Genomic DNA, 57,067 nt, shown 5'->3' on the forward strand with positions numbered 1-57,067 from the left:
GTCCAGATTCTCGACCGCACCGCGGCGCTCGATTTTGGCGATGATGGGGATGTCGGCCCCAAACTCCTCCAGCACCTTGCTGACCTCGTACACGTCGTCCGCGTCGCGGACGAAACTCGCGGCGACGAAATCCGCCCCTTTTTCCGCCGCGAGACGGAGGTCCTGTCGGTCCTTCTCGGTGACGACGTTGAGACCGAGTTCGACGCCGGGAACGTTGACGCCCTTGCGACTGCTCAACTCGCCGCCGCTCACGACGTGTGCGACGACGGCATCGTCCTCGACCGCTTCGACTTCGGTCTCGATTCTGCCGTCGTCCAAAAGGACGGCGTCACCGGGTTCGGCGTTCGAGATGGACACCGAGAGGCCAACCTCTTCGGGTGTCGCATCGTCACCGTCCACGAACCGGACGGTCGAACCGGTTTCGAGCGTGATGGGTTCGTCCACCGCCGCGGTTCGGATTTCCGGCCCCTGCATGTCGAGCATGGCCGAAAGCGGGTTTTCTGTCGCCTCGTCGACGCGGCGAATCGTGTCGATGAGTTCGGCCCGGTCCTCGCGCGAACCGTGGCTCGCGTTCACCCGAGCCACGGTCATGCCGGCGTTTGCGAGTTCCCGAACCGTACTCCGGGAATCGGACGCGGGTCCGAGGGTACAGACGATTTTCGCGTTTCTCATGGGCGGCCATTGGTGCGTGCCACCAAAAAAACCCTACAGTTAACTCGCGGGCGAGTTCGAATGACGGAGTTCCGGCCACAACGGATATTTGTACATCGTTCAAAACGAGAAACTATGTCGAAGTACGCATCGCTCGTCACCGTCGAACGGGACTACCAGAACGTGCAGGAACTGGCGTCCATCTGGGGAGACATTCGAAACGAACTGGAGACACACGAAACGACGCTCGAATCGACGTATGCAATACTCGGCGAGTACGACTTCCTGCTCATCATCGACGCCGACGACCGCGATGCGGCGTACCAAGCATCGCTGTGCATCGAACGCTACGGACTCGACATGCAGACGATGGAAATCCTCCCGATGGAGGATTTCGCGGGATTGGTCGAAGACCTCTAAGTTCGGTTACTTGATTTTCGTGCCGGGTTCGGCGTCGGCGTGCGTCGTCAACAGGTCGGCCTCCTCGCCCGCCGCCAGCACCATGCCGTTGCTCTCGACGCCGAACAGTTCGGCCTTTTCGAGGTTGGCGACGACGACGATTTTCGTCCCCGGCAACTCCTCGACGTCGTGGAGTTGCTTGAGACCGGCGACGATTTGGCGCGTCTCGCTCCCGATATCGACTTCGAGTCGGAGGAGCGCGTCGGCACCCTCTATCGGTTCCGCCGACTCGATGCGGCCGACGCGGAGGTCGAGGTCCTGAAATTCGTCGAAGCTGATGCGGTCGTCCGAGATGGGTTCTTCGTCGCTCACGGTTTCGTCGTCGGCTTCGTCGTCGTCCGACGTAGCCGCTTCGATACGTTCTTCGAGCGTTTCGTTCAGTTCCTCGACGCGCTCGTCCTCGATTTTGGCGAACAACTCGTCCGGTTCGCCGAAGTCACCGCGCGGTGCTTCGAGCGCGTCCGCGACGACGGCGTCGTGAACCGAACCGTCCTCGCCGAGTTGCGTCCAGAGGGTTTCGGCCTTGCCGGGCAGGAGCGGCTCGAACAACACGGCGAGCGCCTTCGACAACTGCACGCAGTCGTAGATGACCTGTTCCGCCCGCTCCGGGTCCTCGTCGGTCAGCTTCCACGGTTCGTTGCGCTGGATGTACTCGTTTCCGAACGCGGCGAGCGCCGTCGCGGCGTCGCCGAGGTCCTTGAGCGAGTAGTCGTTGACGGCCGCTTCGAACTCGTCGATGGTCTCCTCGATTCGCTCGCGCACCTCGTCGCTCGTCTCGGCGTCCGGCGCGCCGTCGTAGTTCCGCGACGCGAACAGCAGGCTCCGGTAGACGAAGTTGCCCACCGTGCCGACGAGTTCGCCGTTGACGCGCTCCTGGAACCGGTCCCACGAGAAGTCCACGTCCTGCTGGAACCCGCCGTTGGTGGCGAGGTAGTAGCGCAGGAGGTCCGGGTCGAACCCCTCGTCCAGATAGTCGTCGGCCCAGACGGCGCGATTGCGACTGGTCGAGAAGCCCTTGCCGTTCAGGTTGACGAACCCGCTCGCCATGACGGCGCGCGGTTCGTTGTACCCGGCGACGTGGAGCATCGCGGGCCAGAAGACAGTGTGATGCTGGATGATGTCGCGGCCGATGATGTGGACGATTTCGCCGCTCTCCTTCCACGTTTCCTCCCAGTCGTAGGTGTCCGCACCCACGCGCTCGGTGTACTGTTTCGTGCTGGCGATGTACTCGATTGGGGCGTCCACCCAGACGTAAAGGACCAAATCCTCGGTAGCCGCATCCTCTCCGGGGTAGTCGATTCCCCAATCCATATCACGGGAGATACACCAGTCCTGCAGTTCGCCCTCTATCCACTCGCGGGGCTGGTTCTTCGCATTGCTCGTCCCTTCGAGTCGGTCGATGAACCCTTGCAGGTACTCCTGCAGGTCCGAAACGCGGAAGAACTTGTGCGTCCGCTCGCGGTACTCCGCCGGGTTTCCGGTGCGGGTGCTCGTCGGGTCCTCGATTTCGCCGGGTTCGAGGTGCCGACCACAGCCCTCGTCACACTCGTCACCGCGGGCGTGGGCACCGCAGTAGGGACAGGTCCCCTCGACGTAGCGGTCCGGGAGCGGGTCGTCCTCGATGGGGTCCCACGCGACCTTGATCTCCTTCTCGTAGATGTACCCCTCCTCGTCGAGTTTGCGGACGATTTCCCGGGTCAGTTCGGTGTTCGTCTCGTCGTCCGTGTGCCCGTAGTTGTCGAACTCGATGTTGAACTTCGGGAACGTCGCCTCGTACTTCTCGTGGTGACGGAGCGCGAACTCGCGGGGCGAAACGCCTTCCCTCTCCGCGTTGACGGCGACCGGCGTGCCGTGCATGTCGGACCCCGAAACGAACGCCGTCCGCTGGCCGAGCGTTTCGAGGGCGCGCGAGTAGACGTCGCCGCCGACGTAGGTTCGGAGGTGGCCGATGTGTAACTCCCCGTTCGCGTAGGGCAGTCCGCACGTCACCACCGCCGGTTCCTCGGTGGGGTACTTGTCGTGACTCATGCTATCGACTCCGTATCTGTGGGTGTAAAAACCGCCGATTTCGCTGTCCCTTCCGTCTCCTGATTTCGTCTCGTCATGCGTGATTTTGTTGGGTGTCAGTCGTTCGTGTAGCGGTCGCTCTCCGAAGGTTCCGAACGGACGGGTTTCACCCCGGATACCGACCGACGACCGGCCCAGAAGGATTCACCCGACGCTACTGCTGGCCGCGCATAGGCATCCGGGTGAGATGGGCCGTTTGGTACATATCAAGCGATAGGTTCGTGACGATATATAAAGTCTCGCCCGCGAGAGGGAGGGTACCGCGGAATCCACCTTCAATCCGCATCACAGCGACAAGATGCCAGCACCGACGAACGTCACCAACACCAGTCGGCCGACGCTCCCGGCGAACGACGCCAGCGCGAACTTCACGTAATCGGTTTCGAGAATCGAGAAGGCGTAGATGGAGATGGTATCGGGAAAACCCGGAACGCAGAGCGCCCCCGCCAGTCCGAGATACCCCCACTCTTGGGCGAGTCCGACCGTCTTCCGTTCCGACCACTCCACGATGTCGATGTTCGAGCGGCGGAGCGCCCGGATGACGGGACCGGACTGTTTGGCCTCCTGTCCGATGTGGAAGGCGAAGACGCTTCCCGCGGCCTTACCCAGACCGCTGATGAGGATGATGATGGACAGCTGTCCGATTTCACCGATTCCGAGGTCGAGCGGCGCGAGGAGAACGATTTCGCTGGGCAAGGGGAGGACGAACGAGATGAGAAACGAGTAGACGGCGATGAGTATCAAACCGAGCCACCCCGTCGCGTGTTCGACGGCGTCTGTCAGCCCTCCGAAGGACGGGAGAGCGATGCCGCTGGTGACGACATCAACGAACGGGGCGAGGCTATCGAGCACGGGTATAGTTCCGTAATCGACCGACGTAAAGGTTGAGATTGGACTCGGAAACATGTTATTCGATGGCGAACAGACTGATGACAAGCCGTGACGAAGGGAGGAACGTGACTTCGGATAGAGAATACCGCCTCACGGTCAATCCGACGCTACAGGCGCGTCTCGGGTACGCGGAGGACGGGTCGGCGGTGACGGTAACGGTCGAGTATCGACGCGACGGGGAGTGGGAGGAATCGGCCGGAAGCATCGAACTCCGCGGGCGAGAGATAGCCGTCACCCGCGACGGCGAATCGCTGCTGGAGAAACACTTCAGCCCCGAATCGATAGAGCGATACGGGTCGTCGGTCGCCTCCTTCGTCGGCCGACTGGCGAACAGAGGGAACATCGGCGAACTCCCGACGCGAGAGGAAGGGACGGAACCGGACTCGTGGCCGGTCGCGGTGACGCAGGACGACGGAAGCGTCGTGGAAGCGCTTCGTCCCCCGGCACAGGCGACGTTCGAGGTGTACGAGGACCACGGCGGCGAGTGGCGCTGGCGACTCGTCCACCGGAACGGGAACATCATCGCCGACGGCGGCGAGGGGTACTCGTCGAAACGCGCCGCGAAGAAGGGGATAAAAAGCGTCAAGCGAAACGCGCTCGGCGCGCCGGTGGAGGAGTCGGAACGACCGTCGGAATCGTAACCACGACCGAACCTATCGCCGAACGGCGTCCAAATCCGCGACGAACTCCTCCAGCATCGAGCGGGTGACGTGGGGCATACAGACGATTCTGAGTTCGCCCGAACCGGTCGGCGAGACGCGCCAGCCGCGGTCCTGTAGGGTTTCGACCGTCTCCCGAGGGACGTCGGTTGCGACCAACGGGAGCACCGGGTCAACCACGTCGTAGCCGCGGGAGTCGAAGGCGTCCGCGATCCATTCCGCGTTCGCCCGTGATCGGCGGTACTGCTCGCGGTAGCCATCCGCCCAGAGTGTGTCCATCGCGGCCCACGCGCTTGCGACACCCGCGCCGCTTCGCGTCCCGGTCAAGGTCGCTTGGGAGGTCGATTCGAGGTACGGCGTTTCGACGGCCAAGGCGTCCAGTACGAGCTTTTCGCGAGCAAGAAAGCCGCCCGCCGGTATCGCCGCCTGCCCCATCTTGTGCGGGTCGATACCCATGGTGTCCACAACGGCGTGTTCGAAGTTCCATTCGTGGTCCGTGAAGGGGAGGACGAAACCGCCCCACGCGGCGTCGACGTGGAACAGCGCGTCGGCGTCGTGGGCGATTTCCGACAGCGTCGGAATCGGGTCCACGCGTCCGTATTCGGTCGTCCCCGCGATTCCGACCACGAGAACGGTGTCGTCGTCCACCAGTTTGGTCATCGCGTCCGGGTCCGCACGTCGGTCGTCGTCGACCGCGCCGAGTCGGAGTTCGACGCCGAGTACGTCCGCCGCCTTCTGGAAACTGAAGTGAGCGCTCTCGGGCGCGACGACGTTCGGGTCGTCCGTCCCCGCGAGGTTCCGTGCGGCACGAACCGCCTGAATGTTCGCCTCCGTTCCGCCGCTCGCGACGTAGCCGTGCGGGTCCGACAGGCCGGTTATCTCGCCGAGGAGTGAAACGGCTTCGTCCTCCAGCGCCGAAACCGTCGGGTACGTGGTCGGGTCGCCCGGATTCGACGCCAGGAATCGTTCGGCGGCGTCACGGGCCGCCGGATGCGGTTCGGTACACATCGAGGAAAGAACCCGGCGGAACGACTGGCTCGCGGCCACCTGCATACCCCAGAATTCGACGCAACCCGTTTATCGGTTCCGTTACGCGCCGCCCCCGCGGTTGTACTGCTCTATCTCCACGAGTTCAGATCGAAGTTGTGTCAGTGCCGACTCGGGCATCATGTCCTGCGAATACGCCTCGTGGACGAGTTCGGCCGTCCGCGTCGATTCCTGCGTCCACGCGACGGTGACCGGTCGTGGAATGGCGTTCGAACCGGCGATTCGGAGCGTCTCGGTGTGTTGTCCGACGACGGGTATCCGTTTGGCCGCCTTCGACTCCAGCACGCGAACCTCGGGCGGCAGCGTCCCGATTTCCTCGAACAGCATCAGTTGAATCCGTTCGTCCGTCATCGCTTCCAGCACCTGCGTCACCGCGCCCAACTTCTCCGTGTTCGGGTTGACAGCCATGTGCCACCCGCCGAGCGCGGACGTCGAACCACCGATGCCGGGATACGGTGATTGCTGCTCTCGGACTCCGTACGGAATCGGCATCACGCCGAGTCGGTCGCCGAGAACCCCCTCCGCACCGGCGCTGGCGATGGCGTACGGCCAGTTTCGGTGCATGACGGCGTCGCCGGCCGTGAACGGTCCGAGCGAGGTGTCCTCTATCCACTGGAGGACGCCCGTCGGCGCGATGTCTCCGGCGTAGCCGTCGAGCGCGGCGGGGTCGTCGCCTCCCCAGATGAACGTTCGAATCATCCGAACGGAATCCACGACGCCCGAGTCCGCGATGGTCACCGGGCGCTCGCCGATGGGGCCGAACAGGTGTTTCCGTCCGCCGAAGTACGCGCCGCCCCACGAACTCATGAACTCGTTGAAATCACAACAGGGCAGTCCCTCGTACAGATCGGCTTGGAACGTAAAGCCGTACGGAACGCCCGACTTCTCCATCGCGTCCTTCGTCGCGTGGGAGAACTTCTTCCACGAGATGGGATTTTCGGCCCAGTTCTCCCCCTCGGGGTCGTAGCCCGCCTTCTCGACCAGATCCTTTCGGTACAGCATCACCCCGAAGTCGGGATACAGCGGTATCGCGTACAGGTCGCCGTTCGGTCCGGTTGCAGTGGAAACGCTCGCCTCGAAGTAGCCGTTTTTCACCCGATTCACCAGCGATTTCGGAAGGTGGCGTTCGAGATTCAGTAGCTGGTCCCGGACGACGAAGTTGAGCGTCCACCCGCTGTCCGTGAGAAGCAGGTCCGGGGTGGCGAGGTTTCCCGAGAGCCACCGCGTGTACTGCTCCTCGCGGATGTCCGTCTCCTCGGTCCCGGCCATGATGTCGACGTTGATGTTGCGCGGAAGGCCGACCTCCCACAGGAGTTGTTGAAGCCGTCCGGCGACGGAAGCCAAATCCGCGTCCGCCCCCCACTGAACGGTTATCGGTGCCATCTGTGCGCTCGCGGTTCCACCGACGACTGCCCCGGTGGTTCCCGCCGCGCCGACCGCTTTCAGAATATCGCGGCGCGAAACGTATCTATCTCCGTGTGTCTCCCCCATTTCGATTCCCCCCATGAAGGGAGGTGTCGGATATGCTTAAAGTGGCGCACGTCGAGGCGGACGGATAGCGGCGCGAAGCGGAGAGGGCTGATAGACGGCCCGGTTACGCGCCGGTCTCCAGCGCGAACCGAAGCCATCGAACGCCGCGCCAGCAGTACAGGAGGAGGCCGAGAGCGCAGAAGATGCCGGTGACGAGCAACACCGCGTTTTCGAGCAGCGGCGACTCGATGAGGTGCAGTTTGAGCGCCACGGCTGTCACCGCCCACACTACCAGCAGCACGAGAAACGAGATGGACAGGAATCCCAGTAGTTGTCGCCGCACGAGTTAATCTTCTGTTACGAAGGGATGGAATACAATAACGATTGCGTTCGAGACGTCCTGCGGAGGACTCTGAAAACACGTCACGGAAAGCCCACGAAAACTCGTCACGGGGAGTCCACGAAAACGGGGTCGCGTTATCGAACCGAGTCCAACATCAGTTTCTGCTCAACGCGTTTGACCTCGTGTTGCACGTCGCGCACCGCGTCGATGTTCGCCGAGATGGACGACACGCCGCGGTTGACGAGGAAGCGGACCATCTCCGGTTTCGACCCGGCCTGCCCGCAGATGCTGGTGTTGATGTCGTGTTCGCGGCAGCAGTCGATGGTTTGGCCGATGAGTTCGAGGACGGCGGGGTGGAGTTCGTCGAACCTGTCGGCGACGTTCTCGTTGTTGCGGTCCACCGCGAGGGTGTACTGCGTGAGGTCGTTCGTGCCGAAACTGGCGAACTTGATGCCCGCCTGTGCCATCTCCTCGATTTGAAGGGCGCTGGCGGGCGTCTCTATCATCACGCCCCACGAACGTTTGTCGGGGTCGATGCCCGTCTCGGCCAGCAACCGCCGAGCGCGGAGGACGTCCTCCGCGTCGTTGACGAGCGGGAACATTATCTGGACGTTGTCGTAACCCATCTCGAACAGCTCGCGGAAGGCGTCGAGTTCGTGCTGGAACACGTCCGGCTTGTCGAGACTGCGGCGGATGCCCCGCCACCCGAGCATCGGGTTGTGTTCGTTCGGTTCGTTCTCGCCGCCCTGCAACTGTTGGAACTCGTCCGTCGGGGCGTCGAGCGTGCGGACGCGGACCGGACGGGGATAGAACTCCTCCGCGACGCCGCGGATGCCTTCCACGATTTCGTCCACGTAGGCGTCGACGCCGTGGTCCTCGATGTACCGTTCCGGCGTCTTGTTGGTCGAGAGAATCATGTGCTCCATCCGGAGCAGGCCGACGCCGTCCGCGCCGGTCGCGGCGGCGCGTTCGGCGGCCTCAGGGATGGAAACGTTCACCTTGACCTCCGTCGCCGTCATCGGTTTGACGGGCGTCTTCGGTCGCGCGTCCTCGATGGGTTCGCGTTGGGACTCGCGTTCCCGTTCGGGTTCACCCTCGCGGACGGTTCCCTTGTCGCCGTCCAAGGTGACGACCTGCCCGTCGTCGAGGGCGTCGGTGGCGTTGCCACACCCGACGACGGCCGGGACGCCGAGTTCGCGGGAGACGATGGCGGCGTGGCTGGTCATGCCGCCCTCGTTCGTGATGATACCCGCCGCACGCTTCATCGCGGGGACCATGTCGGGCGTCGTCATCTCGGTGACGATGATGTCGCCGTCGCTGACCTTGTCGAGTTGGTCGAGTTTCGAGACGAGTCGGACCGCGCCGCTCGCGATGCCGGGACTCGCGCCGAGTCCATCGACGATTATTTCGTGACCGTCTCCCCCTGCCACCTCGACAGTGCCGCTACCATCGGCGACGCCCTCGGACGACTCGGCTTCGATGGAGCCGTTGTCGCTGATGGTGGTTATCGGCCGCGATTGGAGCATGAAGACCTCACCGTCGTCGGGCGACGCCCGACTGCTCGATGAGCTCTGCTCATCGCTGTCGACGATGGCCCACTCGACATCCTGTGGGGTATCGTAGTGGGATTCGACCTCCTCGCCGAGTTCGATGAGTCGGTCGATGTCCGCCTCCGTGAGGACGCGGGCGTTCCGTTTGTCGTCCGGAACGTCCCGTTCGACCGTCTCGCCGGTCTCCGAGTCCTTCATGTGCATGATCTTCTTGTCGGCGACGGTGACCTCCTCAGCTTCGCCGGATTCGCGGTCGATGACGTAGTTGTCCGGCGACACCGACCCCGAGACGACCGCTTCGCCCAGTCCCCACGCGGCCTCGATGATTATCTTCCTCTCGCCGGTCGACGGGTGACTGGTGAACATGACGCCGCTCTTCTCGGCGTCGACCATCCGTTGGACGACGACGGCGATGTCCACTTTCCTGTGGTCGAAATCCTTCTCCTGCCGATAGTAGATGGCGCGCTGCGTGAAGAGGGACGCCCAACACTCCTTGACTCGCTCCACGAGGTCGTCACGGGTGATGTTGAGGAAGGTCTCCTGCTGTCCCGCAAAGGACGCGTCCGGGAGGTCTTCGGCCGTCGCGGAGGAACGAACGGCGACGAACGCCTTCCCGTCGTCGAGGTCGTCGTAGGCGGCGAGGATACCCTCGCGCATGTCGTCAGGAATCTCCGTTCCGAGAACGAGTTCTTCCGCTCGCGACTCGGCCTCCGCCAGTGCCGCGGAATCCTCGGTATCGACGTCGGCGGCCTCGAACAACTCCGTCGCGATGCCGGTCTCCTCGATGAACCGTCGATAGGTCTCGGCGGTCACGACGAATCCCGGCGGGACAGGGAGGTCCGCACCGGTGAGTTCACCGAGCGAGGCCCCCTTGCCACCGACCAGTTCGAGGTCGTTTGCACTGATTTCGTCCAGCCAGAGTACAACCATTGCGTATGGGGGGAAACAAGCAGGTACATAAAGAATGTTCCGACCAGTTCGCCGTGGAAAAGTAACTCAGAACCGAATATACTTTGGATTCGCCATCCCGGCGGTTCGATCGTTTTCGGTCATTCGACGAACATGGAGACTAGTTCAGTCATCCCTTCGCGGGGGCGAACGACGCGGGTCGTTCTGTCGTAGTCGATGAACTCGACGTCGACCAGTTTGGGCAAGTGGTGGTGATGGAGAATCGACCGAACGACGGGTCCGTCGGGTTCGGAAAGCCGGGACGAAACGTGGTCGGAGAGTTCGTTTAAGTCCATGATGTCGGTTCCGGACTCGTGAAGAAACGACAGGACTGCTCGACGCTCCGGTCGTTGTAGGGCGTCGAAGGCGTTCGAAAGGTCGTTCCTCGTCAGTTCCGGCGTCGCTGCTCCGGACTCGGTTGGCATATCACTGTCAGTCATGATTCCTCCGACCCGCCCGGATAGCACGGTGAACCGATAAGTGGGGAGTGCAGAACTACCCGAGTAAGTACGACAGAACAGATGCAGAGAATTGGTAAATAGTTTTTTGTGATCCTGTATAACTTACAGCAACGATTCGTCGGCCGACGCGTTGACGCCCGTTCGGATCGTGATCCTGACGATGAAAGCGCGCACACGGGACGGCGAGCGAATCGAATGTGACGACTTCGAGGAGCGAAGCGAAGGCATCGTCCTCCGAGGACATCGCTCGGGAGTCATCGGCTACGTACCGTACGAGATGCTGGCGTCCGTCAGGCGAACCCGGACGCCCGTCGATTCGACCAGTCTGACGAGCGTGGGCTACGACCCGGAGGAGGAGATACTCGAAATCGAGTTCCACAGCGGCGGCGTCTATCGGTACGCCGACGTTCCCCAGTCGGTGTATCAGGAACTTCTGAGCGCCCGCTCACACGGATCGTACTTTCACGAGAACGTCAGAGGCGCGTACGACTATCGTCGGATTCGATGAAGCGATTCGTCAAACCTCGATGATGTCGTCCTCATCCGCGTCCGGGACGACCAAACTGCCGTCCAGCGCGGTCGTCGCGCGACCACCTACTCGGACGTCGCCGTCGTCAATCTGCACGCGCACGTAGCCGGGTCGGTCCACGAAGTGACCCTGCTCCAATCGGAGTTCATCGGGGAATCTACCCGATTCATCCTCGTTGTCGAACGCGTCGTGGGCGTTCAGATACGCCGTCACCGCCCCGCTCGCCGTCCCGGTCACGGGGTCCTCAGGAATTCCCACCGCGGGGGCGAACATCCGTCCGTGGAGCGTCGAACCCGCCTCGACGGCGTCGAACGTGAACGCGTAGACGCCGAGCGCGCCGACCTCATTCCCGATTTCCTCGATGGTTTCCATGTCCGGCGCGGCACCGCCGAGGTGTTCGAGGAAGTTGACGGGCACGACGAGAACGGGAAATCCCGTCGAGGAAACCGCGAGCGGGAGGTCCTCGCCCACGTCGCGGAGCGCCGCCGGGTCGATGCCGAGCGCCGCGCCCAATCGCTCGTACTCGATATCGACGGCCTCGATTTCGGGGTCGTCCTGGGTCATCCAGACGGTTCCGTCCGCTTCCGCGTCGATGTCAAGCACACCGACGTTCGTTTCGAGCGTGTGCGTCCCCGGTTCGATGCGGTCGGCTTCGAGCAGGTGGACGTGAGAGGCAATCGTCGCGTGTCCGCAGAGGTCCACTTCCGTCGTCGGCGTGAAGAACCGAACCCGGCGGTCCGCGTCCTCGCTTTCGACGAAGAAGGCCGTCTCGCTGACCGAGAGTTCGCGGGCGATGGCCTGCATCTTGCCGGCCGTCAAATCGTCGGCGTCGGGGACCACACCGGCCGCGTTTCCGGCCAACGGTTCGTCCGTGAACGCGTCCACGAGCAGCGTTCGACAGGTTTGCATACCGGTGGATGGTCCGACGGGGAGTTTAAGCCTCGGTTCTCGATATCCGTGGGCGGTTGAATAGGATTTCCCGTTGTTCACTCTAATCAGGGTCAAACCGAGTCCGTAGTCGGTTTTCCCTCGTCTTCGGTGTCACTCCGCGATTCTCCTGCCACGCTACATTTCTCGCTATGGGTGGGGGAGGAACGAGAAACGCCCATTACATTCGGTTCGTATCGAGTAGCGGCGGTAAGCACGTCTGTTTCCGCTTTTCGGACGGCAGTAAACTCGGTTCACTGGTACACGAAGAGTGAACTGGTTGGGGTCCATTTGTCTCACTGCTCCATTTTGCACTAAGCAGTTGTGGGACACCCGATGTTGAGTGAAGCAACAGGGAGAAGATACTGTTATCAACTACAGATCGTGGGTCGTGCAGGGATAGAAATGGAATTTCTGGTGGAGATCGGTAGATAGAAAATCGTATCCAAACTGGTTCTGGTTACTGTGATGCTGTGTTCTCGGAGTCGGGTCCGAAAATCCAATAGATTCCGATTGCCAGGGCTGCTTCGAGTGGACCAATGAAGATTGCGATGAGTGACGAAAGAAAAAATACGAGCATTCCCAGGTGGTCAGTTACCGTCGTTTCATCGTTTGACATCGATACCGGTGAATGACACGTGAGAGTTCGTTAGTTCTTCGACACGAGCCACCTCGAAACACAAAGTACACCTTAGCGGACAGTACCAAGAATTCTGTGCGCTGGAAAGAGGGACCGCCTTACACTTGTGCTGGTTCGTAAGACAGAAACAATCCTACATACTGGAATTCTATTCAGCAAAATGAACACTCTTATGTGACACAACATTCTGGGTGGGATAAGCCCCGGAAAAATGACCCCCTCCAACCAATCAACGACGACACGTCGCCGCTTTCTCCAATTCGCAGGAAGCACAACCATTGGTATGCTTGCTGGATGCAACCAAGAACACCACTCCACTCCACCGTCCTCGGAAACCCAGTCGACATCTACGACGCATACACCCACATCGCGCACAACAACGCAGCAAAAAACGACTACAACGACTGAGCCCACGTCCACGTCATCGTTACGAACGGATTTTAATAGCCGCAAGAAATTTCGAGCCCCCGGAACAGCATTCGATAACTTCGAAAATGCATCGGACTGGGTTGGAAAGCAAAACTCGGTCACAATTGATGATTCGACTTCATTCGTTGGGTCACAAAGTCTCAAGCTCAGCACCGATAGCTACCAAGGAGTAATCGCAGAACGGCAACTCGACTCACCGCTGAACATCGAAAACCATGACCTATCATTCGCCTTCCGCAGTACGACCCCAATGGACGTTGCATTCTTGGTGTATCTATACGATCCAAACGGTAATTGGGTCGTGTTAGAGTTGCGGAATGTGACCTATCGGACACCAGATGTCGGATGGTTTCGGACTTGTCCCGGGGTCTTTAACGTGAGTGAATCTCCACCAGACCTGACCCGAATCGAACAAATGCAGCTTGAGATCACTAGTGCAAACCAAGATGGGACACAAGCCAACATCGATGATATTCGACTCCATCCAAAACCAGAGAAGGGATTTGTCATTCTCAGTTGGGATGATGGGAATCAGAACTACTACGACAAGGCAGCCCCAATCAATGATCGATTTGGGTTTCCAGCAGTCATCACAATGCCTGTGAGGCCAGACAAGGCTGATGAACCGTACTTTATGTCTGTCAAAGAGTTGCAAGAGCGCCAGTCAACCGGTGATGACGTCGTTGTACATGGGAGTACAAACGCTCCATTTGCAGAACTCTCGCGAAGTGAGCTCGATGCTCTCTTGCGGCGTAACAAGCAGTGGATGCTCGATAATGGTCTGGGAGGAGCGGATTTTATTGTCTACCCAGGGAATAACTATGACAAAACCGCGTTAGATGTCATCAGTAAGTATTGCTACATGGGTGGGATGAACCAATCAGGCAATGTGAATACGACTGGTGTCTATGGGTTTGACCCATTGGTACTCCCACGGACGATCGGCCATGATCTTAAAATTTCGAAACAAGCAGTTTCTCTTGCTGCTGCGCATCGCCAATGTACGATACTCAACTTCCATCATTTCGATTCCAAGGACACGATGGGTGTACACGAGTACAAGAAACTTCTTGCGCATATCGACCGCACAGCAGGGATTGAAGTTATTACGTTCTCTGATCTATGGGCGATGCGGCAAAAGAAAGCCTGAACGGTGAATCACAACTCATTGATTACTTCTGGCCACAAAAGATCGTTTTGGAGACATCCATGTTTTGTTTATCGTCAATTAATTTTCGGATATTGAATTTAATTACTGCGACAACTCTATTTCTACCACTACACGTCACAACCTGCATACAGATTGACTCAAGATCCCCGGGGGCAGTCCACTGCCGCTTATACTGCCCATAGGAAGACAATTACCAAAATCGGCCAAATTCGAAAACTCGACATCGCTGCCGTCGCATGTTCTACTTCGATTACAGAATCAATCACGTATCTCGAAACGCGATGAAATCCCGGAAAACAGACTACTCACCCTCTGATCGTTCGGAATCGCCGAATTCGATACCGTAATCGAATAGACATCGATTTCTTCACAAAACTTATGCCTGCAACTCGTTGCAGTAAGCTATGGAGCGAAATACCCTCGCCTCCGCCCTCCTCGCGTACACCGTCCTTGCAGCGGGTGTAACGGTCGTCCCGCTCGCGTACATCTATGGCAAAGCCATCGGCCTGCTGCTGATCGCGTCCCTGTTCGTGTTCTGCTTTCTCCATGCACGGACCGGAAGCGGCCCGACCATGGCGATGGAAGGTGGTAGTGAAGGAAACGACTTCGTAGAAACGGACGCCGCACCATCACAGTTGCACGTCGGGTCCTCGCTCCCCACGAACAACCGAGCGATTCTCACGTTCTACCTACTCGGCATCGTCCTCTGGAGCCTCGTTGCGACCTTCGCCGTCGTCTGAGATACTGCGTGGGTTTCCCGTCCGTTTTTCCTCCTCGTTCTGCTACGGTAGCACCACGGGCACGACAACCCGAGCGAAGCGGTAGCGAGGTGGTCTTTGTCCCTCGGCAACTGAAATCAAAAAACGAGATCCGACCTGACTCGAACGCCGTTACGAGGACTGAACGACGTAGCCGCCGGTGACGCGCAAATCGAAGGAATCAGACGAGGGGTCCGGAACCGCGACGGTCAGGGACACGTCGCGGACGAAGGTCCCGTCACGGGCATCGTCGTCGGTCAACTCGAACGTGGTTCGATTCCCCTGCACGGAGAGCCATCCGGTTCCGGTGGCGGTGCCGGACACCTCTGCGGTCGCCTTCACCTGCTTTCCCGAACCGGTCGCGGCGGACACCGAGAACGACTCCAGCGACAGTTCCGGCCCGTCGGTCGAAACCGTGACCGTGGTGTCGAACGTCTCGCGGTAAGTGACCGACCCGTCGCCGCTGCCGCCACCGCCACTGCCGCCGTCTCCACCGCGACCACCATCACCGCCACCACGACCATCATCGCCGCCGCGTCCGCCACCGCTCCCACCGTCGCCGCCACCGCCTTCACCGGGTTCCTCGGTCAGCAGTTCGACGCCGAGTTCGGATTCGACGGCCGCGATTTTGGAGAAGATGGTCTGGCGCGAGGACCCGGCGAAGAGTAGGCCGACGAGTTCGCCGGTCGAATCGAGGAACACGGGCGACCCGCTGTCGCCGCCCTTGGACATCGGTCCCGCAATGAGTTGGTCGCGGAGTTTGATGGTGCCCGCGTCACCGTAGTTCACGCGGACGCTCGCGCCGGTGGCCTTCACGTCGCCCTGCGTGACGCCGGTTGTGCGGCCCGATTTCGTCACCGTCTGGCCCTTGAGCGAGCGGTAGTCCTCGCGGCGGACGCTCGTCGGCCACGAGTCGTCCAACTTGTAGTACTCGGGCGATTCCCGCTCGGGGTCCACGGAGCGCGCCGCCGCGTCCACCAGCGCGCCGTCCTCGACGGTGACGTAGCCGCGGAGTTCGCCGGTCTTGTCGTCCGGCATGCTCCCGCCGTCCCTCGGCGACGGCTGGATGACCGGTTCGCCGAACTCCCCTTCGTTCACTCGGGCGTAGACGTGGTTGTTCGAGAGGCGCACGAGGTCGCCCTCGGAAACCGAGTCGTCCCAGTTCGCTTTCGAGGAATCCGTCACGCGGGCGGGGTACGGTCCGGCGGTCGCCGCCGTCGATTTCGCGTTGATTTCGCTGACGCCGCCGACCACCGGTCGGTGGCGGTCTTGCCGGCCCGCCTCGGCTTCGGGGAGCGGTTCGAGGAACGAGAGCGCGTCGAACCCGTCGCGTTCGTCGCCGTAGCCCGCGTCCTCGACGCGGACGGTGACGCCGGAGACGCGCTTTTTCACGTTGTCCTCGTCGGCGAGGTCCGCGTCGGGGAGTTTCTGCGAGACGAAGACGGTGAGCGTGTTCGTCTCCTCGTCGTAATCGACGGCGAGGACGTTCTTGCAGTCGAGGAGGTGTTCGTACTCTTGTGTATGTGTCATGTGTAGCTCGTCACGACAACCGTTCGGTCGGGGAGTGTTTTCATCGGGCTATTCAATGATATTAAGTCGCGTGTGGTAATATAGTTCATGGTGGTCGCGGAAGTAAAATTTCGAGAGCGAATCGGCGAGGCGGCGACCTGTAAACCGTTAAGTGTGACGACGCGCGAGGTTCGGATAGAATGAGCGACATCCCGGACGATTTCAAATGCACCATCACCAACTGGGATTACATCTACAGCCTCTGCCGTGACGTGAGCGAGCAGGTGAAAGCCTCCGACTTCGAACCCGACGTCATCGTGGCGCTCGCACGCGGTGGCTGGTTCGCCGGGCGATGTATCTGTGACTTCCTCGGCTTGGATGACCTGACGAGCCTCAAGATGGAACACTACGTCGGTGCGGCCAAGAAATCGAGCGAACCCGAAGTCCGCTATCCGATGCCCGAGGGAAGCGTCAAGGGTAAGGACGTGCTCATCATCGACGACATCGCGGACACGGGCGGGTCGCTCAAACACGCCTGCGAGTACGTCGAGGACCGCGACGCCGGCGAGATTCGGACGGCCACCCTCCAACTCCTCCAGACGAGCGAGTTCGAACCCGACTACATCGGCGAGCGCCTCGAAGAGTGGGCGTGGATGGTCTATCCGTGGAACTTCATCGAGGACATGATAGACATCACGAGCGGCGCGATGGACCGGGCCGACGACGAGGTGTTCTCGAAGGACGACGTCCGACACTACCTGAACGAGTACCACGACGTGGAACGAATCCAGATGGAAATCGCCCAACCCGACCGCTTGAGCGAGGTCCTCGAAGAGATGGTTCGGCGGGACGTCCTCGCCCGTGAGGACGACGGCTGGCGACTGCTGAAGAACGCGACGGGCGTCCAGTAGCCGTCGGGAGACCATGGACACCATCAATGCGCTCGCGGAGGCGTTCGCCCTGAAGGATGAACGCCGAACCGGGTGGCAACTCCGAGGAATCACCGACCCCGAGTCGGTCGCGGGACACACGTGGGGCGTCGCGCTGCTCTGTTTGCAGTACGGAAACGAGGCCGACATCGACACCGATAGAGCGCTTCGCATGGCGCTCGTCCACGACCTCGCAGAGGCGAAGACCGGCGACGTCGCTACCCGCGTGAACGACGCCGACCAGCGGGTTTCGGCGGCGGAGAAGGACCGACTGGAACGCGACGCCATGGACGCCCTCGCACCCGCGCTCGACCCCGAAATCCGAAACCTGTGGGAGGAGTACGAGGCCCGCGAAACGTCCGAATCCGTCTTCGTCAAGGACATGGATCTGGTGGACATGTGCCTGCAAGCGCTCGTTTACGAACGCGGGAACCGCTACGACGGCGAACGGGAGAACGAGCAGTTCGAAGAGTACGAGGAATTGGACGAGTTCTTCGCCACGGCGGAACCGCGACTCCGAACCGCGGTCGGACGGGAACTGTTCGAGGAGATCCGGACGCGCTACGAGACGGTTCGGGACGGGAACGGGGCAGGCGAGTAATCAGTCCGCCGCAGGCGGTTCCGGGTCCGTCTCGGCGTCGGAATCCGTTTCCGGACCCGCATCGGTATCCGTTTCCAGACCGACATCCGCCTCTACATCCGTGTCCGTATTCGTCTCGTCCGCATCCGCGACCACCGCATCCTTCCACGTGCCGCGGAGGAACCACGCGACGGCGACGATTGCGCCGACGGTGTCGCCGAGCGCGACGCCCGTCCAAATCCCGGTCGGACCCCAGTCGCCGAGAAAGACGAGGAGGTAGGTCGCCGGGACGCGGACGACCCACAGCGTCACCATCGAGAACGCGAGCGCGGTTCTGGTGCTGCCCGCGCCGCGGAACGCGCCGAGGACGACCTGGAGGACGCCCATGAAGACGAACATCGGAGCCATGATTCTGAGGTAGTCGCTCCCGTAGGCGATGGTCGCCACGGCTTGCGGTGAGTCGGCGGAGAGAAACGCGGAGACGAGCGGTTCGGGGACGAGGAACGCCACGAGCGCCACCGCGAACATCACGCCCGCGACGAGCGCTCCGGCCAATCGAACCGCCCGTTCCGCGCGGTCAGGTTTCCGCGCCCCCAAGTTCTGCCCGACCATGGTGTTCGTCGCCTGCCCGAGTCCCATCGCGGGGAGGAAGACGAGCGAGGAGAGGCGATTTCCGAGGCCGTAGGCGGCGACGACCGCCGGCGGAAACGTCGCCACCATGCCGGTGAGGACGACCATCGCCAGCGAACTCGTGGACTGTTCTGCGGCCGTCGGAACGCCGATGCGGACGATTTCCCGAATGCGGTCCACGTCGGGCGAAAGGTGTCGCCGCTCGACGCTCGGTCCCGCGTCGGTGCCGAAGATGACGTACAGGCCGATAACGGTGGCGACTGCCCGCGACAGGACGGTGGCTATCGCCGCGCCCCGAATGCCCATGCCGTCGAACGATCCGACGCCGAAGATGAACAGCGGGTCGAGGACGACGTTCAGCAAGACGCTGACTGCCATGATTCGCATCGGCGGTCGGGTCTCGCCGTAGCCCTGCATGAGCGCCGAGAAGACGAAGAAGCCGAAGAGGAACGGCGACCCGAGGAAGAACACCCGCATGTAGTCGGCCGCCATCGGAACGATGACCGTGGCGGTCTGCTCGTCGGCGGGGAGCAGGCCGAGCATCGGATCCACGAGGAGATAGCCGACGACGCCGATGACGACCGCGACGATGGAGACGAACGAAAGCGTCTGTCCCGCCACCGCGCTCGCCTCCTCCTCGCCGCCAGCGCCGGTGTGCTGTGCGACGAGGATGCTCCCTGCCGTCGTAAATCCACCCCCGATGGAGATGAGGAAGAAGATGATGGGGAACGCGAGCGAGAGCGCACCGACCGCTTCCGAGGAGAGCGCGCCGAGCCAGAACGTGTCGGCGATGTTGTACGTGACCTGCAAGAGCTGAATGACCACGATGGGCCACGCGAGGCGAACCATGGGTCCGACGAGCGGACCCTCCGTGATTCCCGTCGCAGAACGAGGAGATGACATGGAACGTACCCACTCAGGGAACCTATTTCAAAACGCGTATGGTGTGATGTCATATCGCACGGGAGTGTGACGGAAGTCGAAGAGCGTGAGACGAGAGACAGGAGAGGACGTGAGCCGAACCCGTGTCGTTTAGGTGGGCACCGGAACGAGTATCCGTCATGATAGGCTTCATCGGCGGAAGCGGCATCTACGACGCGCTGCCACTCGAAAACACCCGCGAGGAGAACGTGACGACGCCCTTCGGCGAACCGAGCGCGCCCGTCACCATCGGCGACCTCGCCGGGAAGGAAGTCGCTTTTCTGCCGCGACACGGCCCGAAGCACCAGCGGACACCGACGGAAGCGCCCTACCGGGCGAACATCCACGCGCTGAAGCAACTCGGCGTGGAGCGGATTCTGGCCAGCAACGCGGTCGGGAGCCTCCGCGAGGAACTCCCGCCACAGACGCTCGTGGTCCCGGACCAGATTTTCGACCGGACGAAACACCGGACCCCGACGTTCTTCGGCGACGGTATGGTCGTCCACATGCCGTTCGCGGACCCGTACTGCCCGCACATGGTGTCTCACCTCTCGGACGCGAGCGGCGAGGCGACCGACGCGGACCACCATTCGGGCGGCACCTACGTCTGTATCGAAGGCCCACAGTACTCGACTCGCGCGGAGAGCGAGTTCTACCGCGCACAGGGCTTCGAAATCATCGGCATGACGGCGATTCCGGAGGCGAAACTCGCCCGCGAGGCCGAGATGTGCTACGCGACGGTGGCGGGCGTCACGGACTACGACGTGTGGAAGGAAGACAGCGAAGTAACCTTGGATGAAGTGTTGAAAAACGCGGCGAAGAACGAGGACGCCATCAAGGAAGTCGTCGAACACGCGATTCGGACGATGCCCGAAGAGCGCGAGTGTGATTGTGACCACGCGCTCCAAGGCACCATCAACACCCCGACTGAAGCGATTCCCGAGGAGACGCGCGAGGAAGTGGACCTACTCGCGGGCGAATATCTCTGAATCCGGGTCGGGAAGGGTCGATCAGGTACCGCCCCCAATCGTTCCGAAAGCTTACACCAGTACGTGAACGATATCGGGACGTGGCGGATCCGAGCGAAATCGTCAGCGTGCTGGTGGCGTTGGAGTTCGTCGTGATGGCTTCGGTAGTGTTGCTCTTGGTTCCGTTCGAAACCGCTGTTTCGGTCATCCCCCTGCTGTTGATTTTCCTAATCGCCCTCCTGCTGTATCGTTCGTGAGTCGGCACGTACGGGGAAACGGAACCGACGGACGGAGACGCGAAACAAGTCCGCCGGATTCGATCCGCGTCTTCGGCCGGAGCGCTTGTGGAACGGTTTAACTTCCCCTACGCACGCATAGGACCCATGGACGAGAACGCGCTCACGATGACGCCGGGACCGACGGCGGTCCCCGAGGAGGTCAGACAGGCGATGGCGGAACCGGCGATGAACCCGGACGTGAATCCCGAATTCGAATCGTACTACGGGACGGTACTCGACAAACTGGCGCGGGTGTACGGAACCGACGACGAGATGGTCGTCCTCGGCGGCGAGGGTATCCTCGGATTGGAAACCGCCGTCGATTCGTTGGTCGAGGAGGGGGACGACGTGCTCTGTCTCGCCAACGGACTGTACGGCGACGGCTTTGCGGATTTCGTGGAGATGGCGGGCGGCAACCCGATACTCCACGACGTCGATTACAGGGAGGCGTTCGACCCTGACGAAGTGGCCGCGCTCGTGGAGTCGGGCGACTTCGCCGCCGCGACGATGGTCCACTGTGAGACGCCGACGGGGGTACTGAACGGGTTCGACGAGATTCTGGCGACGTTGCAGGACGCGGGCGTGTTGACCATCGTGGACGCCGTATCGTCGCTCGGCGGAACGCCGGTCCCGGTCGAACGCATCGACGTGTGTCTCGGCGCGTCCCAGAAGTGTTTCAGTTCGCCGCCCGGCCTGACAACCACGTCCGTCAGCGATGCGGCGTGGGAGAAGGTCGAGGGGACGGAACAGAACGGGTTTTACACGAGTCTAGAACCGTGGCGGGACGCCGACTTCTCGTTCCTGCCGTACACGCACCTCGTTTCGAACCTCTACGCGTTGGAGGCGTCGTTGGACCTGATTTTGGACGAAGGACGGCAAAAAGTGTTCGCGCGCCACGAAACGGCGGCCCGCCGCTGTCGTGAGCGCGGCGAGGAACTCGGACTCGAACCGTTCCCCGGAACGGAATCGCTCTGCTCGCCGACCGTCACGGCCTTCGAAATCGAGGGACAGGCGGAGGAGGTACAGGAGCGGTTGTACGACGACCACGGAATCCTCGTCGCGACGGGGCTCGGGGAGATGGCGGCGGACCTCCTCCGAATCGGTCACATGGGGTACGGTGCCGAGCTCGAAGCCGTCGAGAAAACGATGGACGCGCTCGAAACGGTCCTCGATTAGTCCGCGAGGAGTTCCGGCGGGTCCTCGTCGTCCGCACCGCGGGCGTCCTGCACCCAGAGGTCGCCGAACAGGTCGTCCTGTTCGAGGGTGAGCGTTCCCCGATGGGCGAGAAACAGTAGGGCGAGGTACGTCATCACCCGCGTCGAACCGACCATCTCGATTTCCGCGTAGAGTACCTCCGTCCGTCCCGCTTCGTACTGTGAAACCAGCGCGTCGTGCACGTCGTCGATGACCGTCTCGATGTCCTCGTCGTGGGTCGTACCCGTCACCTCCGACTCCGTGGGTTCGTCGTCGAAACGCATGTCGTCGCCCGAGTGGTAATCGAGCGTTTGGGTCCCGCGTTGGAAGCCCTGCGGCGACCCGCTCGTGTCGTACGTCCGCGACTCCTTCCACCACGACCCGCGTTCGCGCTCCCGGAGTTCGCGGACGAGTTCGTCCAGCGTCTCCGGTTTTCCGCGGGCGCTCTTCCGGTCGAGTCGGCGCTCCATCTCGTCTTCGAGCGATGCGACAGGGTCGAAGCCGTCCGTCTCGTCCATCGACATCGGCGCTTCCCACGGTTCGAGTTCCTCCTCTTCCGGTTCGTCCTCCGTGATCAGGGCGTCGCTTTTCATCCGAAGGAGGACGCTGGCGTAGAACAGCGCCCGTCCCGACGTCCTGAGGTCCGTGCCGTCCAATCGATCGAGGAACTTGTCCGTCACGTCCACGATGTCGATGTCCCACGGTTCGATTTCGCCCTCCTCCGCGAGTTGGACGAGGAGTTCGACCGGTTCCACCTCGTCGTCCGAGTCCTCCGTTGGCAGGTCGGCCAAGAGGTCGGACTCCTCGCGGTCACGGTCCTCGTGACCGGCGATATTCAGCGGGATGCCGTCCGAAGAATCGCTGCTCGCGGCGTTGCCGTCGTCTCGCGGCTCCGCCGCTCGACCGTCCGCGGAACGGAGTTCCGCGCTACTCGCATCGCGATGTTCCGAAGGAACATCGCTACTCGCGGCGGTACCGCTCGTGTCTCGGTTTTCCTCCGGAAAACCGTCAGTCACCCGCGGGCACCTCCTGCTCCCCGTCCAACCGGATACCAGTCACGCTGCTCACGTTGTCCCCTTGCATCGTCACACCGATGGCCCGCTCCGAGCGGTCGAGCATCGCGGAGCGATGCGAGACGACGACGAACTGTGCGTCACCCGCCAGTTCGTGCACCATCTCGCCGACGCGTTCGGCGTTCACGGCGTCGAGGAAGGCGTCCACCTCGTCCAGCGCGTAGAACGGTGCCGGGTTGTAGCGCTGGATGGCGAAGATGAACGCCAGCGCGGTCAGCGACTTCTCGCCCCCGCTCATGGCGTCGAGACGCTGGACGGGTTTGTCCGCGGGTTGCGCTTTCATCGTCAACCCGCCGTCGAACGGATCGTCGTCGTTTTCGAGGAACAGTTCGCCCGACCCGGCGGACAGGCGCGTGAAGATGTCCTGAAAGTGCTCGTCGATGGCATCGAAGGCCTCCATGAACGTCTCCTTCTTCTGCGATTCGTAGGAGTCGATGCGCTCGCGGATGCCGTCGCGCTCCTCCACCAGCGTCGCCTTCCGCTCCTTCAGGTCGTCCAACTGGCTCTCGACCTCGTCGTACTCATCGATGGCGAGCATGTTGACCGGTTCGAGTGCCTCCATCTGTCGAGTGAGTCGGTCGATGTTCGACTGCACCTCGTCGTGGTCCGGCACGTCCTCGGGGTCGTACTCGCCGACCTCTTCGCGAAGTTCCGCGACCTCCTCTTCGAGACGACTCGCGCTCCGCTGAAGGCTTTCGAGGCGGTTCTCGACGCCTTCGACCTTCGACTGCTGGGCGTCGCGTTTCGACTTCGCGTCCTGCAGTTCCTCCTTCAACTCGGCGCGTTCGTCCTTGAGTTCCGTGAGTTCCTCTTCGAGTTCGGACACCGCCTCGCGCTTTTCTTCGAGGGTCTCCTCCCGCTCGGCGATGTCCGATTCGAGGTCCGAAATGAGGTCTTCCTGCTCGGCCTTTCGATTCTGAGCGGACTCCACGTCGTCGTGGAGGTCGTCGATGGCGTCCTCCGCGTACTGCTTTTCGAGTTGCAGTTCGTTGAGTTTGCCGTCGAGCGAATCCATCCGCTCTTCGAGCGTGTCGATTTCGGCCTGCACCTCGTCGGCCTCGCTCGTCAACTCGGGAATTTTCGAGTCCGCGAGTTCGCTTTCGAGGTCCGCGATGTCGGCTTCGATGCCGGCGATGGTCTCGTCGTGGGCCGACACCTGTTCGTCGAGTTCCTCCATCCGCTCGGTGACCGACTCGCGTTCTTCCTGTATCTCCTCGATGTCGTCCTGTAGCGACCCAATTTTCTCCTCGATGCTTTCGAGTTCGGACTCCTTTCGCTCGATGTCGTTCTCGATGCTTCGAACTTGATCCGTCGCGTCTGTCTGTCGGTCGCGGGCGTCGTCCAACCGCTCCTCGACGCCGTTGATGGACTGGCGAATCGACTGGCGTTCGTCCTCCAACTCGTTGATTTGGCGCGCCACGCGCTCGATTTGGCCCTTGCCGGAGGCCGAAAAGGAGTAGCGCGACCCGCTGGTCGAACCGCCGGTCATCGCTCCACTCTTTTCCACGAGTTCGCCCGAGAGCGTCACGAGGCGGAAGTCGCCCATCAACTCGCGGGCCGTCTCCATGTCCTCCACGACGAGCGTGTCGCCGACGACGTAGGAGAACACCGACGCGTACTCGGAATCGAAGTCGATGAGGTTGTACGCGAAATCGACCACGCCCGGCGCGTTGGGCAGGGACGGCAGGCGGCGCTTTTGCATCTTCGTGATGGGCAGGAACGTCGCCCGCCCCGCGTTTCGCTGTTTCAAATACTCGATACAGCGCTGTCCGACGCTATCGTCGTCCACGACGACCTGCGCCAGTCGACCACCCGCCGCCGTCTCGCAGGCCGTGGCGTACTGCTGACTCACGCTGCCAAGTTGCGCGACCGCACCGTGAACGCCGTCCACTCCGCCGTTCAGAATCGTGGAAACGGCGCGACCGAACGACGAATCGCCGCTCTCGTTCGCCCGCGCATCCAGTTCGGCGTACTTCTGCTGTTTGGACTGTATCTTCCCTTCCACCGCATCGAGGTCCGACTGAAGTTCGGACTTTTCGGCCTTCAGGTCGGACACCACGTCCTCGATTTGGTTCGCGTTTCGCTCGGCCTTGGTCAGTTCGTCGGCCAAATCACCGAGTTCGGTTTCGAGTTCGGGAATCCGCTCGCGGGCCGACGCGAGTTCGTTTTGCTTCTCGTTCACCGAGTCCGAACGCCTCCGCGCATCGTCCAACAGGCGATCCTTCTCGCGCTGGCGCTCGTTCTTCTCGCTTTTCTCGTCTTCGAGCGCTTCCTTCTTCTCGGCGAGGTCGGCCTTCACCTCGTCGTACTCGGTGTCGACGTTATCGATTTCCTCTTCGATTTCGGCGAGTTTCGACTCCTCGGTGCCGATTTCGCCCTTGACCGATGCCTTCTCGATTTTGATGTCGCGGATATCCCCGCCCAACTCGTCCACCGTCTCCTGCTTGCGGTCGATTTCGACGAACGCCTGTCGTCTGCGGTTTTCCGCGTCGGAAATCTTCTCCTCCGCCGTCTCGATTTTGTCTTCGAGGCGAGAGATCTCCCCTTTGACCTCCTCGATTTCGCTCTTGATGGCGAGCTGTTCGTCCTCGCCCTTGCGCTCGATTTCGGCGTTGAGTTCCTCCAGTTCGTCTTCGAGACGGACGACCGTTCCCTGTTTTTCGTCCAACTCGCGCTGAAGGGAGACGAGTTCCTCCTTTCTTTCGTCGATGTCCGTTCGGGTCGCGTTCAGATCGGAGCGCTTCTCTTCGAGTTCGGCTGCCTTCAGATAGCCCTCGTACTCCTCTTTCTCCTCGCGGAGGCCCTGATATTCGAGCGCCGTCTCGCGCTCGTCGCGCAACTGGTCGAGTCGGTCCTCCTTCTCCTCGATTCGGAGTTCGGCCTCCTCGACTCGGTCCTTGACCACTTCGAGTTCCTCCAAGGCCGCATCCCGTTTCGCGTCGAACTCCGCCACGCCGGCGATTTCGTCGATGATTTCGCGCCGTTCGAACGGCGTCATGTTGATGATGCCGGTCACGTCGCCCTGCATGACGACGTTGTAGCCCTCCGGCGTCACGCCCGCCTGCGCGAGCAAGTCCTGTATGTCCGAGAGGTTGACCGAGCGTCCGTTCAGGTAGTAGTACGAGTAGTAGTTGTCCTCGGTCTGTTTGACCCGGCGTTTGATGGTGATTTCGTCCACGTCGCCGACGTTATCCGTCCCAGCGGCGTTGACGACCTGCGTCCGGTCGAGGGTGCCATCGCTGTTGTCCAGAACGACTTCGACTGACGCTTCGAGCGGCCCGCTGCTCGCCGATTCGTCCCCGTCGTGGCCGGGGTTGTAAATGAGGTCGGTCAGTTTCTCGGCGCGGATGCCGCGGGTTCGTGCCAGTCCGAGCGCGAAGAGAACGCTGTCGATGATGTTGCTCTTCCCGGAGCCGTTCGGACCGGTAACGACGGTGAAGTCCTCGTAAAACGGGATTTCGGTCTTCCGGCCGAAGCTCTTGAACTTGTCGAGGACGAGCGTTTTGATGTGCATGGATTGCTCGTGGGAAAGAGAAGTCCTACGCGACGATGATGTCGTCACCGAGTTCGGACGACTCCTCTTCTTCTATGTCGTCCTTAGACTCATCAGATTTAGCCTCTTCGGCCTGTGTCGATTCCGGTTTCGCGTCCGTTTTCGCCGCTTCCGCTGCTTCCCGTGCCTGCTCCAGTTCGCGGATGCGCTGGTTCGCTTCAACCAATTCCTCCGTCAGGCCGCGAATCGTCGCTTCCAGTTCTTCCATTCGGGATTCGAGCGAACCGATTCGGTCGCGCTGGCTAGTCATACATCGTATGCGTGACGGTTTATCAATAAATGTGCGTCAGACATACGGCAGACAGTTGATAAAACCCGGCCGAACGTGACAACGGGGAATAATCAACGCCGGTCGACGACAATTTTTACGACATCGCCGCGTTCGTGTCTGGAAACCGCCACAACACCATTAGGAGAGCGAGTTGAGCGCCGAACCGTGAACCGACGGCAAGTACTTACGGCGGTCGGAGCGGGGCTTTCCGGTGGCATAGCGGGCCGTCTGTCTCCGGTTCAAAACGGGGCGACCAAAAAACGAGACATCCGAACGGTTCAAATCGGAGAGACTGCGACGCTGAAAGGAGGCATCCACATCACCGTCAAGGAGGTCGAGTTCAAGGACCAATACGTCAAGCTGGGTTCGGCGGTCACGCCGACGAAGGGAAAGCAGTTCGCCATCGTCTCCGTCGAAACCAAAAACAAAGGGAAGGAAAAGCACGAGTTGCCGAGGGCGATAACGCTGAAACTCAAAGCGAACGGCAAGAGCTACTCGACGACGAGCTATACCGGTAGCGAGTACACGCGATATCAATATCGGGGCGGGCAGAGCAAACCGGGAGCGATACGCGACGGCGAACTTCGATTCGAAATCCCGAAGTCGGTCTCACAGTCGGAACTCACCGTACAGTGGACGTACACGGAACTGAACAGACCTGTCGTCATCAGATGGCGAGGACAGTGAACGACCACGACGCGATTATCGGGAGTACTACCGCGCATCGTACGCGGGGATGCCCCCGTTCGAAGCGTCCCGTAGGCTTTTAACACTCACCCGACCAACCAGTCTGTAATGACTGCTCAGGCTGTCCAAGAGGGCGAGCTCGTGGCCGTTATCGGCCTCGAAATCCACGTCCAACTGGAGACGGACACGAAGATCTTCTGCGGGTGTTCGACCGACCAAGACGACGCCGAACCGAACACCTACACCTGTCCGGTCTGTCTCGGACTTCCGGGATCGCTCCCGGTACTGAACGAGGCGGCCGTGGAGTACGCCGTCAAAGTCGGCAAGGCCATCGACGCCGATATCCCCGAGGAGACGTCCTTCCACCGGAAGAACTACTTCTATCCCGACCTCCCGAAGGGATTCCAGATAACCCAGTACGACGCACCTATCTGCCAGAACGGCGAACTGGAGTTCGGCTTCGAGGGCGAAACCCGAACGGTCGGTATCCATCGTGCCCACCTCGAAGAGGACCCCGGAAGCCTCCGTCACGTTCGGGACGGGACGGGCGATATCGAAACGCGAACCGTCGGCATCGACCGCGCCGACTACACGCTGGTCAACTACAACCGGGCCGGGACGCCGCTGATGGAAATCGTCACCGATCCCGACTTCCGCGAACCCGGCGAAGTTCTCTCGTTCCTCGAAAAGCTCGAAGAGGTGCTCGAATACCTCGGTGCCTTCGACTCGACGCGAGACGGCAGTCTGCGCATCGACGCGAACCTCTCCATCGTCTCCGAAACGGACGTAAACGACGACGGGTCGATTTCCGAGGACGTTCTCACGGACGCGAACCGAACCGAGGTCAAGAACATCTCCAGTCACAAGGGCGCGGAAAGCGCGCTCGCCTACGAGGAAAGTCGACAGAAGAACCTCATCCGGCGCGGAAAGGCCATCGAGCAGGAAACCCGGCACTTCAACGAGACGCACGGTTCGACCGTCTCGATGCGCTCGAAGGAGGCCGAAAAGGATTACCGCTACTTCCGCGAGGAGGACCTACCGCCGCTCCAAGTGAGCGACTGGAAGCAGAAGCTCGAAATTCCGGAACTGCCGGACGCCCGCCGCGAGCGGTTCCGCGAGGAGTACGGTCTGAACAAGGAGGCCGCGAGCAAACTCACGTCGAGCAAGCAGGTCGCCGACTTCTACGAGGACGTGGCCGAGGAGTTCGACCCCGACCTCGCCGCGGCGTGGGTCGCCGACAGCCTCCTTGGAGAACTCAACTACCGTGACATGGAAATCACGGACGTCGAAGGAAGACTCGGCGAGTTCAAGAACCTCATCCGGCTCGTCGCGGGGGACGAGATTACGGCCAAAAACGCCGAAGAGACGGTTCTCCGCGAGATGCTGGACGAGGGCGACGACCCCAAAACCATCATCGACCGCGAGGGACTCGGGAAAGCCGACTCGGGCGAAGTCGAACGGGCCGTGACGGAAGCCATCGAGGAGAATCCGGACACGGTCGAGGACTACCATGCGGGCGAAGGCGGCGCTATCAACTTCCTCGTCGGGCAGGTCATGCAGAAGACCGGCGGCAGTGCCGACCCCGGAAGCGTGAACGGCATGCTCCGCGAGCGACTGGACGAATAGTTGCGAACAGGCGGCACGGGAGGAGATTGCGATGGGGAGTGCCACACACCCGCCTCGGCCCCATCGCAGCGGTCGGCTACGTCATGCGGCGGTTTGGCTTCGTTTTCGGATTTAAATCTACGGACGGTTTCGGAGCGAAACGAATATTCACGACATCTGTCGTCTATCAGACGCCGAGTAGTCCGTCACGAATCCGTCGTGATGATTCTTACCGGTGGAGACCGTTTGCGGGAATGAATGAGTAGAGTCGAAATCGGGTCGAACGGGGGAGTGAGGGGATGGATACGGCTGGCGAGGAATTGAACGTCCGGTCGGTCGCTCTGGGCCTGCTCGCGTCGTTGTTCGTCATCGTTCTCATCGTGTGGTTCGTCGGTGTCGACGCGGTCATCGCCGCATTTCGGGCGGCGAACGGGTACGTCATCGTCGCCATCGTGGTTGTCGCGTCGCTCTGGCTGATATCGTGGAGTTTCGCCCTTCATGCCCTCCTCTCCTTGCTCGGCTATCCGCAGACGCGGAAACGGACGGTGTTGATATACATGTGCATCGTCTTCGCCAACAGTATCACGCCCTTCGCACAGGCAGGTGCCGAACCGCTGGCCGCGCTGTTCGTCTCCCGGTCGACGGGTGCGGAGTACGAAACGGGGTTGTCGACGGTAGTGAGTGTCGACACCATCAACCTGCTTCCCTCCGTCGGGTTAGCGATGGTTGGACTCGGGTATTTCACGGTGAGAGCGACGCTCAATCCCCGACTCGAATTCGCGGTGACCCTCTTTTTCTCCGTCGCCGTAGCGGTCGCCGTCATCGCCGTGTTCGCGTGGCGGTCGCGGGACCGACTCGCGGCGTCGGTCGTCGGCGGCATCTCACGACTCTTCGAATGGATCGATAGAAGGACGCCGTTCAACGCCGATCTGCCGGAGCAGGAATTGGAACACCGGGTTTCCGTGTTCGTCTCGAATCTGGAACGAATCGCGCGAACACCCCGTGTTCTCGCCGTCGGACTGTTCTTCTCGGCGGGCGGGTGGCTGTTCCTGACGACCGCACTGTGGCTTTCCCTCTACTCGTTCGGCTACGCGATTCCGGTCGAAGTGCCGTTGTTTATCGTTCCGCTCGCGATGACGGCGAGCATAACGCCGCTTCCGGGAGGGTCGGGCGGCATCGACGCGGCGTACATCATCCTGCTCGTGAGCGTGACGAAGGTGCCGCTTCCGACGATCACGGCCGCGCTGCTCGTCTTCCGAGGAGCGACGTATCTGCTCCCCATCGTCGCCGGTGGTACGGCCGTCACGATTCTCGAATCGAACCGCCGCTGACGGAGTGTCACAGGAGAACACGTCACGGATATAGAAGGGTATGATTCGTTGTCAGGTGTATCGAGCACCTCCGGTATGGAAAAATTGATAGCGTAGACGATAGTACCAGAGGCCGGATGTTCGATTGGCTAGCGGATACCATACTCTCGTTTGTCACGAAGTATGGATATCTAGCAGTCTTCATCTACCTGACACTCGAAACGGCCTTCATTCTCCACTTCGCGCCGAGCGAAATCGTCGTCCCGTTCGCGGCCACGCAGCTCGTTCACGACCCGATTTCGTTCGCCACTTTCGTCGCCGTCTCGACCACCGGAGCGACGGCGGGAAGCCTCCTCGGCTACTACGTGTTCGGGAAGAACGGAAAGACGGCCCTCAACCGATACGGGCACGTCCTTCACGTGTCCGAGTCGGATTTGGAGCGGAGCCAACGCTGGTTCCGACGGTGGGGGCGTAGTTCCGTTCTGTGGGGCCGCATGCTTCCGCTGATGCGTGCCGTCATCTCGATTCCCGCCGGACTCGCCGACATGGAATTGCGAACGTTCACCGTCTACTCGGCGGTCGGGTCGCTCGTTTTCAACGTGTTTCTCACCTACCTCGTGTACGAGGGAGCGGGGGAAACCTCGCCGCTCGATTGGGTCATCCACGCGGCGTCGAGCGCGCTGCGGGGGAACCTGGTCTTCGTCGTAAGCCTCGGATTCGTCCTCACGGTCGGCGTTGTCGGTGTCTGGCTCGCCCGTGAGTACCTTAAGCAGGAATTCCTGTTGCTGCGCTAGAGACTCCGTAACCCCCGTGTCGATGTTTTCGCTCGGAATCGTCGGTCGAACGCACTGCTGGTGGCTTTCGCTCATGAAATTCCATAGTCATGAACATTAATTTATTGTTGATAGGGAGGAAAAAATATATTCTCGTGGGGTCCGGCGAGATAAATGCAGATGCCATCCAGACGTAACATACTAAAGAAAGTCGGTGCGACGGGAACAGCAGCGGTAACCATTTCGGGACTCTCCGGATCGGCGGCGGCAGCGCCCGGTTCCATCCCGTCGAACTACCTGAGCGAGTATCGACAGACCGGAAGCGACTACGGTATCGACTGGACGTACCTCGCCGGTGTCGGGTGGATAGAAACCCAACACGGACAGTACGAAGCCGGATGCGACGAGTCGTCGGCGGGAGCGAGAGGGCCGATGCAGTTCATGCCGTCGACGTGGGATTACTACGGCGTCGACGGCGACGGGGACGGCGTCGCCGACATCTGTGACTATCGGGACGCGATTCCCGCGGCCGCCTACTACCTCACCGACAACGGCGCGCCGGGCGACTGGGACAGCGCGCTCTACGCCTACAACCACAGTTGGTCCTACGTCAGCGACGTGAAGGACGCCGCCGCGTACTACCGCGACGCGTATGACGGCGGTGGCGGCGGCGACAGGTTCGTCGATGGCGACCAGGTGACGCCGACGACCAACTTGAACACGCGTGAACAACCCGGAACCGGCCAACCTATCGTGGCGACCATCTCACCCGGAGAGGTCGGCGAAATCATGAACGGGCCGACGGACAAGGGCGGCTACACGTGGTGGGGCGTCCACTGGCTCGACCGGAACGTCTGGGGCTGGTCCGTCGAGCGGTACCTCACCGACGCGTAAGCGAGCGGCGAAGGAGGCTTTTTTGCGAATCGGTGTTCGAAGCGCTCGGTCCAAGACGGTCCACTCCGACCACGAGCGGTCAGTCCGCCGTCGTCGGTTGGCGTTCTTCCTTCAGTACGCCCTGTCGCCAGTGGCCGAGGCTGAACCAGAGGACGCCGATGACGAACGACCCGATGGCCGAAATCGACCACGCCCACCAGAGGCCGTTGACGCCCCACGAGAGTCCGGAGAGCGTGAGCGGTCCGAGTTGCAGCGTCCACTGGTAGGCGAGGAGAACGGCGATGGGAATCCGAAGCATCCACCGCGAGAGGAACGAGAGCGCCATCGCGACGCCGGTGTTTCCCGCGCCGCGGAAGCCGCCCTGAATCACCATCAGCCCGCCGAAGAAGGCCAAGAACGGTCCGATGACCGTGAGGAAGTGGGCACCAACTCGGATCACGGCCGGGTCGTCGGTAAACACGCCGATGGCGACGCCGGGGAAGAGCATCATCAAACCGCCGGCGGCGAACAACACCGCCAGCGTCCCGATGGTCGCCTTCCACGTCACCTCGGCCGCCCTGTCGGGCGTCTCCGCGCCGAGGTTCTGTCCGACGCCGGTCGCGGCGGCCTGTCCGACCGCGCCCGAGACGGTCCACGAGACGGACATCATCCTGACGCCGACGCCGTAGGCGGCCGTCGGTACCGGGCCGAATCTGGCGACGAGGGCTGCCATCGCCACGGCGGCGAAACTCCGCGCCGCACCGTCGATCGTCGCGGGATAGCCGACCGTGACGAGTCGTTTCAGGACCGGCCAATCGGGACGGAGGTCTTCGAGTCGAAGTCGAATCCCCCAGTCGCCACGAAGGAGGACGTACACGCCGACGACGGCGGCGAAGACGCGAGCGATGAGCGTGGCGAGGGCCGCTCCCTGCGTTCCCATCGGACCGAGCGGGCTGTATCCCAGGATGAGTATCGGGTCGAGGACGACGTTCAACCCGGCCGAGATCACCATCAACCACATCGCGGTTCGGGTATCGCCCGCGCCGCGGAGGACGGCTCTGAAGACGAAAAACAGGAACGTGAACGGAATGGAGAAGAACAACACCTCGATGTACTGGAGCGCTTGGACGTACACCGGCCCCTTTGCACCGACGAGCGTGAGGAGTTGCGTGCGGAACGCGTAGCCGAGCGCGGCGAGGAGAACCCCGACGACGACGGTGAGGAGCGTCGTCTGTGCGACCACTTTGTCCGCGGCCCGGTCCTCCCCCGCGCCGATGTGTTGTGACACCAGCGCGACGGCGGACGCGGTGAGGCCCATCGCGAGGGAGACGAAGAGCCACGAGGTCGGAAACATGAGCGAGACGGCAGCCACCGCGTTGGTGCCGACGCGACCGACCCAGAACATATCCGCGAGATTGTAAAACGTCTGGAGGAGATTGCCCACGACCAGCGGCCACGCCAGCGTCACCAGTTTCGGCGTGATAGCGCCGTCGGTCATATCGACACGCCCCGCTCTGCGCCCGGACATAGATGTCTCAGTACAATGGCCGAACCGGTCTTAAACGAACGTGTTCCGTCTGCACTCTGCCGGTTCTTGTGAGAGGAGGATTATCGAAGTTCGCGGAGGACGTGTTGAAACTCCCGATGGTCGCCGACTTCGAGGGAGGAATCGAGATTGCGGCGAACGGATTCGATCTCCGTTTCGAGCGAGACGAACTCGTCGTTTTCACACAAGTCGTCGTAGGAGTGTTCCGCCAGCAGGTTCGAGTGCGTCGAAACGAGCGAGTAATAGCGTGTCAACGTTTCCGCGTACTGTGCCCGATTGTAAAGCGTCTCGACCGTTCTGCGAAGGGTTTCACCATCGACCGGTTTGGTTATGTACTCGTCGAACGACATCTCGATGATGTCGTATCCGGGTGCCACCGCGGTGATCATGGCAACACGACAGTTGTACGCTTGGGACCGGATCCGTTCGAGGACTTCCGAACCGCTCAACTCCGGCATCTTCCGGTCGAGCAGTACCACGTCGATCTCCTCGCTTCGCCGGTCGAGCACCGCGAGAGCCTCCCGTCCGTCGTGTGCAACGAACGTCCGGTGCGTGGACAGCCACTCTTCGTAAAGGGCAGTGACCTCGGCCTCATCGTCCACGATTAGCACGCCGAGTTCTCCATCACCAGTCATGTGTTGATTCGTAGTGATAGAGATAATCAATCAGCACCACATATATCTTTGGTTTCTTTAATAGTTCATCTGTAACTTTCTCTTGAAGCGACGATTCATGCAAGTGAATCGTTCGGCGACAACTGGGGAAAGGAGAGAACGGCGACCGTTCCACGAGGGTCGGCGTCTTCGAACCACACCGAGCCGTCGTACTGGTCCATCATCACCGAAACGAAGTAGAGGCCGAACCCGATGGAACCGGTCGCCGCCGACGTGACGTTTCGGTCGAACACTCGCGTTTTCATGTCCTCGGAGATTCCCGGTCCGTCGTCCTCGATTTCGACGCGAACAGACTCGTCCGCCTGCCGCGTTCGAACCACGAGCGACGGTGATTCGTCGTCGTGATGTTCGATGGCGTTCAACAGCACGTTTTCGATCACCTCACCGAGCAGTTCGTTGCCGCGGACGAACAATTCCTCCGGGATGTCGGCCTCGACATCGACTCTCGGATACGTGTTCCGTACTTTCGTCACCCGACGCGATAGCGCCATGGAGAGGGAAACCGTCTCCAACGACACCGACTCCGAAGCGGTGACGGTCTGGCTGACCGACCGCACCTTTTCGGTCAACTGCCCGATGTCGGCGCTCCAGTTGCGAACCGTCTCGAAGTGGGATTTGCCGGACGCCTCGACGTGCGGTTCGAGGAGTTCCAGATTGCCGTTGATAACGGTTATTCCGTTCAGAATATCGTGGCGCAGGACGCCGTTGAAGAACTCTATCTGGTCGGTTCGCTCCTCGACCATCGCCTGACTCTCCCGGAGTTCGCGCTCCCGTCGTGCGCGGTCGAGCGCCGTCTCGGTCGTACTCGCCAAAATGCGGGCGAACCGACGGTCATTTCCGGTGAACGTCCGTTTTCGCAGATCGCTTCCGACGGCGAGAACGCCGTGTTCGCCGAGCGGAAGCAACAACAGACAGCCCACGGGGAGATAGCCGTACGGTTGTTTCGAGAGTTGCTCGATGGATTCGTAGACGACCGGTTCCCCGGATTCGAACACGGACCACATCGACTCGGCGTCGTCTGAGAACGACAACCCGCCGTCGAGACCGCTCCGCAGTAGGTTCGTCATCGCAACCGACCGGAGAACCGACCCGTCGTCGTCCGGAAAGAGGATGGAGGAGTAGGGATGGTCGAGCACCTCGTCGGCCGTTCGAACCGCGATTTCCGCGATGTCTTCGGGCCGCTCGGCGTTCATGAACTGTCGGGTCGCGGATTGGAGGGTGCGAAGGGTCTCCTCGCGTCGTTTCCGGTCGGTTATCTCGCGGAGGACGAAGATGTCGCCGCGATGAACGTCGTGATGGTCGCGTATCGGCGTCGAACGAGGGTCGTAAATGGGCATTTCTGCGCCGCCATCCTGTCGAACCGTGGAGGGGCTGAACGATTCTTCATTGGAAACGGCATCCAAGAGGCCCGGAAGGACCGACTCGATCCCGCTGCCGACGGTGGCGTCGACGTCGAACAGCGATTGGGCCGCCGGGTTGTACTCGATGACACGTTCATCGGCGACGACGATGACAGGGTCGTCCATCTCGGCGAGGACGACTTCGGACGCGAGCGGAGCGACGTTGAGGAAGTCGTATCGGAAGAGCGCGAGAGCGTCCAAGATACCGCTCGCGGCGAAGAAAACGGGCGTCAACCCGAACGCGACGCCGAGATCGACGAACGCGAACAGGGAGATGCCGAGAAACGGAACGAACCCGGCGAGGATGATGGCGACCGTCTGCTTCCGGTAGAGACGGTCCGCCTGTATCAGGAACGCGGTGAGAAATACGAATCCGGAGAGGAGGACGACGAAGAGGTAGACGAGATGAAAGTAAAACGAGGGCGTATAGTTGACCGACAGCGTCGTGAGCGTGTCGTTCGTCATCACCGTCGCGCTCGCGTTCGCGATCCCGTGGTCGGGACTGGCGAGCGAGAAGACGGTGTAGAGTATCGGTTCCGCACAGATGAGCGGCAGCGTTTTCGCCGTCACCCAGTCGTGCCGACCCGTGTATTCGAGCGCGAAAATCAGCCAGAGAACGGGAACGGCCGTACTACAGATTCCGATGAGCGACATCCAGAGGCGAGCGGGAGCGAGCGACGAACTCGTCAGGAGGAAAATCGAGGAGACACACCACCCGGCGACGGCGGAGATGAGGAGGAAGAACGGCGTCGCCCCGGGAACGCAACGATTCGACCACGCGTACCACGCGAGACCGACCCCGACAGCGCCGCCGAGGACGGTTCCCACGAGGACGACGACGCCCGGAAATGACAGAGAATCCAACATGTCAGAATGAATTTTTATACGTCAGACGCCCACATAGGAGTTTCTTCCATTATCACCCTAGATAATCGGATGAGCGTCGGGTTTCGCGGAAATCCGATTTCTTTCGCCAGCGAAACGTTTACCAGCGCCATACCCGTAGCGGTGGGCGATGACCGATGCGAACCGGGGTGGTGTGTGAGTGGAACTCATCATCACCGAGAAGGACAACGCCGCACGTCGAATCGCCGACATCCTTTCCGGCGAGAGTGCGGAGGCCGACCGACAGAACGGCGTCAACGTCTACAAATGGGGCGGCAAACGCTGTATCGGCCTGTCGGGCCACGTCGTCGGGGTGGACTTCCCTCCCGAGTACAACGACTGGCGCGACGTGGAACCGATAGAACTCATCGACGCGACCGTCGAGAAACAACCGACCAAGGAGAACATCGTTCGAACGCTTCGCTTGCTCGCACGCGATGCGACCCGCGTGACCATCGCGACCGACTACGACCGCGAGGGCGAACTCATCGGGAAGGAAGCGTGGGAACTCGTCCGCGAAGTGAACGAGGACGTCCCCATCAATCGGGTTCGGTTCTCCTCCATCACGAAAAACGAGGTCTCCTCGGCGTTCGAGAACCCGGACGAACTCGACTTCGATCTGGCGGCCGCGGGCGAGGCCCGCCAGATAATCGATCTCATCTGGGGGGCCGCGCTGACGCGGTTCCTTTCGCTTTCGGCGCGGCAACTCGGCAACGACTTCATCAGCGTCGGGCGGGTCCAGAGTCCGACGCTGAAACTCATCGTGGACCGCGAACGCGAGATTCAGGCGTTCGACCCCGAAGCCTACTGGGAACTGTTCGCCGACCTACAGAAGGACGACGAGGCGTTCGAATCGCAGTACTTCTACCGCGACGAGGACGGCAACGAAGCCGAACGCGTCTGGGACGAGGAGACGGCCGAGAAAGCATACGACACGCTCTCGGGTGCCGCACAAGCGATAGTCGAGAGCGTCTCGCGGCGAACGCGGACCGACACCCCGCCCGCGCCGTTCAACACGACGCAGTTCATCCGCGCGGCGGGCAGTCTCGGCTACTCCGCCCAGCGCGCGATGAGCATCGCGGAGGACCTCTACACCGCCGGGTACATGACCTACCCCCGGACGGACAACACGGTCTACCCGGACGACTTGGACCCCGAGGAACTGCTCGACACCTTCGTCGGCGATTACACGTTCGGCGAGGACGCCGAGAACCTCCTCGAACAGGACGACATCGACCCGACCGAAGGGGACGAGGAGACCACCGACCACCCGCCGATTCATCCGACGGAGGACATCCCGACGAAGGGGGACTTGAGCGACGACGAGTGGGACGTGTACGAACTGGTCGTTCGACGCTTCTTCGCCACCGTCGCCGAGTCGGCGAAGTGGGAACACCTCAAGGTGGTGTCCATGGTCTCGGAGTTGACCCTCAAGGCCAACGGAAAGCGCCTGCTTCGGGAGGGCTACCACGCGGTCTATCCGTACTTCAACACCAGCGAGAACTACGTGCCGAACGTGGAGGAAGGGGAGACGTTGGCCATCACCGACACGCGAATCGAGGACAAGGAGACCCAACCGCCACGCCGGTACGGCCAGTCCAGACTCATCGAGAAGATGGAGAAGATGGGTATCGGGACGAAATCGACCCGCCACAATACCATCCAGAAGCTCTACGACCGCGGCTATCTGGAGAACGACCCGCCGCGACCGACCCGTCTCGCACAGGCCGTAGTGAAGGCCGCGGAGGATTACGCGAACCTCGTCGTGAGCGAGGCCATGACCCGCGAACTCGAAGAGGACATGACTGCCATCGCCAACGGCGAAGCGGACTTGGAAGACGTCGCGGATTCCTCGCGGGAACTTCTCGGCTCGGTGTTCGACGAGTTGGAGGAGTCGCGGGAGGAGATCGGAAAACAGCTCCAGCAGTCGCTCAAGGAGGACAAGACGCTCGGGCCGTGTCCCGACTGCGGCGAGGACCTGCTCGTCCGCCAGAGCAGGCGCGGGTCGTACTTCGTCGGCTGTGACGGCTATCCCGACTGCACGTACACCCTCCCGCTGCCGAACAAGGGCAAGCCGCTCATCCTGGACGAGACGTGCGAGGACCACGACCTGCGGGAAGTGAAGATGCTCGCCGGACGGGGAACCTTCGTCCACGGCTGTCCGCTCTGCAAGGCCGAGGAGGCCGAGGAAGCCGAAGACGAGATTATCGGGGAGTGTCCCGAATGTGGTGAAAACGCTGGGTCGGAGAGCCAGCGAGACGAAGGCGGTGAAACCGCCGAAGAACACGGCGGCGAACTCGCCATCAAAAAGCTCCAGACCGGTTCGCGACTCGTCGGCTGTACGCGGTACCCCGACTGCGATTACTCGCTGCCGCTCCCGCGCCGGGGCGAAATCGAAGTGACGGACGAGCGGTGTCCGGACCACGACCTGCCGGAACTCGTCGTTCACAACGGGGACGAACCGTGGGAACTCGGCTGTCCCATCTGCAACTACGAGGAGTTCAAGCAACGCGAGGAAAAGGGCGGATTGGAAGCCATCGACGGCATCGGCTCGAAGACGGCGGAAAAGCTGGCCGAGGCCGGTATCGATACCATCGACGACCTCAAAGACGCCGAGGTCGAGTCGGTCGCAGACGAGGTCAGCGGCGTCAGCGAGGACAGATTGCGAAGTTGGCAGGCGAAGGCTGACTGACTCACCGACTTCTCGGTCCTGAACCGGACGGTGCCACGACCACTGAAAACGGAATTTTCACAACGGCGAGTGTCGGCACGCGACACAACGATCAAAAATCGGCAGATGACACAGACGCGGAGACCAGTTCACTTTCCGGAAAATCTCCGATTTTCCGGGCCGACGACTGAATGGAGACGACCGACTCGTGGGGCGAGTCGGTCGTCGAAATGAAGGAGGAGTGCTTTTGGTCGAGCTTTTACAGGGATCGGTTGGCGGGGCGGCAGTCATCGCCGCCCCGCCAATCCGTGACCGTTGTAAAAGGTCGTTCCGAAGCTGTTTTAGCCGGGAGTTTTGAAAGGAACGCTATGACCGCGCCATGGGACGACTGGGACCATATAACTAAACTCGACCCGGACAAAAGCCTCGCGGATGGCGATACGTTCGCCGACGTGTGCGCGACGGGGACGGACGCACTGGAGATCGGCGGAACGCTCGACATCACGGCGGAGAAGATGCAGCGGGTCATCGACGCCTGTTCCGAGTACGACGTGCCGCTCTATCAGGAACCGAGCAACCCCGCCGTGGTCGTGGAGAGCGACGCGCTGGACGGCTACCTCGTGCCGACCGTATTGAACACGCGGGACGTGGCGTGGATAGCCGGACTCCACAAGGAGTGGATTCGGATGTCGGACATCGATTGGTCCGAAACCCACACTGAGGGGTACATCATCCTGAACCCGGACGCGAGCGTCGCCCAGTACGCCGACGCCGATTGCGACCAGACGGCCGAAGACGTGGCGGCCTACGCCGAACTCGCGGAACGGATGCTCGGCCAGGAGATAATCTACATCGAGTGTTCGGGCACGTTCGGCGACCCCGAAGTGGTCGCGGCGGCGCAGGACGCACTGGACGAGGCGACGCTGTTCTACGGCGGCGGCATCCACGACTACGAGTCGGCGAACACGATGGCGGAACACGCCGACGTCGTGGTCGTCGGTGACCTCGTTCACGACGAGGGCGTCGAGGCCGTCCGCGAGACGGTCAAGGGGGCAAAGGACGCGAAGAAGGCGCGCGCGGAGTCGGCGTAAACGGACTCGTTTTTCGTCGGTCGTTCGAGGAGTGGCGACGCCGCTTCGTGAGCGGGAAAGCAGATAGGACACCGACAGAGCCTGAGATGCCCGAATACGCCGTTCAAAAATAAAAGAACGGAATATTCATATATTCATGGTTCGGATATTCGGTCGGGATACACATGTCCGCACTCGAAACGGTCGGTCTGACGAAGTACTACGGCGAGACGCGGGGTATCGAAGACCTCACACTCGCCGTCGAATCGGGCGAGGTGTTCGGCTACCTCGGCCCGAACGGGGCCGGGAAGACGACGACGATTCGGACGCTTCTCGGGTTCATCACGCCGACCGACGGCGAGGCGACGGTTCTCGGATACGACGTGCGCGACGAAGGCGCGCTCATCGAAGCGAAGCGCCACATCGGCTACCTGCCGAGCGACCCCGGGTTCGACACCGAAATCACGGGGCGGAAACTGCTCGACTACCACGCCGAACTGAAAGGCGACGTGCGAAGCGACGAACTGCTGGAGCGGTTCGACCCGCCCATCGACCGCGACATAGGCGAGTATTCGCGGGGGAACGTCCAGAAACTCGCAATCGTGCAGGCGTTCATGCACGACCCGGACCTGGTCATCATGGACGAACCGACCTCGGGGTTGGACCCGCTGATGCAGGAGCGGTTCTACGAGTTCGTCCGCGAGGAGCGCGACCGCGGGACGACGATATTCTTCTCCAGTCACATCCTGAGCGAGGTGCGAAAGGTCTGTGACCGCGTCGGCATCATCCGCGACGGCCAACTCGTCACGCTCGAAGCCGTCGAGACCCTGCTCGACAGGAGCGGAAAACACGTCCGCGTCGTCGTCGCCGAGGCGGTCGAACGGACGGACTTCGAGTTCGAGGGCGTCCACGACCTGACGGTGGACGGAACGATTTCGTTCACGTTCACCGGGGACTACGACGTGCTGCTCGACCACCTCCAACGCTACACCGTTCAGGACCTCGAAATCGACGAAGCGCCGCTGGAGGACGTCTTCATGCGCTTTTACGGAGATGAGGACATTGACGCGGAGGAAGAGGTCGACGGTCCGACGGCCGACGCAACCGGAACGGCGGATGCCGTCGCGGACGATGGGGGTGAGGACGATGTTTGAGATCACCCGCTACGAGTTCGACCGACGGGTCAAGGGAGCGGTCGTACTCGCGGTCCTGCTCGCCGTGATGTCGTTCGGCATCGTCGCGCTCTTTCCTTCCATCGAGACCTCCGGTGCCGACCTCGAAGCGTACTGGGAGAGCCTCCCGCCAGCGATGAAGGCGGCGTTCGGCGCGTCCGGCGGCGCGTTCTCGCTGACGACGATGGAGGGGTTCCTCGCCGTCGAACTGTATCAGTTCTTCTGGCTCCTCCTGCTCGGCATCTACACGGCGTACATCGCTGGCGGCCTCATCGCGGGTGACGTGGAACGCGGACGACTCGACGTGCTCCTCGCGACGCCGGTCTCGCGCTCGAAAGTGATCGTCGAGAAGTTCCTCTCGCTCGTCCCGACGCTGGTCGTGTTGAACGTCATCGTCGGCGCGGTGGTCTACGTGAGCGTCGTCGCCATCGGCGAGTCGGTGTCGCTTTCGGACCTCGTCGTCGCACACCTGCTGTCGATTCCGTATCTGCTCGCCTGCGGGGCAATCGGCCTGCTGCTCTCCGTCCTGTTCGACCACGCGGACGTCGCACAGCGCGGCGGTCTCGGTGCCATCTTCGCGCTGTTTCTGCTGGATTCCGTGGCGAGTTCGGCCGACATGGGGTGGCTCGGAGCCATCAGTCCGACGCACTACTACGACCCGACCGCGATTCTGGTTTCGAGCGAGTACGACTGGACCGGCGCCGTCGTCCTGCTCGCCGGAATCGTAGCGCTTGTACTGGTGAGCCGCGTCATCTTCCAACGTAAAGACATCTCATGAAGGGCTTCAGCGACGACGAACGCGACCGCATCCGCCGTCTCCTCCTCGACGACGGCCGAGACCTGTTCGAACGATACGGGCTCAAGAAGACGACCATCGCCGACCTCACCGACGCGGCTGGCATCGCCGACAGCACGTTCTATCGATTCTTCGACTCGAAGGAGGAACTCTACTTCGAGATTCTCCAGCGCGAGGGCCACGCGCTCGCCGACGAACTCGTCAACGAATCCCTCGCGAGCGAGGACGACCCCGGGCGGGCCATCGCCACGTTCATGCGGTTACTGGTGGACACCATCGAGGAGAATCGATTGATGCGACGACTGCTCGTGGAGGACGAGTTTATGGAAGTGATGCAGGTGGTCAGCGACGTCTCCCCCGAGGAGTTCGAGGAACGACGGGCGGAGTCCCTCGCTTACGTCCTCCCCTACATCGAAGCGTGGCAGGAAACCGGCGACGTTCGAGCGGGCAACCCGGAAACCATCGCGGGTGTGATGGGTACCGTGAAACTGCTTCCGCTCTATCGCGACCAAATCGGGCGCGACTACTACGAAGCCGTCCGGGACATGTTCATCGAAATCGTCGCCGCCGGACTCACCCAGACCGGCGAGTAGTCTTTTTCGACGCGTGTGAACGTCCCTTCTGCTCGCGGACGACGACCGAAATGAGGGCGTTTAAGCCCGCCGCGGAAGAACTGTGCCGTATGCAGAACCGAACCTACACCGCGGATGCCGAACCCGGCGACACCGTCACGGTCGCTGGCTGGGTCCACGAGATCCGCGACCTCGGCGGAATCGCGTTCCTCATCGTCCGCGACACGACGGGGAAGATTCAGGTCAAGTTCGAGAAGGACGACATGGACGAGGACCTCGTGGAGACGGGCCTCGGCGTCAACCGCGAGAGCGTCGTCGAAATCACGGGCGACGTGAAGGAGGAACCGCGCGCGCCGACGGACGTCGAAATCGTCCCGACGGACGTGGACGTTATCGCGGAGGCCGAACCGGAACTCCCGCTCGACCCTAGCGGCAAGGTCGACGCCGACCTCTCGACGCGCCTCGACAATCGAACGCTCGACGCGCGAAAGGACGATGTGGAGGCCGTGTTCAAGATTCGCGCCGAAGTGCTTCGCGCCGTCCGCGAGACGTTCCGTGACCTCGGTTGCAGCGAAATCAACACGCCGAAAATCGTGGCGACGGGGACGGAGGGCGGAACGGAACTGTTCCCCATCACCTACTTCGGCGAGGAGGCGTTCATGAACCAGTCGCCGCAGCTGTTCAAACAGCTCATGGTCGGCTCCGGACTGGAGCGCGTCTTCGAAATCGGCCCCATCTTCCGAGCGGAAGAGCACAACACGCCCCGCCACCTGAACGAGGCGACCAGCATCGACTTCGAGAGCGCCTTTTACGACCACCACGAGGCGATGGATGCCTGCGAAGCGGTCGTCACGGCCGCCTACGAGGCCGTCGCCGAGAACTGTGGGGACGAACTCGACGCGCTCGACATCGACTTCGAAGTGCCCGAAGGCGACTTCCCGCGACTCACCTACGAGGAGGCAATCGAGCGCATCAACGCGACCGGCGAACTGGACGAGATGCTCGTCTGGGGCGACGACCTGCCGACCGAGGGCGAGAAGGCGCTCGGCGAGGACGTGGGCACCCACTACTTCATCACCGACTGGCCCAGCGAAATCAAGCCGTTCTACATCATGGACCAGGACGACGAGGAGCTTTCGACCGGGTTCGACATGATGCACCCGCGCATGGAACTCGTCTCCGGCGGCCAGCGCGAACACCGCTACGACCGCCTCGTGGAAGGGTTCGAACAGCAGGGGCTTGACCCCGAGGCGTTCGACTACTACACGAAGATGTTCAAGTACGGCATGCCGCCGCACGCCGGATGGGGCCTCGGCGGCGAGCGCCTCATCATGACGATGCTCGGGTTGGACAACATTCGCGAGGCTGTTCTGTTCCCGCGCGACCGGCAACGGCTTTCGCCGTAACGGTCGCGGGGGAGCATGCGGAATCGAAGATTCCGCTCAGTTCCCGCGAGATCGCGAACGTCCGAATCCGTAGACGAAGTGCATCGCTGGACTGGTTATTCGCTTTCTGCCGCTCGTTCGATCAACTCATACGCTTTTTCTCGAAGTTCACCGGTCATGTGCAACCCCTCACTGTCCACGCGACGAACGAGCGACTTTCCTTCTTCAGCGGTCAAGTCGTACTCCTCGGTAGCACGAGCAATGACACCGATAGTACCCGTAACCGTCACACCGAGACCGCTAGCAACCGTTCGAACTCGTTTATCGTCGGAGACGACCGCTCTCTCTGCACTGTTTCCATCGGCTCGAAGCACGTTCGCGATAATCTGAACGTCGCCGTTTACGGTTTCTTCTCCGAGAATCCCTTTCGCTTCGTGTTCCGCCTCTTCGGCTTCACGAAATAGGTCGCTATCCCCTGCCGACATCCCGACACAGTCCTCGGTTATGAAGTTAGCTACGTTGGTTCGGGCAGGTTCAGTGGAAACTTCCGTAAGTACCTCTTTTTCGATACGAATTGAGCGGTCGAAACAGAGCAGTAGATTCAACTCACCGATAGAACCGAGTGCAATGAGTGTCGTCGCATCGACTAAAATCATAGTTCACGAGCGGCGTCAGCATCACCCTCCAAGTCGTCGGGAGACAACTGTGAGGTTAAATTCCGCCGACGAGCGATTTCTAACCACTCTGCTAAGCTAACTCCGGCAATCCGGGCCGCCTCGTTAACCGACACCTCACCGGATTGATACCGCTCGACGGCGACTCGAACCCGAATATCTCGAAGCCCTTCTTGCAGCGCTTTTCGAATCGTCGTGCTTTTGTCTTCCTGTAGCAACTCCGCAACTTCTTCGAGAGTTTTTTTCTCGTCATCCGGGATACGAGCGCTTATCGAGGGCATGTATACGTTGTAGTACATCGTAATCACACATCAATCTACGGCTTTCGTACACATCGAAGACACCGAGCGACGACGACGAACTTTAACCGTTATACGCTATCGCCCGAAAGCGTCGGGTATGAGCGACGAGGTTGGCCGTGCGTTCGTTCCCGGCCACATCACGGGCTTTTTCAGCATTCACGAGGCCGACGACCCCGAACGAGCGGGGTCCCGAGGGGCGGGGCTGACGCTGTCGGAAGGTGTCACCGTGACCATCGAACCAGCCGAGGAGACGGATATCGAACTGAACGGCGAGTTCGCCGCCGTCGAATCCGGGCGGCGAGTGTTGGACGCGCTGGACGAGACGGCGCGCATCTCCGCCGAGACGTCCCTGCCGCTCGGCGCGGGATTCGGCGTCTCGGGCGCGGTCGCGCTCGGGACCGCGTTCGCCGCGAACGACGTCTTCGGCGAGGGACGGTCGGAAAACGAACTCGTGACGCACGCACACACGGCGGAAGTCGCGGCGGGGACCGGACTCGGCGACGTGGTGGCGCAGGCCCGTGGGGGAATTCCCATCCGACTGGAACCGGGGGGACCCGAACACAACCGCCTCGACGGCGTGCCGACGCGGGCGAAAATAGAGTACCTCTCGCTCGGCGAACTGTCCACCGCCGAGGTGCTCTCGGGGAGTACGAGTCGACTCTCGCGTGCGGGCGTGGACGCGCTCGTCGCGCTGGTGAATCAACCGACGCTGGAGACGTTCATGGCCGAATCGAACGGGTTCGCGGAGCGAACCGGCCTGCTGACCGAGGAAGTCAGGGAGGTCATCGACGACGTACACGCGGCGGGCGGGGCCGCCTCGATGGCGATGCTGGGTAAAACCGTCTTCGCGCTCGATTCGGGGCTCTCGGACGCCGGGTACGACGCCTGCGCCTGTCGGACGCACCACGCCGGAGCGACGGTGGTGGAATAACCCGAGAACCGAATCACGGCTGTTTTGCCGTTCCGCTTCGGAGGGGCGCGTATGACCGACGAGGCGGACATTCCCGAGGACCATCCGCGATACCAGTCGCTCCTCACGCGGCATCGAATCGAGGAGGGCGTCGAAAAGGGCATCACGAGCAAGCAGGGACTCATCGCCGAGGGGCGCGGCGAGTCGTTCGACTACCTCATCGGCGAGGAGACCATCCCGAGTGCGGACGAAGCGGAGCGTGCGGCGGCGGCACGACTGCTGCTCGCGGACCACGCCGTCCTCTCGGTGAACGGCAACGTGGCCGCGCTCGTTCCCGGAGAAATCGTCTCGCTCGCCGAGGCCACCGGCGCGGACATCGAGGTCAACCTGTTCGGACGGACGGAAGAGCGCATGCGGGCCATCGCCGACCACCTCCGGGAACACGGTGCGGAGAACGTGAAGGGACTCGCCGCGGACGCACGGATTCCCGGACTGGAACACGAACGGGGGAAGGTGGACGCGGACGGAATCTTCGACGCGGACGTCGTTCTCGTGCCGCTGGAGGACGGCGATCGGGCCGAAGCCCTCGCCGAGATGGGGAAGACCGAAATCGTCATCGACCTGAATCCGCTCTCACGCTCGCCGCGAACCGCCGCGATTCCGATAATCGACAACATCATCAGGGCGGTGCCGAACGTGACGCGACACGCCCGCGAACTCGCGGATTCGACCCCCGAGGAACTGGAGGTCATCGTCGCCGAGTTCGACCGAGAAGCGGCCCTTGACGACGCGGAGCGGGCGATTCGTGATATTTAGTCGTTGAGAGACTCCCGAACCGGTTCGGCCCACGCGGGCCACTCGGGACGCTCCTCGGCCGAAAAGGTGGGGTCGCCGGACATCGCTTTGATGGCCCTGGCGTCGTCCAGACTCCAGACTGCGCCGTCCTCGTGGAATATTCCGCTTATGAGGCCCTGTTTTCGCCGATAGACCTGATAGGCCGGTTTGACCATCAGCGACCAGAAGAAGTTGCCGACACCCGCCCGCTGAATCAACGGCGCGAGCGACGAGTAGTTGGGTGGATTGGTTCCCTGTCCCCGGCGCGGCGGGGAGAGTCGCTGCCATTCCGACAACCAGATGGGACGGCCGAACCGGCGTTCTGCGGCGGTAATCTGTCGGAGCATCCGTCGATACTGCGCTTTGGTGTGGGCGAAGTTCTTGTGACACTGAAACACCTCGCTTCCCCACTCGCGGTACTCTTCGTTGTTGGGAATGTTGGTCGAACCGACCGACAGCGGAACGGTCCCTTGGTGGCTCGACAGCGTTCGGAACATCGCCTCCGAGAATCGCATCTTCCACGGCCGCCAACCCGGTTCGTTGATGAGTTCGATGGCGAGCAGGCGGGAATCGTCGCGGTAGCGCTCCATGAACCGCCGGATGAACCGCCGCGGGAGGTGCCATCGGTTCGAGTGTTCCATGATTCCCCGTGACGGCGAGAACACCGGGCGAGCGGTGAGCGGGTCGTCGTTCGTCAACTGGTGGTTCGTGGGGTTCGTTCCGATACCCTCGAAGATGCCGAGGAGAACCCGCAACCCGTGATTCGCCGCCGTGGTCAGGAAGTGTTCGAGTCGAAGCCAGAACCGCGTCGGCTCCCGTCGCCACGCCTCGAAACTCAGCCACACACGCAAGGCGTTCAGGTTCAACCGACTCGCATAACAGAGGTCGCGTTCGATGACGGCGGAATCGTAGCCGTGCCACATCTGAAACGTGTTGTACGCTCTGGACGGGAAGTAGATGGCTCCGCGGACGTCCACCGGGGCGTCCGCTTCGTCGTTCGTTGCGCCGTCACCGGGCAGGCAGTCGAGGTTGCTCGTGGTCTGCCGCCCCAAATCTCCCGTCACGCCGATACCGCAGGCTACCGCACCGAGTCGAAGCACCGCTCGCCGCGTTCGGTTTCGTTCCCCCATCCGAACACCCAACCAACCAATCCACTCCGTGAACCATACCGTTTGTGTACGATTTCTGTGGATTCACCGGTGCACTCACCGTCGGTCGAAACATTTAGACGGCGGTATTCGTTTCATCGAACGTGAAAGAACAGGAGCAGGTCTCGGCGTTCGTGGCCGACCACGACTTGGGGAGCGATCCGGCGTATCGAATACTCGATTTGGCGGCCGAAGTCGGTGAGATAGCCGCCGACGCGACAAAATCGACCGAGTGGGGTGAGAATCCGGAGGCGCTCGACGTGAAGCGGGACGAAATCGGCGACGCGCTGTTCTCGTTGCTCGCGGTGGCGGACGCACTCGAAGTGGATGCAAGCGAGGCGTTGGACGACGCGCTCGAAAAATATCGGCGACGGATTCGGGAGACGGGAAACGCGAGTTCGGGGGAGGAGTAGGGTCGAAACGGACGGTTACATCGGAAGCCGTTCTCGGGCGAACCGCTTGAGGAGCGGGATGTCCTCCCAGTGGAGGAGCTTCATGATGCCGCGGAGCTTGCCGTTGTTCGCGTTCGCACGCGAACTGTGGGTGAGCTGTTTGAGGTCACGAATGAGCGTGTCGTAGCGCTCGTTCTCCGCGAGGTAGAGGAGCTGTGTCATCACCAGTCGCGTCCGCATCTGCGGGGCGACGTCGCCGTGCCAGAGCTTGTCGTAAATCGACATCTTCTCCGCGGAGGTGTCCGACGCGCTGGTCATGAAACACCGGTCGGCGGTTATCGCCGCCGCGCGGGCGGACTTCATGCCGGTGTGAATCCCTTCGCCCCAGAGCGGGTCGATGGTCGGCACGGTGTCGCCGATGGCCATGAAGTTGTCCGTGGAGAGGCCGCCGGGCATCTGGATGTGGGCGGACCCGCGGTGCTGTTTTCCCTCCAACCGCTCCGCGTTCTCGAAGCGCGGGTCGGTGTCCAACCAGTGTTGGAGGTAGTCGTCGATTCCCATGCCCTCCTTGGCGTAGTCGTGGTGGCTCTCGTTCTGGATGTAACAGAGGCCGACCTTCGCCGTGTCCTCGCCGGTGTGGAAGATCCACGAGTAGCCGCCCGGCGCGAGGTTGTGGTCGAGTCGCAGCATCATCGCGTCGGTGAGGTCGGCGTAGCCGTCGGGGTCCACGTCGACGCCTTCCATCTCGAATTCGACGCCGATGGCCTGATTCTCGCGTTTCAGGTTGCTCACGCCGAGGCTCTTCGCGAGGGGCGCGCTCGGGCCGGTGGCGTCGATGACGATGTCGCCGTACACCTCTTGGTCCCCGGCGTAGCGGACGCCGACGATTTCGTTGCCGCTCATGATGGGCTTCGAGACGCGGGCGCCGAACCAGTATTCGGCACCCTCGTCCCGTCCGTCGGCCACCAGAAACCGCTTGAAGTCCGCGAATTCGAGGACTGCACCGGGTTGCGATTGGACGAAGTGTTCGCTCGGCGATTCGAGGACCACGTTGTCGGTGTAGTTCATCACCACGTCGTCCGGAATGCCGAAGGCCGCCATCATCGAGGAGAACGTTCCGGCGGTGGACTTGTTGCTCTGCCGCGGGAACGTGTCTTCCTTTTCGGCTTCGAGGACGACGACGTCGTAGCCTCGCTGGGCCAAGTCCCGCGCACACTGTGCGCCCGCGGGACCGGCACCCGCGATGATAACGTCGAAATGCTCGCTCATGCCATCACCCTTCGGTCGAAGAGCGAGGTTCGTTGCTCCGCCGTTCCGGTCGCTCTAACTGACGAGGGGTCGGCCGCCGTTCGGCCGTCGGTCGCGTCGCAAATCCGGCCAGTGTCGAGGGAGTCGGGTAAAACGGTCGCCGCGGCGGGGGAGTACCCGACACCGCTGACGACAGTGCGTATCTCCGCAGTCATCTCTATCCATTCTTACCGGCCACGTCATAAAAAACAGACGCAAACGGCCGCGAGAAACGGATTTGGTCGTGCGATGTAGGTCAGAAATTGAACGGAGATCGTCGCGAAATATCGACGCAAAACGGGACGGGTCGCTATCGAGGCGAGCGAAAACGGGAGAACCGAGCCGACGAGAACCGGACCGTGATTCAGTAGAACTCGCGCACGAGGTCCATCGCGTCGTCGGGTGCGCCGTCGGGAATCTCGGACATGTTGCCCTCGATACCGTGGAGTTCGCTGTACGGGACGCTGTCCTCGTCCTGATAGATGACGCCCTGATACTCCTTGCTGGCGTCGAGAATCTTGTCCTTGGCCGCGTCGTAATCCGAGGAGTCGTGGCCCTCGTCCGCGAGGTCGACGATGGAGTCGCGGAAGTAGTCGTACGTGTCCACGTCGTTGAACGTGACGCACGGCGAGAAGACGTTCACGAAGCCGAAGCCGTCGTGTTCGATGGCCTTCTGGACGATTTCGGCGTGACGCTGTGCGTCCGTCGAGAACGACTGTGCGATGAACGTCGCGCCCGCCGAGAGGGCGAGCGCGAGCGGGTTGACCGGCGGCTGTTTCGGGCCTTCCGGCGTCGTGCTCGTCTCGAAGTCCTCGCGGCTGGTCGGCGAGGCCTGTCCCTTCGTCAGTCCGTAGATGCGGTTGTCCATGACGACGTAGGACATGTCCACGTTCCGGCGCACGGCGTGAATGAAGTGACCCACACCGATGGAGTAGCCGTCACCGTCGCCGCCCGCGACCATCACTTCGAGGTCGGGGTTGGCGAGTTTGACGCCGGTGCCGACCGGGAGCGCACGTCCGTGCACGCCGTGAATCGCGTAGGAGTGCATGAACGTGCCTATCTTACCGGAACAGCCGATACCGGCGACGACGAAGGTGTCGTCCGGGCTGTTACCGGTTTCGGCGAGTGCCTTCATCATCCCGTTCATCGTCCCGAAGTCACCGCATCCGGGACACCACGTCGGTTGCTTGTCCGACTTGAAGTCGGTGAATCGAACCTCTGAACTCATGCTTCTATCTCCTGTCCGAGTTTCGCTTTGATGTCTTCGGCCAACTCGTCGGCCTTGAATCGAATACCGTTGTACTTGTTTATCCGCTCGACACGGGTAAGTGCGTCGTGTTCGAGAACGTTCGCGAACTGCCCGGTCGCGTTACACTCGACCACGATGACGGTGTCCGCTTCCTCGATGTCCTCGGTGAGATCCGGGCGCGGGAAGAGATACGGAACCGAGAGGAACCGAACGCTCACGTCGTCCGCTTCGAGGAAGTCGAGGGCTTCGCGCATCGGCCCTTCGTTCGACCCCCACGAGATGACGAGCGTGTCGGCGTCTTCGTCGCCGAACTCGCGCGGACTCCAATCCTCTTCTTCCTGTGCCGTTTCGACCTTGCGGTTTCGCTTGTCGACCTGCTCGACACGGATTTCGGTGTCCTCGGTCCGGCGACCGAGCGCGTTGTGTTCGAGACCGGTGGACATGTGCGCACCGCCCTTGGTTCCGGGGAACGCGCGGGGGCTGACGCCGTCGGCAGTCGGGAAGTGAGGCTGGAAGCGGTCCTGCTCGTCCGTCCACGCCTCGATGTCGTCCTCGTCGACGATGTTCCCGCGTTCGATTTCGACCGCGTCCATATCGAACACCTCGGGCGAGAACGTCTGTTCCGTGACGGCCATCGAAAGGTCCGCGAGCAGGAAAACCGGCGTCTGGTACTTCTCGGCGAAGTTGAAGGCCTCGACGGTCTTCTGGAAACATTCGGCGACGTTCGTCGGTGCGACGACGAACCGCGGAATCTCGCCGTGCCCACCGTACAGCGTCATGTTCAGGTCGCCCTGTTCCTGTTTGGTCGGCATCCCGGTCGAGGGACCGGAGCGCATCACGTCGCAGATGACGAGCGGCGTCTCGCTCTGTGCGACGAGGCCGAACGTCTCGGTCATCAGGTCGATACCCGGTCCGGACGTCGCCGTCATCGAGCGTGCGCCCGCGCGCGCCGCGCCGAGCGCCATGTTGATGGCCGACAGTTCGTCCTCGGCCTGCATCACGGTGCCGCCGAAGTGTTCGATTCGACCCGTGAGGTACTCCATCACGTTGGTCGCCGGCGTGATGGGGTAGCCGGAGTAGAAGCGACAGCCAGCGACGAGTGCACCCATGCCGATCGCCTCGTCACCGTTGAGCAGGACGTAGTCGTTGTCCGTCGTTTCCACGTCGTACTCGAAGTCGTGGTCGTACTCCTCTTGGACGTACTCCTGCCCGAGACGGGCGGCTTCCTTGTTGTTCTCGACGATGGACTCACCCTTCGCGCCGAACTTCTTGTCGAGCGCGCTGTCGAGGTTCTCGATGGGGAAGTTCGCCACTTCACACGCCGCGCCGAGCGCGACGGTGTTTTGCATGATGGTTCCGCCCGCGTCCTTTGCGAGACTGCGAAGCGGAACGGCCAATCCGATCATCTCCTCGGGGATGTCGACGTCCTCCATCTCCGTTCGCTCCCCGTCGTAGATGATCACGCTGTCTTCGTGAAGTTCGTCGAGGTTTTCGTCGATGGTCCGCTGGGTTAGTGCTACAAGGATGTCCAGTCGGTCGACGACGCTCTCGACTCGGTCTGTAGACGACCGGATCTTGTACGCGGTGTACCCTCCTCGAATACGGGACGCGAAGTCCTTCGAAGTGAAGACATGTCGGCCCGCACGGGAGAGCGCTTGCGCAAAGATTTTCCCGGTCGAATCGATTCCATCGCCGGCTTCGCCGCCGATGGCCCAGTTCAGGTCTTGCATCACTGCTACGTTACCCGGTGGCAAATCAAAAGCCTTCTGAAGCGGAGTCGGCGAAGCGACAAGGAATTTGGTTCTTACGGCCGACGATCCACCTATGGATGGTACCGAAGTCGAAGTGAAAGCCGTGAGAAATGTCGGGGAAGGGACCATCGTGCTGGAAATCGAGTCGCCGCCGGAGTTCGACGCCCGGCCCGGACAGTTCCTACAGGTCGCCGGAACCGTCGATGGTGAGCGGGTCACGCGTCATTACACCCTTTCCTCGCCCGACGCGGACGGGACGTTCGAGATCACGGTGGGTGTCGACCCCGAAGGAGACCTCAGCCCGTGGCTCGCGGAACGCGAGGCCGGAGAGACCGTGACCGTCGCTGGCCCGTTCGGCCGCTCGTACTACGAAGGGGAGTCCCGCGTCGTTCTCCTCGCGGGCGGGCCGGGCGTGGGGCCGGTGGTCGGAATCGGCGCGCGCGCGCTGGCCGACGGAGGTGACGTGACCATCGTGTACCGCGACGACGAACCGGCCCACGAGGGGCGACTGCGGGAACTGGAGGCCGACGGCGCGACGGTACTCGTCACCGAGGGGTCGCTGACCGAAAGCGCGGCGGTGCGGGACGTCCTCTCGCGGGCGGACGGGCAGGTGTTCGTGTACGGGTTCGCGGATTTCCTGTCGGAGGCACACGAGGTGTTGGCGGCGACGGGACACGACCCGGACGACGCGAAGGAGGAGAACTTCGGCTGACGTCCCAAAAAACAATACCCTTTTATCACACCGTGAAAATAACCCTCACTCAATGGGTCTCAGATGTTCGCTGATAGGACACGATTACGGCGAGTCCGAAATAGAGCGAGAGCGCGAAGAGCAGGGTAACGAAGTCATCGTGACGGTCCGAGAGTTCGCGGAGTGCCGACGCTGTGGGAACGAGAAGGTCGTGAGCGAGAACAAGGAGGTGACGGCGATAGAGGAACCGGAACCGACGCCGGAACCCATCGAGAGCAGGTCGGCGGACCGGCGGGCGAAACCACCGGCCGAGACGGAAATCATCGACTCCTCTCCGACCACGGAATTCGAATCGGAATCGGAACCCGTGACGTTCAACGACGACGACTTCGAACCGCCGGAGAGCGCCGAGGACGACGACGGCGTCATCCTCGAAGACGCCGAAGACGAGGTGGAAGACGACGGCGAACGCGGACACGGCGAGTGGCCCGACGCGGACGATACGAACGCGGGAGACGAAACGAACGAACCCGCGGAGTGGCCGGATACGGGCCTCGAAGACGAGGGGTTCGACGCACAGGTCGGCGACAGCAGCGACGCGGAAGTGAGCTTCGGCGGGAGTTTGACCCCCGAAAGCGCGCCGGCGATGGACGATGACACCGAGTTCGTGGAAGCCGAACCGCGCGAAGAGACGGGATTCGTTCGGACCACGCGACCCAGCCCACAGACTGATACCGGTTTCACGCGGGCGCGGGAAGCGCCGAAACCCGACCAAGCCTCGAATTCGAGCGCCGATGCTGAACTCGTTTGCCCCGAATGTGGACAGTTCGGCGGATCAGCGTCCGGGTCTTCGCTTCGCGCGGGCGACATCTGCCCCGAATGTCGGAAGGGATACCTAAGCGAACAAGAGTAGACGCGACGCGAAAAGAGTAAACATCCACCCCTCCAATCTGGGGCCAACTCATGAAAGAATACAAAATGCGACGCGGTGAGCATCTCGAAGACCGAATGCCGGACCTGAAAGCGAGCATCGAGGACTATTTCGGTCCCGTAACGGCGACGGAGGAGTTCAACGGACACGACCTCTACGTCGTCGAGGAACCCGACAACCCGGTGTTCAAGCGAATCGTCGCCGGTGCGGCGTCCTACAGCGGGAAGAAGGACAAACTCGCCGTGGACTTCCAAGAGCGTCCCGCGGAGGACGTCATCGCGGAAGGTAACGCCGACGCCGCCGCCGACGCGGTGAGCAAGAAAAACGAGTTCCTCCTCGAAGCGACCGGCCGCGACGCGAAGGCACGCCGTGACTCGCTGAAGCGGACCGTAGAAGACGACGCGGATACGCCGGACAGCGTCTAATTCCGACCGAGTTTTGTTCGACTGATGCTGACACTGGTAGGTGTGACGATGAGTTGGTCGTCACCTTTCTGAACGATATCGCCGTTGACTTCGCGGGCGACCTGTTGCAGTTCGTCCGTGATACGCTCGACGGTGGTATCCTGCGTTCGAAGTCGAGTGATATCGGCGATGACGATGTCGCCGTCGTACACGGCGTCCTTGATGTCGATGACGTCCTGCTGGCCTTGGATTTCCGCGATGTGAACGCTCACGCGCGATTCGTCGGGCGCGGCATCGAAGTCGTCCAAATCTAGCTCGACGTAATCCCCGGCGCCTCCGGAAGGAGCGTCGCCGAGAATCTTATCCATGAATCCCATAGAACTACGGGGCCATCGAACGAGTATAGTTCTTACGTCAGACGGCGCGTACGAAAACCCGGCGGCGGCAGGCAGAACAGTTCTAACGAGCATGTATTGTGACAAATTAAGCACGAAAATAGTGTAAGAGAGTACCGAATAACTCCAACGAGCCGACGGGTGAAACCGGACCGTTCGGCGGGAGTGTCGATTTCGATATCGGCGGGTTCGAGCGACGTGCGACTCGCTCGCCGGAAAACGGACTTTTTTCGTCGGGGGCTGTGTCCCCCGGTTCATGACGTTCAGCATCTGTGTCAGGGAACGGTACACCGACGAGGAGGGAACGGATCGGACGCGGTTCGGCGTCGCGGTCACGACACGACTCCCAGCGGTCGGAACGCTCTGTCCGTTCGCCAGCGAGAACGGAGCGATCGCCACCCAAAGCCTCGTCAACGTCGAACTCGGACGAAAGGGAATCGAATACGTGGACGACGGACTCGCCATCGAGGACGCTCTCTCGGCGCTCCTCAACGCCGACGACGGGGCGGAAAACCGCCAACTCCACGGCATCGACGCGGACGGAACGTTCACCTTCTCCGGCGAGGAGTGCAACGGTTGGTACGGCCACGAGAGCGGCGAGAACTACACCGTCGCCGGGAACCTGCTGACCGGCGAGTCCGTCGTCGCCGAAACCGCGCGAGCGTACCGCGAGAGTAAGGACGAGGACCGACCGCTGGCAGAACGACTCATCGACGCGTTGGCCGCGGGGCAGGCCGAGGGCGGGGACAAACGGGAAGCGTTGCGCGTCCAAAGTGCGGCGCTCCTCGTGGAGACGACGGAGACGGCGGAGACGGACGGGAGGGACCCCTACTACAACGATTTGCGCGTGGACGCCACCGAAACGCCGATAGCCGACCTGCGAGAGGCGTATTCGCTCGCGAGCGAGGGGTTCGATGCCGCCGTGGAGCGCTACGAGGCGGCGCGGGACATGGACGAACGTGACGAGTGATTCCGAACAGCCGTGTCGGCTCTCCGTAGGTCGCTGAACCGTCGGTATCCGACCCGAGTCGGTCCAAACGGGTGGGTTTATGCACGAGACGAACGCACGTCGGATCATGGAAGTCAAATCTCGCCACCATCTCCGAAGCGACGAGGTTCGAGAGATAGAAACCGCGCTCGAAGACAGCCTCGGCGTCGAACTGAACGCGGACACCTACGAACTCGTGGAGTTGGAGGACTCGGAGTTCGACATCGTGCTGGTCGACGGGGAACCGACGGTCGTCTACGTGGAGGAGGAACCGTTTCTCACCGTGCAGGGTGCGAACTCATACCCGCCGACGAAACGAGTCGTCACGGTGGACGCGGGTGCCGTCTCGTTCGTCAGCGACGGCGCGGACGTGATGCGGCCCGGCATCGTCGAAGCGAACGACGACATCGAACCGGGCGACTTAGTCACCATCGCGGAGGAGACGCACGGCAAGGTCCTCGCCATCGGACGTGCGAAAACCGACGGCGACGAGATGGTCGGCGATTCGGGGAAGGTCGTCGAATCGATTCACTTCGTCGGCGACGAACTGTACGAGTTCGTGATCTAAATCCGGGGTGGCACAAAGGGCAAGTGAGGGGGCGTCGAAGGAACTAGCATGTGGGGTTCCCGGCGGAACCGGGAGAAAAAGTCAGTCATCTGCATCGCGTGTGGCGACGCCGTTCGTCGCTCCGCGGCCCGCGAGTACGACAAGGAGGGAAATCGCTGGGAGCGCAACGGGAAGACGTTCGAACACCTCTGTAAGGCGTGTCACCGCGAACTGTGTCA

55 protein-coding genes (2 of these 55 only partly in view) are annotated in these 57,067 nt (G+C 61.7%); 30 read left to right on the top strand and 25 right to left on the bottom strand.

Translation table 11 applies throughout. From position 1 onward, the window contains the following. On the bottom strand, positions 1-672 hold the 5' portion of the coding sequence (gene pyk, locus LJF34_RS09060) for a pyruvate kinase (RefSeq protein WP_231184646.1). The gene continues 1,077 nt to the left of window position 1, outside the view; 672 of the gene's 1,749 nt are visible here — the first part of the coding sequence; its start codon is at positions 670-672; the stop codon falls past the left edge of the window. A 114-nt stretch (positions 673-786) separates the two neighbouring features. Between pyk and LJF34_RS09065 the strand changes: the two genes are divergently transcribed. Next, positions 787-1,071, top strand: a complete 285-nt coding sequence (locus tag LJF34_RS09065; RefSeq protein WP_231184647.1) for a GYD domain-containing protein — start codon at positions 787-789, stop codon at positions 1,069-1,071. A 6-nt stretch (positions 1,072-1,077) separates the two neighbouring features. Here LJF34_RS09065 and metG read toward each other — a convergent pair whose 3' ends face one another. After that, complete coding sequence (gene metG, locus LJF34_RS09070) at positions 1,078-3,138, bottom strand: methionine--tRNA ligase (protein WP_231184648.1); 2,061 nt, start codon at positions 3,136-3,138, stop codon at positions 1,078-1,080. A 324-nt stretch (positions 3,139-3,462) separates the two neighbouring features. Continuing rightward, the gene (locus LJF34_RS09075; protein WP_231185057.1) at positions 3,463-3,984 is read right to left on the bottom strand and encodes a VTT domain-containing protein; all 522 of its coding nucleotides are present in this window, start codon (positions 3,982-3,984) and stop codon (positions 3,463-3,465) included. Positions 3,985-4,133: 149 nt separating this feature from the next. On the opposite strand from LJF34_RS09075, the gene LJF34_RS09080 reads away from it, so the two are divergent. Then, entirely contained in the window at positions 4,134-4,709 is a 576-nt protein-coding gene (locus tag LJF34_RS09080) for an HVO_2922 family protein (protein ID WP_231184649.1), read from the top strand. A gap of 12 nt (positions 4,710-4,721) precedes the next feature. Here the strand turns inward: LJF34_RS09080 and mfnA are convergent, their stop codons facing one another. The 5 genes from mfnA to LJF34_RS09105 all read right to left on the bottom strand — a co-directional run bounded on the left by mfnA (position 4,722) and on the right by LJF34_RS09105 (position 10,525). After that, positions 4,722-5,780, bottom strand: coding sequence for a tyrosine decarboxylase MfnA (gene mfnA, locus LJF34_RS09085; protein ID WP_231184650.1), 1,059 nt, complete (start codon positions 5,778-5,780; stop codon positions 4,722-4,724). Positions 5,781-5,816: 36 nt separating this feature from the next. Beyond that, on the bottom strand, positions 5,817-7,265 hold the full coding sequence (locus tag LJF34_RS09090; protein ID WP_231184651.1) for an extracellular solute-binding protein: 1,449 nt from the start codon (positions 7,263-7,265) through the stop codon (positions 5,817-5,819). A 103-nt stretch (positions 7,266-7,368) separates the two neighbouring features. Beyond that, complete coding sequence (locus LJF34_RS09095; RefSeq protein WP_231184652.1) at positions 7,369-7,587, bottom strand: hypothetical protein; 219 nt, start codon at positions 7,585-7,587, stop codon at positions 7,369-7,371. A gap of 134 nt (positions 7,588-7,721) precedes the next feature. Continuing rightward, the gene (ppsA, locus tag LJF34_RS09100) at positions 7,722-10,067 is read right to left on the bottom strand and encodes a pyruvate, water dikinase (RefSeq protein ID WP_231184653.1); all 2,346 of its coding nucleotides are present in this window, start codon (positions 10,065-10,067) and stop codon (positions 7,722-7,724) included. A gap of 119 nt (positions 10,068-10,186) precedes the next feature. Next, positions 10,187-10,525 (bottom strand): hypothetical protein, encoded by a 339-nt coding sequence (locus LJF34_RS09105; protein WP_231184654.1) that lies wholly within the window; start codon positions 10,523-10,525, stop codon positions 10,187-10,189. A gap of 181 nt (positions 10,526-10,706) precedes the next feature. On the opposite strand from LJF34_RS09105, the gene LJF34_RS09110 reads away from it, so the two are divergent. Next, positions 10,707-11,054 carry a KTSC domain-containing protein gene (locus LJF34_RS09110; RefSeq protein ID WP_231184655.1) on the top strand — a complete coding sequence of 116 codons (348 nt, stop codon included), beginning with the start codon at positions 10,707-10,709 and terminating at the stop codon, positions 11,052-11,054. 9 nt (positions 11,055-11,063) lie between these two features. Here the strand turns inward: LJF34_RS09110 and LJF34_RS09115 are convergent, their stop codons facing one another. Further along, entirely contained in the window at positions 11,064-11,984 is a 921-nt protein-coding gene (locus LJF34_RS09115) for a PhzF family phenazine biosynthesis protein (RefSeq protein ID WP_231184656.1), read from the bottom strand. Between the two features lie 1,463 nt (positions 11,985-13,447). Between LJF34_RS09115 and LJF34_RS09120 the strand changes: the two genes are divergently transcribed. Together LJF34_RS09120 and LJF34_RS09125 are read left to right on the top strand one after the other, a co-directional pair. Then, a complete protein-coding gene (locus LJF34_RS09120; protein ID WP_231184657.1) occupies positions 13,448-14,221 on the top strand; it encodes a polysaccharide deacetylase family protein in 774 nt (257 codons plus the stop codon). 425 nt (positions 14,222-14,646) lie between these two features. Next, complete coding sequence (locus LJF34_RS09125; RefSeq protein ID WP_231184658.1) at positions 14,647-14,982, top strand: hypothetical protein; 336 nt, start codon at positions 14,647-14,649, stop codon at positions 14,980-14,982. Between the two features lie 150 nt (positions 14,983-15,132). Here the strand turns inward: LJF34_RS09125 and LJF34_RS09130 are convergent, their stop codons facing one another. Next, positions 15,133-16,530, bottom strand: coding sequence for a hypothetical protein (locus LJF34_RS09130; protein WP_231184659.1), 1,398 nt, complete (start codon positions 16,528-16,530; stop codon positions 15,133-15,135). A 179-nt stretch (positions 16,531-16,709) separates the two neighbouring features. Here LJF34_RS09130 and LJF34_RS09135 point away from each other — a divergent pair, with 179 nt between their 5' ends. Further along, positions 16,710-17,420: a phosphoribosyltransferase gene (locus LJF34_RS09135; RefSeq protein ID WP_231184660.1), complete on the top strand. Its 711-nt coding sequence runs from the start codon at positions 16,710-16,712 to the stop codon at positions 17,418-17,420. 13 nt (positions 17,421-17,433) lie between these two features. Further along, positions 17,434-18,039 carry an HD domain-containing protein gene (locus LJF34_RS09140; protein WP_231184661.1) on the top strand — a complete coding sequence of 202 codons (606 nt, stop codon included), beginning with the start codon at positions 17,434-17,436 and terminating at the stop codon, positions 18,037-18,039. Here LJF34_RS09140 and LJF34_RS09145 read toward each other — a convergent pair whose 3' ends face one another. Next, a complete protein-coding gene (locus tag LJF34_RS09145) occupies positions 18,040-19,551 on the bottom strand; it encodes an MATE family efflux transporter (RefSeq protein WP_231184662.1) in 1,512 nt (503 codons plus the stop codon). A 158-nt stretch (positions 19,552-19,709) separates the two neighbouring features. On the opposite strand from LJF34_RS09145, the gene mtnP reads away from it, so the two are divergent. From mtnP to LJF34_RS09160, 3 genes are all read left to right on the top strand, one after another. Further along, positions 19,710-20,558, top strand: a complete 849-nt coding sequence (gene mtnP, locus LJF34_RS09150; RefSeq protein ID WP_231184663.1) for an S-methyl-5'-thioadenosine phosphorylase — start codon at positions 19,710-19,712, stop codon at positions 20,556-20,558. An 80-nt stretch (positions 20,559-20,638) separates the two neighbouring features. Next, a complete protein-coding gene (locus tag LJF34_RS09155; RefSeq protein WP_231184664.1) occupies positions 20,639-20,794 on the top strand; it encodes a hypothetical protein in 156 nt (51 codons plus the stop codon). A gap of 126 nt (positions 20,795-20,920) precedes the next feature. Next, a complete protein-coding gene (locus LJF34_RS09160) occupies positions 20,921-21,991 on the top strand; it encodes an alanine--glyoxylate aminotransferase family protein (RefSeq protein ID WP_231184665.1) in 1,071 nt (356 codons plus the stop codon). Here LJF34_RS09160 and LJF34_RS09165 read toward each other — a convergent pair. The 3 genes from LJF34_RS09165 to LJF34_RS09175 all read right to left on the bottom strand — a co-directional run bounded on the left by LJF34_RS09165 (position 21,988) and on the right by LJF34_RS09175 (position 26,885). Continuing rightward, positions 21,988-22,800 carry a ScpA family protein gene (locus tag LJF34_RS09165; RefSeq protein WP_231185058.1) on the bottom strand — a complete coding sequence of 271 codons (813 nt, stop codon included), beginning with the start codon at positions 22,798-22,800 and terminating at the stop codon, positions 21,988-21,990. The two genes, LJF34_RS09160 and LJF34_RS09165, sit on opposite strands and share 4 nt — an antisense overlap. 217 nt (positions 22,801-23,017) lie before the next feature. Beyond that, positions 23,018-26,596, bottom strand: coding sequence for a chromosome segregation protein SMC (gene smc / locus LJF34_RS09170; RefSeq protein WP_231184666.1), 3,579 nt, complete (start codon positions 26,594-26,596; stop codon positions 23,018-23,020). A gap of 25 nt (positions 26,597-26,621) precedes the next feature. Beyond that, positions 26,622-26,885, bottom strand: a complete 264-nt coding sequence (locus LJF34_RS09175; RefSeq protein ID WP_231184667.1) for a hypothetical protein — start codon at positions 26,883-26,885, stop codon at positions 26,622-26,624. A gap of 186 nt (positions 26,886-27,071) precedes the next feature. On the opposite strand from LJF34_RS09175, the gene LJF34_RS09180 reads away from it, so the two are divergent. From LJF34_RS09180 to LJF34_RS09200, 5 genes are all read left to right on the top strand, one after another. Further along, on the top strand, positions 27,072-27,593 hold the full coding sequence (locus tag LJF34_RS09180; RefSeq protein WP_231184668.1) for a DUF4352 domain-containing protein: 522 nt from the start codon (positions 27,072-27,074) through the stop codon (positions 27,591-27,593). Between the two features lie 108 nt (positions 27,594-27,701). Beyond that, on the top strand, positions 27,702-29,219 hold the full coding sequence (gene gatB / locus LJF34_RS09185; protein WP_231184669.1) for an Asp-tRNA(Asn)/Glu-tRNA(Gln) amidotransferase subunit GatB: 1,518 nt from the start codon (positions 27,702-27,704) through the stop codon (positions 29,217-29,219). A gap of 278 nt (positions 29,220-29,497) precedes the next feature. After that, positions 29,498-30,529, top strand: a complete 1,032-nt coding sequence (locus tag LJF34_RS09190) for a lysylphosphatidylglycerol synthase transmembrane domain-containing protein (protein WP_231184670.1) — start codon at positions 29,498-29,500, stop codon at positions 30,527-30,529. Positions 30,530-30,645: 116 nt separating this feature from the next. Beyond that, the gene (locus LJF34_RS09195; RefSeq protein WP_231184671.1) at positions 30,646-31,302 is read left to right on the top strand and encodes a DedA family protein; all 657 of its coding nucleotides are present in this window, start codon (positions 30,646-30,648) and stop codon (positions 31,300-31,302) included. Positions 31,303-31,461: 159 nt separating this feature from the next. After that, positions 31,462-32,175, top strand: a complete 714-nt coding sequence (locus LJF34_RS09200) for a lytic transglycosylase domain-containing protein (RefSeq protein WP_231184672.1) — start codon at positions 31,462-31,464, stop codon at positions 32,173-32,175. Positions 32,176-32,254: 79 nt separating this feature from the next. On the opposite strand, the gene LJF34_RS09205 is transcribed toward LJF34_RS09200, so the two are convergent. From LJF34_RS09205 to LJF34_RS09215, 3 genes are all read right to left on the bottom strand, one after another. After that, positions 32,255-33,652 (bottom strand): MATE family efflux transporter, encoded by a 1,398-nt coding sequence (locus LJF34_RS09205; protein WP_231184673.1) that lies wholly within the window; start codon positions 33,650-33,652, stop codon positions 32,255-32,257. A 110-nt stretch (positions 33,653-33,762) separates the two neighbouring features. Beyond that, on the bottom strand, positions 33,763-34,335 hold the full coding sequence (locus tag LJF34_RS09210) for a response regulator (protein ID WP_231184674.1): 573 nt from the start codon (positions 34,333-34,335) through the stop codon (positions 33,763-33,765). A 95-nt stretch (positions 34,336-34,430) separates the two neighbouring features. Further along, on the bottom strand, positions 34,431-36,641 hold the full coding sequence (locus LJF34_RS09215; protein ID WP_231184675.1) for a histidine kinase N-terminal 7TM domain-containing protein: 2,211 nt from the start codon (positions 36,639-36,641) through the stop codon (positions 34,431-34,433). A 178-nt stretch (positions 36,642-36,819) separates the two neighbouring features. Here LJF34_RS09215 and LJF34_RS09220 point away from each other — a divergent pair, with 178 nt between their 5' ends. From LJF34_RS09220 to aspS, 6 genes are all read left to right on the top strand, one after another. Beyond that, positions 36,820-39,351, top strand: coding sequence for a DNA topoisomerase I (locus tag LJF34_RS09220; RefSeq protein WP_231184676.1), 2,532 nt, complete (start codon positions 36,820-36,822; stop codon positions 39,349-39,351). 347 nt (positions 39,352-39,698) lie between these two features. Continuing rightward, positions 39,699-40,421 carry a phosphoglycerol geranylgeranyltransferase gene (locus LJF34_RS09225; RefSeq protein ID WP_231184677.1) on the top strand — a complete coding sequence of 241 codons (723 nt, stop codon included), beginning with the start codon at positions 39,699-39,701 and terminating at the stop codon, positions 40,419-40,421. Between the two features lie 164 nt (positions 40,422-40,585). After that, on the top strand, positions 40,586-41,554 hold the full coding sequence (locus tag LJF34_RS09230; protein WP_231184678.1) for an ABC transporter ATP-binding protein: 969 nt from the start codon (positions 40,586-40,588) through the stop codon (positions 41,552-41,554). Further along, the gene (locus LJF34_RS09235; protein ID WP_231184679.1) at positions 41,547-42,350 is read left to right on the top strand and encodes an ABC transporter permease subunit; all 804 of its coding nucleotides are present in this window, start codon (positions 41,547-41,549) and stop codon (positions 42,348-42,350) included. Before LJF34_RS09230 ends, LJF34_RS09235 begins: the two co-directional genes overlap by 8 nt. Then, a complete protein-coding gene (locus LJF34_RS09240; RefSeq protein ID WP_231184680.1) occupies positions 42,347-42,961 on the top strand; it encodes a TetR/AcrR family transcriptional regulator in 615 nt (204 codons plus the stop codon). The genes LJF34_RS09235 and LJF34_RS09240 overlap by 4 nt, the downstream gene beginning before the upstream one ends. Positions 42,962-43,050: 89 nt before the next feature. Continuing rightward, positions 43,051-44,346: an aspartate--tRNA(Asn) ligase gene (aspS, locus tag LJF34_RS09245; protein ID WP_231184681.1), complete on the top strand. Its 1,296-nt coding sequence runs from the start codon at positions 43,051-43,053 to the stop codon at positions 44,344-44,346. A gap of 95 nt (positions 44,347-44,441) precedes the next feature. On the opposite strand, the gene LJF34_RS09250 is transcribed toward aspS, so the two are convergent. Together LJF34_RS09250 and LJF34_RS09255 are read right to left on the bottom strand one after the other, a co-directional pair. Beyond that, on the bottom strand, positions 44,442-44,810 hold the full coding sequence (locus LJF34_RS09250; RefSeq protein WP_231184682.1) for a hypothetical protein: 369 nt from the start codon (positions 44,808-44,810) through the stop codon (positions 44,442-44,444). A gap of 167 nt (positions 44,811-44,977) precedes the next feature. Then, positions 44,978-45,280, bottom strand: coding sequence for a UPF0175 family protein (locus LJF34_RS09255; protein ID WP_231185059.1), 303 nt, complete (start codon positions 45,278-45,280; stop codon positions 44,978-44,980). Positions 45,281-45,398: 118 nt separating this feature from the next. Between LJF34_RS09255 and LJF34_RS09260 the strand changes: the two genes are divergently transcribed. Further along, positions 45,399-46,232 (top strand): pantoate kinase, encoded by an 834-nt coding sequence (locus tag LJF34_RS09260; protein WP_231184683.1) that lies wholly within the window; start codon positions 45,399-45,401, stop codon positions 46,230-46,232. 51 nt (positions 46,233-46,283) lie between these two features. Beyond that, positions 46,284-47,027 (top strand): 4-phosphopantoate--beta-alanine ligase, encoded by a 744-nt coding sequence (locus tag LJF34_RS09265; RefSeq protein WP_231184684.1) that lies wholly within the window; start codon positions 46,284-46,286, stop codon positions 47,025-47,027. On the opposite strand, the gene LJF34_RS09270 is transcribed toward LJF34_RS09265, so the two are convergent. Then, positions 47,024-48,175 (bottom strand): glycoside hydrolase, encoded by a 1,152-nt coding sequence (locus LJF34_RS09270; protein ID WP_231184685.1) that lies wholly within the window; start codon positions 48,173-48,175, stop codon positions 47,024-47,026. The two genes, LJF34_RS09265 and LJF34_RS09270, sit on opposite strands and share 4 nt — an antisense overlap. A 122-nt stretch (positions 48,176-48,297) precedes the next feature. Between LJF34_RS09270 and LJF34_RS09275 the strand changes: the two genes are divergently transcribed. After that, positions 48,298-48,606, top strand: a complete 309-nt coding sequence (locus LJF34_RS09275; protein WP_231184686.1) for a MazG nucleotide pyrophosphohydrolase domain-containing protein — start codon at positions 48,298-48,300, stop codon at positions 48,604-48,606. A 15-nt stretch (positions 48,607-48,621) separates the two neighbouring features. Here the strand turns inward: LJF34_RS09275 and LJF34_RS09280 are convergent, their stop codons facing one another. The 4 genes from LJF34_RS09280 to LJF34_RS09295 form a co-directional block, all read right to left on the bottom strand. Next, on the bottom strand, positions 48,622-49,854 hold the full coding sequence (locus LJF34_RS09280) for a digeranylgeranylglycerophospholipid reductase (protein ID WP_231184687.1): 1,233 nt from the start codon (positions 49,852-49,854) through the stop codon (positions 48,622-48,624). Then, positions 49,851-50,048 carry a hypothetical protein gene (locus LJF34_RS09285; protein ID WP_231184688.1) on the bottom strand — a complete coding sequence of 66 codons (198 nt, stop codon included), beginning with the start codon at positions 50,046-50,048 and terminating at the stop codon, positions 49,851-49,853. Before LJF34_RS09285 ends, LJF34_RS09280 begins: the two co-directional genes overlap by 4 nt. A 188-nt stretch (positions 50,049-50,236) precedes the next feature. Then, on the bottom strand, positions 50,237-51,100 hold the full coding sequence (locus LJF34_RS09290) for a 2-oxoacid:ferredoxin oxidoreductase subunit beta (protein WP_231184689.1): 864 nt from the start codon (positions 51,098-51,100) through the stop codon (positions 50,237-50,239). Beyond that, positions 51,097-52,854, bottom strand: a complete 1,758-nt coding sequence (locus LJF34_RS09295) for a 2-oxoacid:acceptor oxidoreductase subunit alpha (RefSeq protein ID WP_231184690.1) — start codon at positions 52,852-52,854, stop codon at positions 51,097-51,099. The genes LJF34_RS09290 and LJF34_RS09295 overlap by 4 nt, the downstream gene beginning before the upstream one ends. 91 nt (positions 52,855-52,945) lie before the next feature. Between LJF34_RS09295 and LJF34_RS09300 the strand changes: the two genes are divergently transcribed. The 3 genes from LJF34_RS09300 to LJF34_RS09310 are packed head-to-tail and all read left to right on the top strand — an operon-like array spanning position 52,946 to position 54,919. Then, positions 52,946-53,584 (top strand): FAD-dependent oxidoreductase, encoded by a 639-nt coding sequence (locus LJF34_RS09300; protein ID WP_231184691.1) that lies wholly within the window; start codon positions 52,946-52,948, stop codon positions 53,582-53,584. A gap of 52 nt (positions 53,585-53,636) precedes the next feature. Then, a complete protein-coding gene (locus tag LJF34_RS09305) occupies positions 53,637-54,476 on the top strand; it encodes an oxidoreductase (protein WP_231184692.1) in 840 nt (279 codons plus the stop codon). Between the two features lie 50 nt (positions 54,477-54,526). After that, entirely contained in the window at positions 54,527-54,919 is a 393-nt protein-coding gene (locus tag LJF34_RS09310; protein ID WP_231184693.1) for a DUF5611 family protein, read from the top strand. On the opposite strand, the gene sepF is transcribed toward LJF34_RS09310, so the two are convergent. Further along, positions 54,916-55,275, bottom strand: coding sequence for a cell division protein SepF (gene sepF / locus LJF34_RS09315; RefSeq protein ID WP_231184694.1), 360 nt, complete (start codon positions 55,273-55,275; stop codon positions 54,916-54,918). The genes LJF34_RS09310 and sepF overlap by 4 nt on opposite strands. 274 nt (positions 55,276-55,549) lie before the next feature. Here sepF and LJF34_RS09320 point away from each other — a divergent pair, with 274 nt between their 5' ends. The 3 genes from LJF34_RS09320 to LJF34_RS09330 form a co-directional block, all read left to right on the top strand. Then, positions 55,550-56,263, top strand: coding sequence for a DUF1028 domain-containing protein (locus LJF34_RS09320; RefSeq protein WP_231184695.1), 714 nt, complete (start codon positions 55,550-55,552; stop codon positions 56,261-56,263). 106 nt (positions 56,264-56,369) lie between these two features. Next, on the top strand, positions 56,370-56,849 hold the full coding sequence (locus tag LJF34_RS09325; protein ID WP_231184696.1) for an RNA-binding protein: 480 nt from the start codon (positions 56,370-56,372) through the stop codon (positions 56,847-56,849). 48 nt (positions 56,850-56,897) lie between these two features. Then, positions 56,898-57,067 carry the 5' portion of a hypothetical protein gene (locus tag LJF34_RS09330; protein ID WP_231184697.1) on the top strand. 133 nt of this gene lie beyond the right edge of the window, so only the first 170 of its 303 coding nucleotides appear in the window; the start codon lies at positions 56,898-56,900; the stop codon falls past the right edge of the window.

This window comes from Haladaptatus sp. DYF46 (genome assembly GCF_021083305.1).
Classification (GTDB): Archaea; Halobacteriota; Halobacteria; order Halobacteriales; family Haladaptataceae; genus Haladaptatus.

What these genes read in the sequence shown, in the direction of transcription:
- gatB (WP_231184669.1), top strand. Translation starts at nt 27,702, where the DNA reads ATGACTGCTCAGGCTGTCCAAGAGGGCGAGCTCGTGGCCGTTATCGGC.
- LJF34_RS09145 (WP_231184662.1), bottom strand. Translation starts at nt 19,551, where the DNA reads ATGTCATCTCCTCGTTCTGCGACGGGAATCACGGAGGGTCCGCTCGTC.
- sepF (WP_231184694.1), bottom strand. Translation starts at nt 55,275, where the DNA reads ATGGGATTCATGGATAAGATTCTCGGCGACGCTCCTTCCGGAGGCGCC.
- LJF34_RS09240 (WP_231184680.1), top strand. Translation starts at nt 42,347, where the DNA reads ATGAAGGGCTTCAGCGACGACGAACGCGACCGCATCCGCCGTCTCCTC.
- LJF34_RS09325 (WP_231184696.1), top strand. Translation starts at nt 56,370, where the DNA reads ATGGAAGTCAAATCTCGCCACCATCTCCGAAGCGACGAGGTTCGAGAG.
- LJF34_RS09205 (WP_231184673.1), bottom strand. Translation starts at nt 33,652, where the DNA reads ATGACCGACGGCGCTATCACGCCGAAACTGGTGACGCTGGCGTGGCCG.
- LJF34_RS09260 (WP_231184683.1), top strand. Translation starts at nt 45,399, where the DNA reads ATGAGCGACGAGGTTGGCCGTGCGTTCGTTCCCGGCCACATCACGGGC.
- LJF34_RS09305 (WP_231184692.1), top strand. Translation starts at nt 53,637, where the DNA reads ATGGGTCTCAGATGTTCGCTGATAGGACACGATTACGGCGAGTCCGAA.
- aspS (WP_231184681.1), top strand. Translation starts at nt 43,051, where the DNA reads ATGCAGAACCGAACCTACACCGCGGATGCCGAACCCGGCGACACCGTC.
- smc (WP_231184666.1), bottom strand. Translation starts at nt 26,596, where the DNA reads ATGCACATCAAAACGCTCGTCCTCGACAAGTTCAAGAGCTTCGGCCGG.
- LJF34_RS09175 (WP_231184667.1), bottom strand. Translation starts at nt 26,885, where the DNA reads ATGACTAGCCAGCGCGACCGAATCGGTTCGCTCGAATCCCGAATGGAA.
- LJF34_RS09200 (WP_231184672.1), top strand. Translation starts at nt 31,462, where the DNA reads ATGCCATCCAGACGTAACATACTAAAGAAAGTCGGTGCGACGGGAACA.
- LJF34_RS09090 (WP_231184651.1), bottom strand. Translation starts at nt 7,265, where the DNA reads ATGGGGGAGACACACGGAGATAGATACGTTTCGCGCCGCGATATTCTG.
- LJF34_RS09225 (WP_231184677.1), top strand. Translation starts at nt 39,699, where the DNA reads ATGACCGCGCCATGGGACGACTGGGACCATATAACTAAACTCGACCCG.
- LJF34_RS09280 (WP_231184687.1), bottom strand. Translation starts at nt 49,854, where the DNA reads ATGAGCGAGCATTTCGACGTTATCATCGCGGGTGCCGGTCCCGCGGGC.
- LJF34_RS09215 (WP_231184675.1), bottom strand. Translation starts at nt 36,641, where the DNA reads ATGTTGGATTCTCTGTCATTTCCGGGCGTCGTCGTCCTCGTGGGAACC.
- LJF34_RS09160 (WP_231184665.1), top strand. Translation starts at nt 20,921, where the DNA reads ATGGACGAGAACGCGCTCACGATGACGCCGGGACCGACGGCGGTCCCC.
- LJF34_RS09320 (WP_231184695.1), top strand. Translation starts at nt 55,550, where the DNA reads ATGACGTTCAGCATCTGTGTCAGGGAACGGTACACCGACGAGGAGGGA.
- mfnA (WP_231184650.1), bottom strand. Translation starts at nt 5,780, where the DNA reads ATGCAGGTGGCCGCGAGCCAGTCGTTCCGCCGGGTTCTTTCCTCGATG.
- metG (WP_231184648.1), bottom strand. Translation starts at nt 3,138, where the DNA reads ATGAGTCACGACAAGTACCCCACCGAGGAACCGGCGGTGGTGACGTGC.
- LJF34_RS09230 (WP_231184678.1), top strand. Translation starts at nt 40,586, where the DNA reads ATGTCCGCACTCGAAACGGTCGGTCTGACGAAGTACTACGGCGAGACG.
- mtnP (WP_231184663.1), top strand. Translation starts at nt 19,710, where the DNA reads ATGATAGGCTTCATCGGCGGAAGCGGCATCTACGACGCGCTGCCACTC.
- LJF34_RS09115 (WP_231184656.1), bottom strand. Translation starts at nt 11,984, where the DNA reads ATGCAAACCTGTCGAACGCTGCTCGTGGACGCGTTCACGGACGAACCG.
- LJF34_RS09135 (WP_231184660.1), top strand. Translation starts at nt 16,710, where the DNA reads ATGAGCGACATCCCGGACGATTTCAAATGCACCATCACCAACTGGGAT.
- LJF34_RS09105 (WP_231184654.1), bottom strand. Translation starts at nt 10,525, where the DNA reads ATGACTGACAGTGATATGCCAACCGAGTCCGGAGCAGCGACGCCGGAA.
- LJF34_RS09235 (WP_231184679.1), top strand. Translation starts at nt 41,547, where the DNA reads ATGTTTGAGATCACCCGCTACGAGTTCGACCGACGGGTCAAGGGAGCG.
- ppsA (WP_231184653.1), bottom strand. Translation starts at nt 10,067, where the DNA reads ATGGTTGTACTCTGGCTGGACGAAATCAGTGCAAACGACCTCGAACTG.
- LJF34_RS09125 (WP_231184658.1), top strand. Translation starts at nt 14,647, where the DNA reads ATGGAGCGAAATACCCTCGCCTCCGCCCTCCTCGCGTACACCGTCCTT.
- LJF34_RS09210 (WP_231184674.1), bottom strand. Translation starts at nt 34,335, where the DNA reads ATGACTGGTGATGGAGAACTCGGCGTGCTAATCGTGGACGATGAGGCC.
- LJF34_RS09190 (WP_231184670.1), top strand. Translation starts at nt 29,498, where the DNA reads ATGGATACGGCTGGCGAGGAATTGAACGTCCGGTCGGTCGCTCTGGGC.
- LJF34_RS09285 (WP_231184688.1), bottom strand. Translation starts at nt 50,048, where the DNA reads ATGACTGCGGAGATACGCACTGTCGTCAGCGGTGTCGGGTACTCCCCC.
- LJF34_RS09140 (WP_231184661.1), top strand. Translation starts at nt 17,434, where the DNA reads ATGGACACCATCAATGCGCTCGCGGAGGCGTTCGCCCTGAAGGATGAA.
- LJF34_RS09290 (WP_231184689.1), bottom strand. Translation starts at nt 51,100, where the DNA reads ATGAGTTCAGAGGTTCGATTCACCGACTTCAAGTCGGACAAGCAACCG.
- LJF34_RS09265 (WP_231184684.1), top strand. Translation starts at nt 46,284, where the DNA reads ATGACCGACGAGGCGGACATTCCCGAGGACCATCCGCGATACCAGTCG.
- LJF34_RS09130 (WP_231184659.1), bottom strand. Translation starts at nt 16,530, where the DNA reads ATGACACATACACAAGAGTACGAACACCTCCTCGACTGCAAGAACGTC.
- LJF34_RS09195 (WP_231184671.1), top strand. Translation starts at nt 30,646, where the DNA reads ATGTTCGATTGGCTAGCGGATACCATACTCTCGTTTGTCACGAAGTAT.
- LJF34_RS09110 (WP_231184655.1), top strand. Translation starts at nt 10,707, where the DNA reads ATGAAAGCGCGCACACGGGACGGCGAGCGAATCGAATGTGACGACTTC.
- LJF34_RS09300 (WP_231184691.1), top strand. Translation starts at nt 52,946, where the DNA reads ATGGATGGTACCGAAGTCGAAGTGAAAGCCGTGAGAAATGTCGGGGAA.
- LJF34_RS09250 (WP_231184682.1), bottom strand. Translation starts at nt 44,810, where the DNA reads ATGTCGGCAGGGGATAGCGACCTATTTCGTGAAGCCGAAGAGGCGGAA.
- LJF34_RS09255 (WP_231185059.1), bottom strand. Translation starts at nt 45,280, where the DNA reads ATGCCCTCGATAAGCGCTCGTATCCCGGATGACGAGAAAAAAACTCTC.
- LJF34_RS09310 (WP_231184693.1), top strand. Translation starts at nt 54,527, where the DNA reads ATGAAAGAATACAAAATGCGACGCGGTGAGCATCTCGAAGACCGAATG.
- LJF34_RS09065 (WP_231184647.1), top strand. Translation starts at nt 787, where the DNA reads ATGTCGAAGTACGCATCGCTCGTCACCGTCGAACGGGACTACCAGAAC.
- LJF34_RS09270 (WP_231184685.1), bottom strand. Translation starts at nt 48,175, where the DNA reads ATGGGGGAACGAAACCGAACGCGGCGAGCGGTGCTTCGACTCGGTGCG.